Source organism: Propioniciclava tarda (genome assembly GCF_900182665.1).
Classification (GTDB): domain Bacteria; phylum Actinomycetota; class Actinomycetes; order Propionibacteriales; family Propionibacteriaceae; genus Propioniciclava; species Propioniciclava tarda.
Genome location: NZ_FXTL01000007.1, coordinates 55,682 through 110,902 on the forward strand (window position 1 = coordinate 55,682; position 55,221 = coordinate 110,902).

At 69.2% G+C, this 55,221-nt stretch carries 60 protein-coding genes, 4 tRNA genes and 1 pseudogene (1 of these 65 running past the window's edge); 18 read left to right on the plus strand and 47 right to left on the minus strand.

The genetic code is table 11. From position 1 onward, the window contains the following. Positions 1-5 precede the first annotated feature (5 nt). The 7 genes from FN821_RS07105 to FN821_RS07135 form a co-directional block, all read right to left on the minus strand. A tRNA-Phe gene (locus FN821_RS07105) sits at positions 6-79 on the minus strand. A 21-nt stretch (positions 80-100) separates the two neighbouring features. Then, positions 101-174 (minus strand) — tRNA-Asp (locus FN821_RS07110). Between the two features lie 133 nt (positions 175-307). Next, on the minus strand, positions 308-631 hold the full coding sequence (locus FN821_RS07115) for a hypothetical protein (protein ID WP_131172040.1): 324 nt from the start codon (positions 629-631) through the stop codon (positions 308-310). A gap of 257 nt (positions 632-888) precedes the next feature. Next, positions 889-964: transfer RNA gene (locus FN821_RS07120), tRNA-Glu, on the minus strand. Between the two features lie 41 nt (positions 965-1,005). After that, positions 1,006-2,190, minus strand: a complete 1,185-nt coding sequence (locus tag FN821_RS07125; protein ID WP_131172039.1) for a C40 family peptidase — start codon at positions 2,188-2,190, stop codon at positions 1,006-1,008. Positions 2,191-2,596: 406 nt separating this feature from the next. Further along, positions 2,597-2,818 carry a C40 family peptidase gene (locus FN821_RS14665; RefSeq protein ID WP_421958045.1) on the minus strand — a complete coding sequence of 74 codons (222 nt, stop codon included), beginning with the start codon at positions 2,816-2,818 and terminating at the stop codon, positions 2,597-2,599. After that, positions 2,815-3,519, minus strand: coding sequence for a hypothetical protein (locus FN821_RS07135; RefSeq protein ID WP_131172038.1), 705 nt, complete (start codon positions 3,517-3,519; stop codon positions 2,815-2,817). The genes FN821_RS14665 and FN821_RS07135 overlap by 4 nt, the downstream gene beginning before the upstream one ends. On the opposite strand from FN821_RS07135, the gene FN821_RS07140 reads away from it, so the two are divergent. Continuing rightward, the gene (locus FN821_RS07140; protein ID WP_206662045.1) at positions 3,445-4,212 is read left to right on the plus strand and encodes an RtcB family protein; all 768 of its coding nucleotides are present in this window, start codon (positions 3,445-3,447) and stop codon (positions 4,210-4,212) included. The two genes, FN821_RS07135 and FN821_RS07140, sit on opposite strands and share 75 nt — an antisense overlap. A 269-nt stretch (positions 4,213-4,481) precedes the next feature. On the opposite strand, the gene FN821_RS07145 is transcribed toward FN821_RS07140, so the two are convergent. Further along, complete coding sequence (locus tag FN821_RS07145) at positions 4,482-5,084, minus strand: hypothetical protein (protein ID WP_131172037.1); 603 nt, start codon at positions 5,082-5,084, stop codon at positions 4,482-4,484. A 166-nt stretch (positions 5,085-5,250) separates the two neighbouring features. On the opposite strand from FN821_RS07145, the gene FN821_RS07150 reads away from it, so the two are divergent. The 4 genes from FN821_RS07150 to FN821_RS07165 are packed head-to-tail and all read left to right on the plus strand — an operon-like array spanning position 5,251 to position 9,471. Beyond that, complete coding sequence (locus tag FN821_RS07150) at positions 5,251-6,276, plus strand: chorismate-binding protein (protein ID WP_131172036.1); 1,026 nt, start codon at positions 5,251-5,253, stop codon at positions 6,274-6,276. Further along, a complete protein-coding gene (locus tag FN821_RS07155; protein ID WP_131172035.1) occupies positions 6,273-7,043 on the plus strand; it encodes an aminotransferase class IV in 771 nt (256 codons plus the stop codon). The genes FN821_RS07150 and FN821_RS07155 overlap by 4 nt, the downstream gene beginning before the upstream one ends. A gap of 50 nt (positions 7,044-7,093) precedes the next feature. Then, a complete protein-coding gene (locus FN821_RS07160) occupies positions 7,094-8,116 on the plus strand; it encodes a ketopantoate reductase family protein (protein WP_131172034.1) in 1,023 nt (340 codons plus the stop codon). After that, positions 8,113-9,471: a cryptochrome/photolyase family protein gene (locus FN821_RS07165; protein WP_131172033.1), complete on the plus strand. Its 1,359-nt coding sequence runs from the start codon at positions 8,113-8,115 to the stop codon at positions 9,469-9,471. Before FN821_RS07160 ends, FN821_RS07165 begins: the two co-directional genes overlap by 4 nt. A 27-nt stretch (positions 9,472-9,498) precedes the next feature. Here the strand turns inward: FN821_RS07165 and FN821_RS07170 are convergent, their stop codons facing one another. From FN821_RS07170 to FN821_RS07175, 3 genes are read right to left on the minus strand one after another with little or no spacing between them, the layout of a single operon-like run. Next, positions 9,499-10,911 (minus strand): glucose-6-phosphate dehydrogenase, encoded by a 1,413-nt coding sequence (locus FN821_RS07170; RefSeq protein ID WP_206662044.1) that lies wholly within the window; start codon positions 10,909-10,911, stop codon positions 9,499-9,501. Between the two features lie 4 nt (positions 10,912-10,915). Further along, complete coding sequence (locus tag FN821_RS14880) at positions 10,916-11,050, minus strand: hypothetical protein (RefSeq protein WP_277751015.1); 135 nt, start codon at positions 11,048-11,050, stop codon at positions 10,916-10,918. After that, positions 11,047-11,931: a DUF2127 domain-containing protein gene (locus FN821_RS07175; protein WP_206662043.1), complete on the minus strand. Its 885-nt coding sequence runs from the start codon at positions 11,929-11,931 to the stop codon at positions 11,047-11,049. Before FN821_RS07175 ends, FN821_RS14880 begins: the two co-directional genes overlap by 4 nt. A gap of 43 nt (positions 11,932-11,974) precedes the next feature. On the opposite strand from FN821_RS07175, the gene FN821_RS07180 reads away from it, so the two are divergent. Further along, positions 11,975-12,325, plus strand: a complete 351-nt coding sequence (locus tag FN821_RS07180) for a DUF6547 family protein (RefSeq protein ID WP_131172031.1) — start codon at positions 11,975-11,977, stop codon at positions 12,323-12,325. A gap of 138 nt (positions 12,326-12,463) precedes the next feature. Here the strand turns inward: FN821_RS07180 and FN821_RS07185 are convergent, their stop codons facing one another. From FN821_RS07185 to FN821_RS07210, 6 genes are all read right to left on the minus strand, one after another. Beyond that, complete coding sequence (locus FN821_RS07185) at positions 12,464-12,865, minus strand: DUF309 domain-containing protein (protein WP_131172030.1); 402 nt, start codon at positions 12,863-12,865, stop codon at positions 12,464-12,466. A gap of 52 nt (positions 12,866-12,917) precedes the next feature. Beyond that, entirely contained in the window at positions 12,918-13,604 is a 687-nt protein-coding gene (locus FN821_RS07190; RefSeq protein ID WP_131172029.1) for a DUF5661 family protein, read from the minus strand. A 27-nt stretch (positions 13,605-13,631) separates the two neighbouring features. Further along, the gene (locus tag FN821_RS07195) at positions 13,632-13,898 is read right to left on the minus strand and encodes a GlsB/YeaQ/YmgE family stress response membrane protein (protein WP_131172028.1); all 267 of its coding nucleotides are present in this window, start codon (positions 13,896-13,898) and stop codon (positions 13,632-13,634) included. 144 nt (positions 13,899-14,042) lie between these two features. Next, positions 14,043-14,693 (minus strand): response regulator, encoded by a 651-nt coding sequence (locus FN821_RS07200; protein ID WP_131172027.1) that lies wholly within the window; start codon positions 14,691-14,693, stop codon positions 14,043-14,045. A 7-nt stretch (positions 14,694-14,700) separates the two neighbouring features. After that, on the minus strand, positions 14,701-15,711 hold the full coding sequence (locus FN821_RS07205) for a serine/threonine-protein kinase (RefSeq protein ID WP_131172026.1): 1,011 nt from the start codon (positions 15,709-15,711) through the stop codon (positions 14,701-14,703). Then, entirely contained in the window at positions 15,711-16,577 is an 867-nt protein-coding gene (locus FN821_RS07210; protein WP_165489290.1) for a tryptophan-rich sensory protein, read from the minus strand. Before FN821_RS07210 ends, FN821_RS07205 begins: the two co-directional genes overlap by 1 nt. 64 nt (positions 16,578-16,641) lie before the next feature. On the opposite strand from FN821_RS07210, the gene FN821_RS07215 reads away from it, so the two are divergent. Together FN821_RS07215 and FN821_RS07220 are read left to right on the plus strand one after the other, a co-directional pair. After that, a complete protein-coding gene (locus FN821_RS07215) occupies positions 16,642-17,658 on the plus strand; it encodes a sensor histidine kinase (RefSeq protein ID WP_165489289.1) in 1,017 nt (338 codons plus the stop codon). Between the two features lie 52 nt (positions 17,659-17,710). Further along, complete coding sequence (locus FN821_RS07220; protein ID WP_131172023.1) at positions 17,711-18,178, plus strand: hypothetical protein; 468 nt, start codon at positions 17,711-17,713, stop codon at positions 18,176-18,178. Between the two features lie 78 nt (positions 18,179-18,256). On the opposite strand, the gene FN821_RS07225 is transcribed toward FN821_RS07220, so the two are convergent. Further along, a complete protein-coding gene (locus FN821_RS07225; protein WP_131172022.1) occupies positions 18,257-18,994 on the minus strand; it encodes a VIT1/CCC1 transporter family protein in 738 nt (245 codons plus the stop codon). Positions 18,995-19,080: 86 nt separating this feature from the next. On the opposite strand from FN821_RS07225, the gene FN821_RS07230 reads away from it, so the two are divergent. After that, entirely contained in the window at positions 19,081-19,575 is a 495-nt protein-coding gene (locus tag FN821_RS07230; RefSeq protein ID WP_131172021.1) for a DUF1648 domain-containing protein, read from the plus strand. A gap of 208 nt (positions 19,576-19,783) precedes the next feature. After that, complete coding sequence (locus FN821_RS07235) at positions 19,784-21,016, plus strand: polysaccharide deacetylase family protein (protein WP_131172020.1); 1,233 nt, start codon at positions 19,784-19,786, stop codon at positions 21,014-21,016. Here FN821_RS07235 and FN821_RS07240 read toward each other — a convergent pair. Further along, complete coding sequence (locus FN821_RS07240) at positions 21,002-21,193, minus strand: hypothetical protein (protein WP_131172019.1); 192 nt, start codon at positions 21,191-21,193, stop codon at positions 21,002-21,004. The genes FN821_RS07235 and FN821_RS07240 overlap by 15 nt on opposite strands. Before the next feature lie 179 nt (positions 21,194-21,372). Between FN821_RS07240 and FN821_RS07245 the strand changes: the two genes are divergently transcribed. Continuing rightward, entirely contained in the window at positions 21,373-21,561 is a 189-nt protein-coding gene (locus tag FN821_RS07245) for a DUF6440 family protein (RefSeq protein WP_131172018.1), read from the plus strand. Positions 21,562-21,687: 126 nt separating this feature from the next. Here FN821_RS07245 and FN821_RS07250 read toward each other — a convergent pair whose 3' ends face one another. The 7 genes from FN821_RS07250 to rarD form a co-directional block, all read right to left on the minus strand. Continuing rightward, complete coding sequence (locus tag FN821_RS07250; protein ID WP_131172017.1) at positions 21,688-22,110, minus strand: ACT domain-containing protein; 423 nt, start codon at positions 22,108-22,110, stop codon at positions 21,688-21,690. Then, positions 22,103-23,410: a phenylacetate--CoA ligase family protein gene (locus tag FN821_RS07255; protein ID WP_131172016.1), complete on the minus strand. Its 1,308-nt coding sequence runs from the start codon at positions 23,408-23,410 to the stop codon at positions 22,103-22,105. The genes FN821_RS07250 and FN821_RS07255 overlap by 8 nt, the downstream gene beginning before the upstream one ends. A gap of 31 nt (positions 23,411-23,441) precedes the next feature. After that, positions 23,442-24,047 carry an indolepyruvate oxidoreductase subunit beta gene (locus FN821_RS07260; RefSeq protein WP_131172015.1) on the minus strand — a complete coding sequence of 202 codons (606 nt, stop codon included), beginning with the start codon at positions 24,045-24,047 and terminating at the stop codon, positions 23,442-23,444. Further along, the gene (locus tag FN821_RS07265) at positions 24,040-25,695 is read right to left on the minus strand and encodes a thiamine pyrophosphate-dependent enzyme (protein ID WP_241660162.1); all 1,656 of its coding nucleotides are present in this window, start codon (positions 25,693-25,695) and stop codon (positions 24,040-24,042) included. Before FN821_RS07265 ends, FN821_RS07260 begins: the two co-directional genes overlap by 8 nt. Before the next feature lie 99 nt (positions 25,696-25,794). Continuing rightward, positions 25,795-26,457: a DUF6891 domain-containing protein gene (locus tag FN821_RS07270; RefSeq protein ID WP_131172013.1), complete on the minus strand. Its 663-nt coding sequence runs from the start codon at positions 26,455-26,457 to the stop codon at positions 25,795-25,797. Between the two features lie 10 nt (positions 26,458-26,467). Beyond that, positions 26,468-26,650: a hypothetical protein gene (locus FN821_RS07275; protein WP_131172012.1), complete on the minus strand. Its 183-nt coding sequence runs from the start codon at positions 26,648-26,650 to the stop codon at positions 26,468-26,470. Between the two features lie 145 nt (positions 26,651-26,795). After that, on the minus strand, positions 26,796-27,713 hold the full coding sequence (rarD, locus tag FN821_RS07280; protein WP_131172011.1) for an EamA family transporter RarD: 918 nt from the start codon (positions 27,711-27,713) through the stop codon (positions 26,796-26,798). A 592-nt stretch (positions 27,714-28,305) separates the two neighbouring features. Here rarD and dcd point away from each other — a divergent pair. Then, positions 28,306-28,881, plus strand: a complete 576-nt coding sequence (gene dcd, locus FN821_RS07285) for a dCTP deaminase (RefSeq protein WP_131172010.1) — start codon at positions 28,306-28,308, stop codon at positions 28,879-28,881. On the opposite strand, the gene FN821_RS07290 is transcribed toward dcd, so the two are convergent. The 11 genes and pseudogenes from FN821_RS07290 to FN821_RS07340 form a co-directional block, all read right to left on the minus strand. Continuing rightward, entirely contained in the window at positions 28,868-29,476 is a 609-nt protein-coding gene (locus FN821_RS07290) for a TetR/AcrR family transcriptional regulator (protein WP_131172009.1), read from the minus strand. The two genes, dcd and FN821_RS07290, sit on opposite strands and share 14 nt — an antisense overlap. Before the next feature lie 16 nt (positions 29,477-29,492). After that, positions 29,493-30,230: a DNA alkylation repair protein gene (locus FN821_RS07295; protein WP_131172008.1), complete on the minus strand. Its 738-nt coding sequence runs from the start codon at positions 30,228-30,230 to the stop codon at positions 29,493-29,495. Positions 30,231-30,247: 17 nt separating this feature from the next. Further along, on the minus strand, positions 30,248-30,829 hold the full coding sequence (locus tag FN821_RS07300) for a M15 family metallopeptidase (RefSeq protein WP_131172007.1): 582 nt from the start codon (positions 30,827-30,829) through the stop codon (positions 30,248-30,250). Between the two features lie 51 nt (positions 30,830-30,880). Then, positions 30,881-31,732, minus strand: coding sequence for a carboxylating nicotinate-nucleotide diphosphorylase (nadC, locus tag FN821_RS07305; protein ID WP_131172006.1), 852 nt, complete (start codon positions 31,730-31,732; stop codon positions 30,881-30,883). Between the two features lie 10 nt (positions 31,733-31,742). Next, entirely contained in the window at positions 31,743-33,323 is a 1,581-nt protein-coding gene (locus tag FN821_RS07310) for an L-aspartate oxidase (RefSeq protein ID WP_206662042.1), read from the minus strand. Further along, entirely contained in the window at positions 33,320-34,339 is a 1,020-nt protein-coding gene (nadA, locus tag FN821_RS07315; RefSeq protein WP_131172005.1) for a quinolinate synthase NadA, read from the minus strand. Before nadA ends, FN821_RS07310 begins: the two co-directional genes overlap by 4 nt. A 73-nt stretch (positions 34,340-34,412) precedes the next feature. Next, positions 34,413-34,730, minus strand: a pseudogene (locus FN821_RS07320) (type II toxin-antitoxin system VapC family toxin); the annotation flags it as partial. A 45-nt stretch (positions 34,731-34,775) separates the two neighbouring features. Next, positions 34,776-37,712, minus strand: coding sequence for a molybdopterin-dependent oxidoreductase (locus FN821_RS07325; RefSeq protein ID WP_131172004.1), 2,937 nt, complete (start codon positions 37,710-37,712; stop codon positions 34,776-34,778). An 11-nt stretch (positions 37,713-37,723) separates the two neighbouring features. Next, positions 37,724-38,476 carry an FAD binding domain-containing protein gene (locus FN821_RS07330; RefSeq protein WP_131172003.1) on the minus strand — a complete coding sequence of 251 codons (753 nt, stop codon included), beginning with the start codon at positions 38,474-38,476 and terminating at the stop codon, positions 37,724-37,726. A 119-nt stretch (positions 38,477-38,595) separates the two neighbouring features. Continuing rightward, positions 38,596-39,516 carry an NUDIX hydrolase gene (locus FN821_RS07335; protein ID WP_131172002.1) on the minus strand — a complete coding sequence of 307 codons (921 nt, stop codon included), beginning with the start codon at positions 39,514-39,516 and terminating at the stop codon, positions 38,596-38,598. Continuing rightward, positions 39,513-40,451: an aminoglycoside phosphotransferase family protein gene (locus FN821_RS07340; protein ID WP_206662041.1), complete on the minus strand. Its 939-nt coding sequence runs from the start codon at positions 40,449-40,451 to the stop codon at positions 39,513-39,515. Before FN821_RS07340 ends, FN821_RS07335 begins: the two co-directional genes overlap by 4 nt. A 2-nt stretch (positions 40,452-40,453) precedes the next feature. Here FN821_RS07340 and FN821_RS07345 point away from each other — a divergent pair, with 2 nt between their 5' ends. The 3 genes from FN821_RS07345 (at position 40,454) to FN821_RS07355 (ending at position 43,796) form a co-directional block, all read left to right on the plus strand. Then, on the plus strand, positions 40,454-41,101 hold the full coding sequence (locus FN821_RS07345) for a beta/alpha barrel domain-containing protein (RefSeq protein WP_131172000.1): 648 nt from the start codon (positions 40,454-40,456) through the stop codon (positions 41,099-41,101). Between the two features lie 167 nt (positions 41,102-41,268). After that, the gene (pgi, locus tag FN821_RS07350) at positions 41,269-42,936 is read left to right on the plus strand and encodes a glucose-6-phosphate isomerase (RefSeq protein WP_131171999.1); all 1,668 of its coding nucleotides are present in this window, start codon (positions 41,269-41,271) and stop codon (positions 42,934-42,936) included. 194 nt (positions 42,937-43,130) lie between these two features. Then, on the plus strand, positions 43,131-43,796 hold the full coding sequence (locus tag FN821_RS07355) for a SanA/YdcF family protein (RefSeq protein ID WP_165489287.1): 666 nt from the start codon (positions 43,131-43,133) through the stop codon (positions 43,794-43,796). Here FN821_RS07355 and FN821_RS07360 read toward each other — a convergent pair. Next, positions 43,785-44,588 (minus strand): HAD hydrolase family protein, encoded by an 804-nt coding sequence (locus FN821_RS07360; RefSeq protein WP_131171997.1) that lies wholly within the window; start codon positions 44,586-44,588, stop codon positions 43,785-43,787. The two genes, FN821_RS07355 and FN821_RS07360, sit on opposite strands and share 12 nt — an antisense overlap. Positions 44,589-44,650: 62 nt before the next feature. Here FN821_RS07360 and argS point away from each other — a divergent pair, with 62 nt between their 5' ends. Continuing rightward, positions 44,651-46,288, plus strand: coding sequence for an arginine--tRNA ligase (argS, locus tag FN821_RS07365; protein WP_131171996.1), 1,638 nt, complete (start codon positions 44,651-44,653; stop codon positions 46,286-46,288). A 377-nt stretch (positions 46,289-46,665) separates the two neighbouring features. Then, a complete protein-coding gene (locus tag FN821_RS07370; RefSeq protein WP_131171995.1) occupies positions 46,666-46,866 on the plus strand; it encodes a hypothetical protein in 201 nt (66 codons plus the stop codon). Between the two features lie 20 nt (positions 46,867-46,886). Here the strand turns inward: FN821_RS07370 and ppgK are convergent, their stop codons facing one another. The 4 genes from ppgK to FN821_RS07390 are packed head-to-tail and all read right to left on the minus strand — an operon-like array spanning position 46,887 to position 50,458. Continuing rightward, positions 46,887-47,666, minus strand: coding sequence for a polyphosphate--glucose phosphotransferase (gene ppgK / locus FN821_RS07375; RefSeq protein WP_131171994.1), 780 nt, complete (start codon positions 47,664-47,666; stop codon positions 46,887-46,889). After that, positions 47,659-49,248 carry a PH domain-containing protein gene (locus FN821_RS07380; RefSeq protein WP_131171993.1) on the minus strand — a complete coding sequence of 530 codons (1,590 nt, stop codon included), beginning with the start codon at positions 49,246-49,248 and terminating at the stop codon, positions 47,659-47,661. The genes ppgK and FN821_RS07380 overlap by 8 nt, the downstream gene beginning before the upstream one ends. After that, the gene (locus tag FN821_RS07385) at positions 49,245-49,751 is read right to left on the minus strand and encodes a PH domain-containing protein (protein ID WP_131171992.1); all 507 of its coding nucleotides are present in this window, start codon (positions 49,749-49,751) and stop codon (positions 49,245-49,247) included. The genes FN821_RS07380 and FN821_RS07385 overlap by 4 nt, the downstream gene beginning before the upstream one ends. A gap of 59 nt (positions 49,752-49,810) precedes the next feature. Beyond that, on the minus strand, positions 49,811-50,458 hold the full coding sequence (locus FN821_RS07390) for a DUF1707 SHOCT-like domain-containing protein (protein ID WP_131171991.1): 648 nt from the start codon (positions 50,456-50,458) through the stop codon (positions 49,811-49,813). Between the two features lie 110 nt (positions 50,459-50,568). Here FN821_RS07390 and FN821_RS07395 point away from each other — a divergent pair. After that, positions 50,569-50,642: transfer RNA gene (locus FN821_RS07395), tRNA-Gly, on the plus strand. A 15-nt stretch (positions 50,643-50,657) separates the two neighbouring features. Here FN821_RS07395 and FN821_RS07400 read toward each other — a convergent pair. The 5 genes from FN821_RS07400 to FN821_RS07420 all read right to left on the minus strand — a co-directional run. Further along, a complete protein-coding gene (locus FN821_RS07400) occupies positions 50,658-51,323 on the minus strand; it encodes a site-specific integrase (RefSeq protein ID WP_131171990.1) in 666 nt (221 codons plus the stop codon). A gap of 134 nt (positions 51,324-51,457) precedes the next feature. Beyond that, the gene (locus FN821_RS07405) at positions 51,458-51,949 is read right to left on the minus strand and encodes a hypothetical protein (protein ID WP_131171989.1); all 492 of its coding nucleotides are present in this window, start codon (positions 51,947-51,949) and stop codon (positions 51,458-51,460) included. A gap of 365 nt (positions 51,950-52,314) precedes the next feature. Further along, positions 52,315-53,226 carry a TIGR04255 family protein gene (locus tag FN821_RS07410; RefSeq protein ID WP_131171988.1) on the minus strand — a complete coding sequence of 304 codons (912 nt, stop codon included), beginning with the start codon at positions 53,224-53,226 and terminating at the stop codon, positions 52,315-52,317. Between the two features lie 75 nt (positions 53,227-53,301). Beyond that, positions 53,302-54,195, minus strand: coding sequence for a restriction endonuclease (locus FN821_RS07415; RefSeq protein WP_206662040.1), 894 nt, complete (start codon positions 54,193-54,195; stop codon positions 53,302-53,304). A gap of 338 nt (positions 54,196-54,533) precedes the next feature. Next, positions 54,534-55,221, minus strand: partial view of a calcium:cation antiporter gene (locus FN821_RS07420; RefSeq protein ID WP_131171987.1) — the 3' portion only. It continues 404 nt past the right edge of the window; 688 of the gene's 1,092 nt are visible here — the last part of the coding sequence; the start codon falls outside the window, past its right edge — the gene reads right to left on this strand; its stop codon occupies positions 54,534-54,536.

Genomic DNA, 55,221 nt, shown 5'->3' on the forward strand with positions numbered 1-55,221 from the left:
CTCTGTGGCCAGGACCGGGATCGAACCGGTGACCTTTCACTTTTCAGGCGAACGCTGCTACCAGCTGAGCTACCTGGCCGAAGAGAGCTTTCGCTCTCGGCGACCCCGACGGGACTCGAACCCGCGACCTCCGCCGTGACAGGGCGGCGCGCTAACCAACTGCGCTACGGGGCCATTGCTGGCCACTGGCTTTCGCCAGCCCGGAAACTATAACGTACCCGGCGCGGCGAGGTGAAATCGGCCCAGGGTGTCGTGAATCAGCCTCTGACAAGCGGAGATGCGTCGCCAAGGTGCCACCCCTGTCCAGCTAGGAGCAGGCCCCGCCGCGGAAGACGTGCAGATCGTCGCGCTCCCACGCCAGCGCGAAGCCTGGTAGGTCGGCAGGGAGCACATGGTAGGCATCCGACGTGACGTCGCCCAGCCAGACCAACGTGACGCACTCGCTGTCCATCCGAGCGCGCAGGATCGGTACCTCATCGAGGGTCTTGGAACTCGCGTACAGGTGGGTTCTAGGGGCGGGGAAGACAGGCGTCCCGCATGCCCAAGCGACGTTCTCCGGGCCGTTGGAGACCGTCGCGATGATCGTCGTCGTAACCCAAGCGACGACCTGGCGAACTCGCCTGGTGCTCACCGTAACGCGGCGCGACGGCTCGTGGCAGGGGCGGACTCCAATGGGGTTGTTGTGTCGTTCGGGACGGGGGCTCGCGCCGGTGCTCGCCCTCACCGTTGATCGGCGGCACTCTGCAGGCTCGTGGGGGAGGTGGATCCCGCCGCCGTAGCCGCCTGGTCCGGCCCACGCGCGAGCTGGCACTTCTCGCCCGGTGTTCTGGGGTGGGGTGGAATGCGAATCACCCCTAGTCAGATTGTGGTCCGACTAGGGGTGATGCTTGGCATCCCCGACCGGATTCGAACCGGCGCTGCCGCCGTGAAAGGGCGGAGTCCTGGGCCGCTAGACGACGGGGACAGGGCCTCCCCAAGCATACGGCATCGGCGAGGCGACCTCGATCAGGGCAGGAGGCGCTTGATCACGGTCGGGCCTTCGCCGCTGCCCGTGTAGGAGTCGACCGACTGCACGACGACACCGACCTTGGTGTTGCGGGCGTGCACCATCATCCCGTTGCCGATGTAGATCGACACATGGTGCACGGGGCTGAACCAGAAGATGAGGTCGCCGGGCTGCATGTTGGCCCGGCTGACGGTCTTGCCGAGCGTCGACTGGACCGCCGACTGGTGGGGCAGGGAGATCCCGACCTGCTTGTAGGCGGCCAGAGTGAGTCCGGAGCAGTCGAAGGCGTCCGGACCCTCGGCGCCCCACACGTAGGCGTCCCCGACCTGGGCCTTCGCGAAGGCGACCAGCTTGGCCTGGGCCGACGTCAGCGAGCCGGTGGACACGATCGACGTGAGCGGCACCGCCGGCGCAGACAGAGCCGCGGTCGTGAAGCGGCTCGCGATCCAGGCCTTCTGACCCTGGAACAGGATCTGGGTGTACTCGGCCGTCGTCGCGCCCGTGGTGTCGACGATGGAGTTCGCGGGCAGCTTGCCCAGCACCGTCCCGTTCCGGTTGCCGTCGGAGCGCACGAAGAGGACGTCGGTCGTCCGGACCTTGCCCGCGGACGCCGTCGAGCCCGAGGTGCCACTCGACCCGGTGGACGTGGTCGTTCCACCGCGACGGAGCAGGGCCGTGTACATCCAGCGGTTCGCCCCGTCGTGGACGACCTGCGTCCAGTCGCCGGTGGTGACACCGGTCGTCTTCACGACCGTCCCGGCAGGAAGGGTGGTGATGACGGTGGCGGTCAGGCTCGGTCCGCTCCGGACGTTCACCTCGTTCGTCGTCCTCGCGGAGCCCGTCGCCTTGGACGCCGTCGTCGAGACGGCGGCGAGCGGCTTCGCGTTCGTCGAGGTCGACGCCAGGTAGGACCGGAAGACGTAGCCCTGCTTGCCGTTGTAGGTCACGGCGATCCAGGAACCGGAGGTTGCCGTGGCCGTCACCTTGGCGCCGCCGGGCACCATGCCGATGACCGGGTAGGACGTGCCGGGGCCGGAGCGGAGGTTCACGCTGCTCGTGGCGACCATCGTCTGGGTGGCCGCGATGGCGGTGTCGACGACGATCACGCCGCCCATGGCGACGAGCGACGACGCCAGGGCAGCCCCGATCATCGAGACCTTCAACCGCTGCACGGCCTTCTTCACGCTACTTCCTTCCGATTCCCTGGATGTCGGGAGAATCGCCTTCCACTGCCACGCGAGATGCAATGCACAAAGGTGCCGAGGAGCGAATCCGAACGTCACGCTAAGCGTTTCCTGAGGATCTTGGCTATCTCTTCTTCGCAGGTTTCAGGTGGTACTAGAGACTTTGCGGTGGTTCGGCACACTAATCACACGGGTGTTATTCGCTGGAGCATCGTTGCTTGTGGTAGCAGGTTTCACGCTGTCCAGACGAGATTCTCGCCTCAATCGAGGGATGCCTGCGAAGCCGTGACCCGGGAGGGGCGGCATCAATAGAACACGTGTTTATTATCTGCTGGACAGGGCACAACTCTCAGGTTGGCAGGTGTGGTGGTGGAGACTTGAGAGTTGGGATTTCCGATCGAATCGGCTATGGGCCGACGAATCGGCGCGCGCCCGCAAAATAGGCGTTCTTTGCATCTTCGTCCAGTGATTGCTGGACGACTCCGTAGGCCGTCCCGCGCGCATGCACCATCTGCCCGTTGCCGATGTACATGGACACGTGCCCCACCGGGCTGTACCAGAACACCAGGTCCCCGGGCTTCAGGTCCGCGCGGGCGACGGGCGTACCGGAGCAACCCTGGACGGTCAATCGAGGGTTACCGCGCCTCCGTCGCTCGTCGATCGGCCTTCGACCAGCACCCAAGAATCGTCCAGGTCCGCGATCCAGCCGTCGCAGCGCCCCCAGGCGGTCTCGGGCAGCCAGCCCGACAGCAGGTCCGCCTCGTCGATCGGACGCCCGCCCGTGAGCGCCGCCGCCCGACGCCGCGCCGCGGCGTCCGCGAGGACGATGGGCAGGGTCCGGACCGTGCCTGCCCGCACGTTGGCTCGCAGGACGCCGAGGGTGCGGTCCCCGAAGTCGGGGGCCACGATCACCAGCGGACGCCCCCGGGTCTTGGCCAGGCTGAGCAGCGCCGTCACCTCGCGATCGCCAACGAGGTCGGCGTCCAGGACCAAGACGTCCGGCCTGACGAGCACGGCGAGGCCGCGGTCGGCCCGGTTGAGGAAAGCCCCCTCGGCTGCGCCGGCGGGCAGGGTCGCGGCCGCGTCCCGGTGGGCGATGAGGTCGGACTCGTCACTGGTGACGCTGGGGTCGATGGCCGGGCCCGTGAGCTCGTCCTCGGTGACATAGGCGGGCACGGTGTGGTCGGGGACGCCGGGGATGCTGCGCGTCGGCTGCTTGGCCTTCGCCAGGGCGGCGCGGACGCGTCGCCGATCATGAGCCCAGCCGTAGACGACCAGGGCGGTCCCGAGCACCGCGACGGCCACCACGCCCCACCACCCTGCAGACATGCCGCCAGCCTACGGTCGACCCGGGCGATCGCGCCGGACGCCTCAGCGCAGCTGGACGCCTACCTGAACGACGTGTGCTGGGCTCAGGCGTACGCCCTGCTCAACCGCGACGTCATGCTGGCGACCATCTGCGACGAGCCGGTTCGGCGGCTGCCCGGCATCGAGTTCGAGGCGCCGATCCGCTGCCAGCACAACGACGTGGCGGTGGAGACGCACGACGATCTGGAGCTGATCGTGACCCGCAAGGGTGCGATCCGTGCCGGGCTCGGCGACCCGGGCATCATCCCGGGCTCGATGGGGACCGGCTCCTACATCGTGCGCGGGCTGGGGAACGAGGCGTCGTACTGTTCGGCGTCCCACGGTGCCGGACGCCGCATGTCGCGGAACGCGGCGCGGCGCCAGTTCACGGCCGACGACCTCGCGGCGCAGACCGCGGGCATCGAGTGCCGGAAGGACTCGGGCGTCGTGGACGAGATCCCGGCGGCCTACAAGGACATCGACTCGGTCATCGCCGACCAGGCCGACCTCGTCGAGGTCGTGGCTCGGTTGCAGACGCTGCTCTGCATCAAGGGCCAGGGGCTGATTCAGCGCCGACTGAGCTTGTCGAAGGCACACCCGCAAGGGCTTCGACAGGCTCGGCCAACGGGTCGCCCGTTCGGACTAGAGGCTTCGACAGGCTCAGCCGATGGATGAACCTGGGCTTCGACAGGCTCAGCCGATGGATGAACCTGGGTTTCGACAGGCTCAGCCGACGGATGAACCTGGGTTTCGACAGGCTCAGCCGACGGAGCATTCGAGGGATGAGTGCGTCGGGCCGGGAGCGCCTCTCGGCGCGTGGCCGCTCTTGGCGGCGAGTGTTGGAGCCCGGGGCTACCGCGGCCCGACGCGTCCACGAGGATAGGCGTCCGTCGTCCGTCCGCCAACTGCAGTGGTGGCACCTGGGCGTGCCAGCGACTCCAAGGTCAGTCGAGCGAGCCGGCTCGCCACAGGCGCGCGCAGGCGAGCAGGTCCGCGGCGAGGGACTGCAGCTTGGCGGCGCTCAGGGCGGCGGGGCGGCCGTGGGTGGCGTAGGCGCGACCGGCCACGACGACCAGGCAGAAGGACGCCGCCCGCTCCAGCGCCACGGCGAAGTCGCCCGTGAACGCGCCCCGAAGGATCTGGTCGGCGACGGCCGCGACCTCGTCCGGGCCGGGCGGCTCGACGCCGGCGACCACGTGGCTCGGCTCGGTGAACGGGATGCCCCACGCGTACTCGCGGGCGGCCTCCTCCGGGGAGGAGCGCATCCATTCGCGCAGCACGTAGAGCCGCCAGAGCGCACCCGGCAGCGAGCGCGCCGGCCGCGCGGACCACAGATCGGCCAACGTCGACAGGCCGATCTCGTCGACGAGGGCCACCAACCGACGAACGACCGTGGGGTCATCGGACGCGCGTCCCGCTCGCACCAGCACCGCGGCGGCCTCGTGCGCGGCATGGACGGCCGCGATCGGGTCCGAGGTCTCGCCGAGGGCTTCCAGGGCGGCGGGCTCCTTGAACACCGGACGCCTCGGCCTGCCAGTTTGGGTCACCGAAGCAGGGTACCTCGCGGCTCTGCGCGGCCCGCGGCGCTGGGCGGCGGCCTCAGGGGCCGTTGACAGCACGGTCGTACGCCCGTGTGGGGGTGTGAACGTGCTGTGAACGCGTCGACTGACGGCCGGGCAGACCCGCGACCCCGGTGCATGGTGGGATACGGGCGTGAAGCGTCCGACGTATGGCCCGGCCGAGCCCCTCGCGGTGGTCGGCGGACGCCTCGCGACGGGCCTGCTGGACGTCACGTCCGACCTGGCCGCTCTCGATTCCGAGGGCTTCTGGGTCGTCGTCGCTCCGTTCGAGGGGGACGCCACCTGCGCGCGCTTCGAGACCGTGCGCCCGGCGAAGCCCTGGACGGGCGTCCGCTGGCAGGGGCCGCAGCGCGACTCCTGGCGCACCTCGCTGGACGCGGACGGGTTCGAGGCGGGAGTCCGCGCCATCCGCGACGTCATCGCCGCCGGCGGCGTCTACCAGGTCAACCTGACCCGCCGCCTGAGCGCACCGGCGCATCCGGGCATGTCGATCCCGGCCCTGGGTGCCGCGCTCGCCCAGGGCAATCCGGCACCGTTCAGCGCGGTCGTGCATCTGCCGGACCATGGTGTCCACGTCGCGTCGGCGTCCCCCGAACTGTTCCTGGGACGGGACGGGGCGCGCGTCTGGTCGTCGCCGATCAAGGGCACCGCGGCGACGCCCGACGGGTTCCTGGCCAAGGACACGGCCGAGAACATCATGATCGTCGACCTCGTCCGCAACGACCTCGGACGCGTCTGCCGGCCGGGCACCGTCACCGTGCCGGGGCTCCTCGACCTCGAGCCGCATCCCGGTCTGTTCCACCTGGTCTCGACCGTGTCCGGCCACCTGCGCGACGACGCCGGGTGGCCCGAGCTGATCGACGCCACCTTCCCGCCCGGCTCGGTGACGGGCGCGCCGAAGCTGGCCTCGCTCGAGCAGATCCGGCGCCTGGAGACCGCCCCGCGCGGCGTCTACTGCGGCGGCGTCGGCTGGGTGGATGCCGACCGTCGCCAAGGCGAACTGAACGTCGCCATCCGCACCTTCTGGATCGAGGACGACGAACTCCACCTCGGCACCGGCGGCGGCATCACGTACGACTCCGATCCGGCCGGCGAGTGGGCCGAGACCGAGCTCAAGGCGGCTAACCTGCTGCGCGTCGTCTCCGGGGAGGTCCGATGACTTGGGCGTGGCTGAACGGTCGCCTGGTGGACGCGTCCGCCCCCGCCCTGCTCGTCACGGAGCCCGGCTTCACGATCGGCGACGGCGTCTTCACCACGACCGTGATCGAGGACGGCGTCCCGTTCGCCCTCGGACGCAACCTCGCCCGCCTGATCCGGCACGCCGGGCGCATCGGCCTGCCCGTCCCGGACGAGGCCGAGCTGCGCGTCGGCGTCCGACAACTCTTGGACGCCGACGGCGTCACGTCCGGACGCCTCCGGATCGCGGTCACCCCGACGACCCTGCTCGTCTCGACTGCGCCGCCGCTGAACTACGGCCCCACGAGCATCACGGTCACGCTGCCGTGGCAGCGCAACGAGCACTCGCCGCTCACCGGGGTGAAGTCGCTGTCGTTCGGGGAGGCGTCCGTCGCGCAGCGCTACTTCCGGCCGCTGGGCGCCGACGAAGGCGTTCTCGCCAACACAGCCGGCGAGGTGTGCGAGGGCGTCACGTCCAACCTGTTCGTCGTCCTCCACGGTCGACTGCGGACGCCGCCGCTCGCGTCCGGCTGCCTGGACGGGGTGACCCGCGAGATCGTCCGCGAGAGGGTGCAGGTTGACGAGACCCCCATCCCGCTGGCGTCGCTGGGCGACGTCGAGGCCGCGTTCTGGGCGTCCGCGACGCGCAAGGTCCAGCCGATCGGACGCCTCGACGGCCGCGTCCTGACCACCACGCACCCGCTCATCGCGGAGGCCGCCGCCGCGATCGCCGGGTACCGCGAGGATTGAACACTCACGGGGCGCCGCATGGGTAGGCTGCCCGGGACGAAGGGGAGACCGTGAAGATCCTGGTCCTGGGCGCCGGCGCCATCGGTAGCTACATCGGCGGCTCGCTCGCGGCCCGTGGCGAGGACGTGACCTTCGTCGAGCGTCCCGAGGTGGCGGAGGTGATCGCGCGGCGCGGCCTGATCCTGCATCGCGGTGCCTACACCCGCACGGAGAACCGGCTCGCCGTCTTCACCTCGAACGCGGACGCCCTCGCCGCTGGTCCGTACGACGTCTGCGTGTTCGCCCTGAAGTCGTTCGATACCGAGGCGGCCGTCGACGCGCTCATCGCCACCGGTCACGAGGTGCCGCCGATCCTGTCGCTGCAGAACGGCGTCGACAACGAGCCGTTGATCGCCGCCAAGCTGGGCGCCGACCGGGTCATCGCCGGCACCGTGTGCTCCGCGGTCGCGAAGCCGGGCATCGGCGAGATCATCGAGGAGACCCATCGCGGACTCGGCATCGCCGAGGGTCACGAGCTGTCGGGACGCCTCGCCGCGTCCCTGGACCACGCCGGTCTCGGCGCCCGGCTCTACCCGCACGCGGGGCCGATGAAGTGGTCCAAGCTGCTGACCAACCTCACCGGCAACGCCACGTCGGCCATCCTCGACATGGGCGTCGGCGATCTGTTCTCTGACAAGCGCCTTTACGCGGTCGAGGTGGCGGTGCTGCGCGAATGCCTCGCGGTCATGGACGCGTTGGGCTTCGCGCCCGTCGACCTGCCCGGAACGCCCGTCCGCCTGCTCGCCCTGGCCACGAAGGTGCCGCGGATGATCGCCCAGCCGGTGCTGGTCAAGGCCCTCGGGTCCGGACGCGGCGACAAGATGCCCAGCTTCCACGTCGACCTCTACGGCGGCCGGGGACGCACCGAGGTGCACTGGCTCAACGGCGCTGTCGTTCGGCACGGCGCCGAGGTGGGCGTCCCGACGCCGGTCAACGCCGTCCTGACCGAGACCCTCGAGTCGCTGACCGAGGGCCGGATCGCCCTCGACACCTTCAAGAAGAATCCGGACTCCCTCCTGCGGCTCCTGCCGTGACGGCAGTCCTGTGGCTGCGCCGCGACCTGCGTCGCGGCGATCACCCGGCACTGTGCGCGGCGGCGTCCGAGGGGCCCGTGCTGCCGGTCTTCGTGATCGATCCGGCGTTCTGGGACGCCGCAGGTCCCGTCCGACGGGGCTGGCTGGCGGCGACGCTGCTGGCCACCAACGACGCCTACGGCGGGCGGCTGACGCTGCTGCGCGGTGATCCTCGCGAGCGCATCCCCGCGCTGGCCGCGGTGGTGGGGGCTGGATCGGTGCACGTGTCGACCGAGACCGAGCCCCAGGGGCGGGCGCGCGACGTCGCGGTGTCGGCGGCGCTGGCCGAGGGTGGCGTTGGCTGGATCGAGACCGGGTCGCCCTACGCAGTCACGCCCGGGCGGATCGTGACCGGCCAGGGCACGGGATTCAAGGTGTTCACCCCCTTCGCCAACGCCTGGCGCGGGCACGGCTGGCGCGGACCGGCGATCGAGCCGGACGGCGTCCGGTTGCTGGAGGGGGCGTCCGACGAGGGGGCCTGGGCGGTCGTCCGGCAGGCGCTGGCGGACTGCCCGATCCAGCTGCCCGAGGCAGGAGAGCCGGCGGCGCTGCGGCGGTGGCGGCGCTTCGTGGACGAGGCGTTGGAGGACTACGACATCGATCGGGACCGTCCGGACCTGGACGGGACGTCCTGGCTGTCGCCGTACCTGAAGTTCGGCGTCGTCCACCCGAGGACGCTGCTGGCTGACCTGGCCGGACGCCCCGGACCCGGCGCCGCGCGGTTTGTCACCGAACTTGCCTGGCGCGAGTTCTACGCCGACGTGCTGTATCACCACCCCGACTCGCTGTGGCACGACCTGCGTCCGGAGCTGGCCGACATGAGCTACGACGATCAGGACGAGCGCTTCGACGCCTGGCGGGAGGGGCGCACTGGCTACCCCATCGTGGACGCCGGCATGCGGCAGCTCCTCGCCACCGGCTGGATGCACAACCGCGTCCGGATGATCACGGCCAGCTTCCTCACCAAGGACCTGCACGTGTGGTGGCCGCACGGCGCCCGTCACTTCCTGGACCACCTGATCGACGGCGACTTGGCGTCCAACGCGCACGGCTGGCAGTGGACCGCCGGCACCGGCACGGACGCCTCCCCCTACTTCCGCATCTTCAACCCCGTCAGCCAGGGCGAGCGCTTCGATCCGCACGGCGACTACGTGCGACGCTGGGTGCCGGAGCTGGCTCACCTGCCAGGGGCGTCCGCGCATCGTCCGTGGAAACACGCCGACGGTTACGCCCACGACTACCCGCGCCCCATCGTCGATCACGCGGCCGAGCGGGCCGTGGCGCTGGAGCGCTACGCCGCGGCGAGGGGCAGGTAGTCGCGGTCCCTGAGCTTGTCGAAGGGCTCAGACCCAGTCGGTCGGACCCGCCCAGCCGGCGCGGTAGGTCGACATGGGCACCGCTCCGGACGCCCATGCATCCAGGACCGGACCCACGATCCGCCAGCACTCCTCGGCGACGTCGCCGCGGACCGACAGGATCGGGTTGCCCTCGAAGATGAACTCCAGGATCTCGCCGTAGGGACGCAACGGGCTGTCGTCGAGGTCGGTCGAGAGCACGGTCTCTTCGAGGTCGAACTTGTCTCCGGCGCCGTTCGTCGACAACTGCAGCGCGATGGTCTGCGGCTTGATCCCGATGGAGAGCACGTTGCGCGGCGCCTCGCCTTTGAACCCGACCGGCACGTGCGCGACGGGCTTGAAGATCGCGGTGATGCCGTTGCGCTCGTCGCCCAGCGCCTTGCCGGACCGCAGCGTGAACTTGACCCCCGCCCAGCGGGCGTTGTTGACGCGCAGGTCGACCTCGGCGAGCGTCTCGGTGTTGCGGGCCGGATCGACGCCGTCCTCGGCGGTGTAGTCGGGCACTTCGCGGTCGCCGATGTGGCCAGCCGTGTAGCGGGCGCGGCGCGAGCTGGTGACCGGGTCGCCCGTCCACAGGCTCGTCGCCCGGAGGGTGTGGGCCACGAGATCGCGCACCTCGCGCTCGTCGATGGACGCCACCTCCTCCATCGCAAACAAGGCCATGACCAGCAGCAGGTGGCTCTGGATCATGTCTCGCAGGGCGCCGTTGCGGTCGTAGTAGCCGGCGCGGCCTTCGAGGGCCAGCACCTCGTCAACGACGATCGCGACGGACTCGATGTTCTCGCCGTTCCAGACCGGCTCGAAGATCCGGTTGGTGAACCGGAGCCCGAGCAGATTCAAGACCGTCGCCTTGCCCAGGAAATGGTCGATGCGGAAGATCTGCCGCTCCGGCACGAGCTTGGCCAGCAGGGTGTTGAAGTCGTGGGCTGTCGAGCCGCTGGTGCCGAACGGCTTCTCCAGCCCGAGGCGGAGGCCCTCAGGCAGAGTGACGCCGACCAGGGCCTGACAAGCCTTGATGGTGACGGCCGGCGGCAGCGCGAAGTACAGCACCGAGTTTGGCGGCAGCGTAGACACGAAGGGCCCGATGGCCTGTGGATCGGTGACGTCGATCTTGACGTACCGCGTCCGCGCGACGATCTCCTCGATGCGGGCGGGCTTGGTCTTGGCCTCGGTCAAGGCGTCCCGAACGAGCTGCTTCCACGCGTCATCGCTGACGTCGTCCATGGCCGCTCCGATGACCGTCACGGCGAACCGTCCGGTCGAGTTGAGCAGGGTGCCCAGTCCGGGCAGTAGCAGCCGGTGGGTCAGGTCGCCGGACGCCCCGAAGATGACGAGCGTCACCTCCTGGGCCGCGCCGGGGGCGGTGGTCGAAGCGGCCGGGACGTTCGCGAGGTCGGTCACCAAGTCATTCAACACCGGACGCCTCGCGCGCGCCATCCGCCTCGGTCGGGTTCACGGCCGCCGTCGCCGGCTTCGCAGGCGCGTCGCCGACCGCTGGTGGCTGAGCCCCGGACGCCACGACGGGCGGTGCTGTCGTCACGTCCGTGGCCCCTCGGCCACCCTTGCGACCTCAGCCCCCGACGCCACCACGGACGGAGCCACGCCAGCGGCGTCCGGGATGGGTCGGGTGGTCCGGCCACCGTCGCGACGGAGCCGCTGTCCGGCAGCGGCGAGTTCGACCTCAAGCAGCGACGTGCTCTCGCGCTCCGCGTGGTGCGCCTTCGCGCCGCCGCGGACGCCGAAGAGCCGTTTGCTGAACACCAGGTAGGCGACCAAGAAGAGGTTGACGACCAGCGCGCCGATGCGCAGGGGCGTGATCTTGACGATCAACTCGTGGATCTCCAAAGGCAGGAACAGCGAGGTGGCGATCACCGCGACGTACTCGCCCCACCGCTTCATCAGCCACAGGCCGACGCCCTCGACGATGTTGAGGCAGGCGTAGAGCCCGATGCCCAGGGCAGCCAGGCGAACGGTCGACGCCGGCAGCGCCAACGCCTGCTGGATCCAGTGCATGGCGTTCAGGTCCTCGATGCTGATTCCCAGCTGGGCACCCAGCGGACGCAGCAGCGGGAGGTACGTGTCGAGGGTTTGCCGCACCGAGTCCTGGTGGCCGTTGAACTGGAAGATGCCGAACGCGATGACCCCGATCAGCAGGCCGCGCAGGGTCTTGTCGACGGCCAGCACGCGCAGGATGACGGCGTCCCGCAGCGCCTTGCCGCGCAGGATGACCGGGGCCTGGTCCGCCGGCCCGGCTCCGGCCGGCTTGCCGATGACGTAGTCGCCGCAGCGCAGGCAGCGCCAGGCCTCGCCCCACGGGGTGGGGATCCGCAGCCGGGCGGCCAGGTTGGCCTCGGACGGCGCGTACGTGACGTGCCCGTGCAGTCCGCAGCTGCGCACCTCGAGGCTGTAGTTCTTGAACACGACGGTCAGCGTACAAGTGGGCTTCGTGGGTCAAGATAGAGCCATGACCGACGATCGCTTCCTGTACCGAACCGTCATCGACGCCCTCGTCGTGCAGTGCCGCGACGGCCAAGGGCAAGTGTCCGCGCACCGCGTCCGGGCGGGCGTCTGGAACGAGAACGCCGAGGCCGTCGACGACGCCTCGCCCGACCAGCACGAGATGAACGTCCTGCTCGCGGGGCTGACCGAGGAGCAACGCCATGCGTTGGCCGTGCTCTTCGCCGAGGAATTCTCCTCGGGCGTCTACAACGCGCTGCAGGTGCTCGAGTTCGCCCGCGTCGTGCCCTTCGACGCGGGCACGGCGTCCGACCACTTCCTCGACCGGATGGACGGCTGGTCCTGGCCGGAGGACTGATCCGGCCGGCGGCAATCGCTGAGAGGTGGGCCGCGAGGCCTCCGTCGGCTGAGCCTGTCGACGCCCTGGCCGCTGCGGCTTCGACGAGCTCAGCCAGCGATGAAGCAGACTCACACAGAGCCAGAGGTCAGGACGTCCTCAGCCCACGGCCCGTCGGACGCCCGCCACCACTCGACCCAAGTCGAGGCCATAGGTGGGGCCTGACGTCGCCTCGTACTCGGCGAGGCGTCCAGCGCCGCGTTCGACCAATCTGGACGCCCCGCGCGCGTTCCCGCGTCCGGCGTGGGTGAGCGCGACGGCCAATTGAGCCAGCCCCTGCCATAGGCCGCGCTCGGCTTCCGGGCAGGACTTCCAGCGGCCCTCCAACACCTCGTGCGCCGCGAAGGGACGCCCCGAGGCGATCAGAGCACGTGCGGCGTCCAGGGTCTCGATCGGGGGTCGGGGGGAGTCGTCGACCGGCGGTACGCCGACGGCGTCCCAGTCCAGCGGACGCCCCAGCGCATCCCGAGGACGGGTGCGGCGCGCGGCGGGCTCGGACATGCGAACACCGTAGGCGCCGGGATCGCTCCCGGCACCTACGGTGTCCGACGAGTCAGGCCGAAGCCTGCGCGAGCTTTTCGTCCATGCGGGCGGCCAAGAGGCTCTTGGCGTACTGCAGCAGCGCTAGTTGATCGCGGAGGTCCGCGTACGGCGTCCGTTTGAGCTGCATGTTGAAAAGCTCGCCCTCGGCCTCCATGACGCGGAGGCGGGCGTAGTAGAGCGTGTCCTCGGTGAGGTGGGCCAGGACGACCATGCCCGTCAACAGCGGATGGTTCATGGTGACGTTCTGGCCGCGCTCGCGACCGTGCTCCAGCTCGACGGCGAGGGCGTACGCGAACTCGTCGAGGTGGCCGAGCGTGGGGGCGTCCAAGAAGGTCTTGGGCTCGCTCATGAAGTCGTTGAGGACGTTCTGGACGGGCTTTCCGCCCTCGGACGGCTTGAGATAGCCATCGCGGATCAACGCCGCGAGCAGGCCCAGAATCTTGTCGGCCTCGCCGCGGGGCACGACGTTGAGTCCGTGCCGATCGGCGGGGGCGATCTCGTCCAGGGTCAGTTCGGCCCAGTTGCGCCGGATGCCGAGCGACCGGCAGAACGAGCCGACGGCGTCCGAGGTCAGGAAGTCGAAGACCACGTCCGCGCCTTCGGCAAAGCTCGACACCGTGTCGACCACGTAGTGGGCGAGGGTGGTGGAATCGGCCTTGGCCTGAACGGCTTCGGCGAAGGACGCGTACGTGGTCATCGGACTCTTTCGGGTGGACGTGGTCGGTTAGCGGGGCAGCGGACGGCGGCCGGTGACCGCGCGGACCACACCGAGCAGGATCACGGCGCCGAGAACGGCGGTCAGCAGGGAGGCGATGAGGCCGTTGCCCTCGGGTTGGAAGCCGAACAGGCCCAGCACCCAGCCGCCCACGAGGCCGCCGACGATGCCGACGAGGATGTTCAGCAGCACGCCCTGCTGGGCGTCGGTCTTCATGATCATCGAGGCGATCCAGCCGGCGATACCGCCGATGATGATCCACAGCAAGAAACCCATGATCGGTCCTTTCGAGAGGTAAACGCCGGGCTCCGTGCCTGGCAAAACCCAACCTACGGACGCCTCCGACAGGGACCAACGCCGCAGACGGAACCTGCATGGTGCAGTCAGCGCCGATGGGTGCCGACCCCCAACGACGGCGGATCAGGGCTCGATCAGGCCTGTCCGGATCGCGAAGCGGGTGAGCTCGAGGCGGTCTTTCATGCCGAGCTTTTCGAGCAGATTGGCGCGATGGCGCTCGACGGTCTTGGGGCTCAGCACCAGCATGTCGGCGATCTCCTTGCCGCTGTGGCCCTCGGCGATGAGCTTGAGGATCTCCTCCTCGCGGGGGGTGAGCAGCGAGGAGGAGGCGCTCTCGGACCCCTTGGCCACGTAGTCCCGGATCAGGCGCGTCACGGCCCCCGGGTACAGGAACGGCTCGCCCCGCAGCGCCGAGCGGCATGCCGTGATCAGGTCGCGGTCGGCCTCGGCCTTGTGCACGTAGCCGGCCGCGCCGTGCTTCAGCGCCTCGAAAAGGTACTGCTCGTTGTCGTGCATCGACAGGATCAGGATCGGCACCTGCGACCCCCTGCGCGACAGCTCCCGCGCGGCCTGCAGGCCGGTCATCCGCGGCATCGTGATGTCGAGAATCGCCAGATCGATGCCGCCCGCGACCACCCGCTCCACCGCGGACGCCCCGTCCCCGACCTCGGCGACCACCTTCAGGTCGGGCTGTGAGTTCAAGATCATGCGGACGCCCTGGCGCACGAGCGCGTGGTCGTCTGCGAGCAGGATGGCGGCGGGCTTGGTGGGCATGGGGGTCCTAGAGGAACAGGGCCGCCAGGCACAGCACGACCACCAGCAGCGTAGCTGCCACCGCCAGCACCTGTTGAGTGCGGCGCGGGTTGACCAGATCGGGGGCTAGCGGCTGGCGCCCGGTCGTGGGTGAAGCAGGCGTCAGGGGAGGTGCCGGTGGGCGTCTGTCGGGCAACGGCGGCACCGGAACCATGCGCAGCCCGCCCGTGTTCGGCTGCAGGTCTTGGATCACCGCGTCGGCGGACGCCGGTCGAAGTCTTGGATCCTTGGACAGGCAGCGGCTGACCAACTCGGCCAGGTCGGACGGGACCGACGAAGGAAGGGGCGGCGGCGGCTCGTTGACGTGGGCGAGCGCGATGGCGACGGGTGTGGCGCCATCGAACGGCTTCACCGAGGTGAGCATCTCGTGGGCGACGACGCCCAAGGCATAGAGATCGCTCGCAGGCGACGCGGGCTGTCCGGTGGCCTGCTCAGGGCTGAGGTACTGCGGCGTCCCCAGCACTTCGCCATGCTGCGTGAGGGGCTCGCCTTGGACCGCGCGGGCGATCCCGAAGTCGCTGAGTTTGGCCTCCCCGGACGCTGTGACGAGGATGTTGCTGGGCTTCACGTCACGATGGATGATGCCCCACTCGTGCGCTTCGGCCAGGGCGGACGCCACCTGGATCACCACCGAGCGGACGAACTCGGGCTCCAAGGGCCCTCGTGTGGCGATCAGTTGGGCGATCGTTTTGCCGGTCACCAACTCCATGACGAGGAAGGCCAACCCGTGGTCCTCGCCGTAGTCGTAGACGTTGACGATGTTGGACGACCGCAACTTCGCGGCATACTGCGCCTCGTCCCGAAAGCGGCGGGCGAACACCTGCTCGGACGCTGTGTGCGGGTGCATGATCTTGATCGCCACGGGCCGATGAAGCAGCTCGTCGTTGGCCTCCCAGACCGCGCCCATTCCGCCGGATGCGATCCGTCGCCTGAGGCGATAGCGCTCCTTGAGGACGAACCCGTCCTTGAGTCGTTCCATCAGCGTCCGGTTCTTGGCACGTTCGCCAGGCTAGCCGCACCGTCCGCAGCCCTCACCTGGGGTGCGGACCCGCGCATCAGTGGCCAGACGAAGGCGAGCGTGACAGCGACAGCGCCCGCGAAGGCCAGCCCCGCGATCAGCGGCGACGACAGGGCACCGTGCGTGCGCTGACGGATGATCCAGATCAGCGCCCAGCACACCGCGATCGGGATGCCCCAAACTCGGGGATAGCGGATCGACGCGGCCACCGCGGCGGCGATCACGACGAGCAGCAAGATGACGGCAAGGGCCTGGGACGCCGCACCCGCCGGATTCGAGCCTCCGTGGCGAACGACCGCCATCACGTTGGCCGCTGACGCCACGAGCAGCCAGCCCAAATAGAGCCCGAACGTGCCTTCGACGATGATCGCGGCGGCCGGACCTGCCGCGCGGCGTCCGCGGACGCGTTCGAGGAGCATGATCACGGATGCCAGCACTGCCAGCACCAGGGGAATCGTCGCCCAGACGATGCCGCGCATGGCGGCGGTGATCCACAGCATGTTCAGCAGCATCGACATGGCGGCCGGCCACACCCCGGTGCGTCTCCGCTCATTGGACCGGGAGTCCGGGAACCACACCAGGACGGCGCAGCCGAACAGGCCGAGGTAGATCACGGTCCAGATCGAGAATGCGAGGGTAGCGGGCGCCAGCAGCGTCGCGTCCGGCCCGAAAATGCCACCGGACGAGGCCCCGATACCCGGTCCCATCAGCGTCGAACTGGATAGCCCCGCGTACAGCAGCAGGAGGGCCGCGAAGCCGATGCCGAGCTTCGGCAGGAACGACAATTCAGCAGAGGTGAGCGCCCCAGTCGCCTGCTCCTGTGCCATCTCACCCCGATCCGAATCTCCCCGACGATACCGCGACACCGGCAACGGACATAGAGTGCGCAGCATGCCCATGTTCTGGCGGCTGTTCCTCGCAAACGCGGTCGCCTTGGCGGTGGCGTTCCTGGCTCTCGCGTTCGGGCTGGTTACTGTCTCGGTCCCGCCAACCAGCGACCAACTATTCATCCTGATTCTGGGCTTCGCGTCGCTGTTGCTGGTCAACGCCGCCATGGCGAGCTACGGCCTCACGGGGATGTCGGAGCTCCGGGAAGCCATCGCGCATCGATCCGATGAGCCCATCGTGCTTCCGGCTGGCGCGGCTCCCGAGCTGCGTACGCTCGCGGCCACGTACAACGCGATGCTGGACAGACTCGAGAACGAACGGACGGCCACCGCGAGGGCTGCTCTGCGGGCGCATGAGGACGAACGCGCTCGCCTCGGACGCGACCTCCACGACGAGATCGGCCAGAACCTCACCTTCTTGCTGCTTCGGCTCCGGGACGTAGGCAAGGCTGCGCCTCCCGAGTTGGAAGCGGAGTTGGAGGCCGTCTCGGACGCCACCCGGACGACGCTGGAGCACGTGCGGTCCTTGTCCCGGCAGCTTCGGCCCGGCGCCCTCGCCGACCTCGGACTCAAGCCGGCGCTGGCGTCCCTGCTGGACGATGCCCGCCAACTGGGCCTCTCCACGGACCTTCAGTTCGCCGGCTGGGTCACCCCGGACGCCGAACGCGACCTGGCCATCTACCGGGTCGTCCAAGAAGCACTCACGAATATCATCAAGCACGCCCAGGCGACGTCGGTGACGGTGTCCGTCGAGCGGATCGACGACATGCTGGCGGTCAGGATCGCTGACGACGGCCACGGACGCGCCGGCATCGACGGAACCGGCACCGGCAGCATGCGCGAGCGCGTCCGGCTTGTCGGTGGCACCTTCCGTCGGGAGGCCAGCCCCGGAGTGGGCACCACCGTGGCCATCGAGGTCCCGTTCGCTGTCTCGGGCGGCACCGAGTCGGGCCCTCCGACCCGACCCATCCCGACGATCAGCATGTTCCCGCCGCCCGCCTGGGGAGAGACCGACGACTGATGTGGCGCGCCGGTTTCGGCCGCGACTCAGCGCCCAGGTAGCCTGACGGACTGTGAATTCGCGAGCCATTCTTCCCGGCGTCCAGGGTGCGGTCGGCCTGGCCAACGATCTGTGGCGCGGACACGTGCTCACCGTCGACGGCGTCCGCGCCAAGAGCGAGGGCGGCTTCTACCTGCTGCCCGGCACCGACGGGCAGCCCGTCAAGGCGAAGCTGAAGGGGCGCTACTTCACCGACCAGCCGGTGCTCACCATCGGCGACGCGAGCTATGCCACCGGGGAGCCGAGCCCGCCGTTCCTGTTCATCATCGCCTTCCTGCCGGTTCTGTTCTTGTTCGGAGGGAACCCCTTCGCCATCGCGCTCGCCGCGGTGGGCGTATTCGTCAACTTCTGGGTGATCCGGGCGCAGCGGGCGGAGGCGTGGAAGTCGATGACGATTCTCGGGCTCTTCGTGGGAGGCGTCCTGTTGATGGCCATCTGGGCGTTCGTGTCCAGCTGGGTGATGAGCCTGCTGCCGCACTGACGCCCGTTCAGGTGCCAGCCTCAGAGCGAGGCCGGCGAGGCGTCCGCTCTGTCTTGAGGCGGCCGGGCGGACCCAGGATCAGAGGGCGAGGCCGACGAGGCGTCCGATCCAGTAGGTGACGCCCATCGCGACCAGCCCGCCCACGACGTTGCGCGCCATCGACTTGCCCACGGGCGTGCCGCCCCAGCGGGCCCCGAAGTAGCCGGTGAGGGCCAGGGCCGCCACCACGGCGGCGATCGTCACGTAGATCTTGGACGCCGTCGGCGCGAGCAGCATGGCGGCCAGCGGCAGCATCGACCCGGCGGCGAAGGCCAGGGCCGACGAGATCGCGGCGTGGGTGGGGTTGGTCAGCTCGTTGGGGTCGATGCCCAGTTCGGCCTCGGCGTGCGCGGCGAGGGCGTCGTGGTCGTGGAGCTGCCGGGCAACCTGGGCGGCCAGCTCCGGGGTGAGTCCCTTGTCGACGTAGAGCGACGTCAGCTCGGCCAGCTCCTCCTCGGGCATCTCTTCCAACTCGCGCCGTTCCTTGGCCAGGAGCGCCGACTCGGAGTCGCGCTGGGCGCTGACCGACACGTACTCGCCGACAGCCATCGACAGGGCGCCGGCCGTCACGCCCGCGACGCCCGCGGTGAGCAGCGCGGCGAACTCCATGGTGGCGCCGGCGACGCCGGTCAGGATGCCGGCCGTGGACACGATCCCGTCGTTGGCGCCCAGCACCGCCGCGCGGAGCGCGTTGATCCGGGGTGCGTGCGAGCCGGCGGACGCCTCCTTGGCCTGGTAGGCCTGGGGGTCTTCCGCCAACGGTTTGGTGTCCGGCATGGGTCCTCCTGTCCGACGGTCAGCATCTCATTGTGGTGGACGCCGCCGCACGGCGTGGCTGCCCCGGGCGGTGAGGCCCCGTCGCGATGGGGTCGCTGCACGAGCCGACCGGCGACCCGGTGAGGCCTGCGCAAGGTGCCCGGCGCGGCGGCGTCCCGGTGCTCGCGGCGGGGATCCTGCTGCCGATGACGTACCCCGGATTGCCGGAGACGGTGCCGACGCACTTCGGCGTCGGGGGCCAGCCGGACGGCTGGGGTCCGAAGTCCAGCATCTTCGTGGTCTTCGGCGTGCTGACCGTGATGATGGTGGGGATCAGCGTGCTGTCGCGCTTCCCGCGGGTGTTCAACGACTCGGTGGCCGTGACCGAAGGGAACGCCCAACGGGTGTATCGGGCGGGGGAGCGGCTCATGGTGTGGCTGCTGGGGGCGCTGGGGGTCATCGTCCTCGGGCTCACCTCGGCCTCGATCGAGCCTGACGGCATCGGCATGCCCATCGTGTGGGTGGGGGTGGCGTTGACGATCCTCGCCACCGTCGCGGGGGTCGTCGGGACGGTCCGCGCTGGCCTCGCTGGTGGTCTTTAGGGGGATGCCGCAGCACTTGCCGGTCCGTCCGGGCCAGTGCGGGCGATCTCTTGCCCAGGAGTGAGGCGAGGCGTCTGGGCGGCGTCCAAGACTCAAGGAGGGCACGATCAGGGTGCTTCTCAGGCCGCTCTAGGCGTCATCTCAACGCGGGTCGCTAGTCTTTCCGCGGAACCAACCAGCCCACCACCCACGAAACGGCAGGTACTTCATGCTCCACAGGCGCGCCCTCATGGGCCTCGGCCTCGCCACCAGCGCTGCGGGCCTCGCGGCGTGCACCGCGCCAGGGGCCCCCGTTGTCACGACGCCCTCGACCGCGTCGGGCTCGACGAGCGCGGCCGCGTCCTCAACCTCGACCTCGGCCAAGCCGAGCCAGACCACGCCGGCGGCGACGGCGTCCGATGGTGCTTGGGGGGAACCGGACGTCAAGCTCGGCGACCCGATCGGGGACGGCTCCCAGGCGCCGTCGCCAGACCCGCAGCCCTTCCAGCGAGAGATCAAGAAGCTGGCCAAGGGTGAGAAGCCGCCGCAGTTCGTGGTGTTCAGCTGGGACGGCGTGTCCGGCGACGAGAACCGGGTGCAGGCCTACATCAAGGCGGCGCACGAGGTGCAGGGCACCCAGACGATGTTCCTGTCGGGCCTGTACTTCCTGCCGCAGTCCAAGAAGACCGAGTACCACCCGCCCAAGCGCAAGCCGGGGGCGTCCGACATTCCGTACATGTCCGACCTGACCGTGCGCCGGACCATCGAGAACGCAGCGATGGCGTGGAAGTACGGCAACGAGATGGGCACGCACTTCAACGGGCACTTCGACGGCGGCGCCAAGACCTGGACCAGCGACGACTGGGAAGTCGAGCTCAACGAGGCCATCAAGCTCGTGACCCACTGGCGCACCAACACCGGCTGGACCGACATCGATCCGCTGCCCTTCGACTACACGAAGGAACTCGTCGGTGCCCGGACGCCCCTCCTGGCAGGTGCCGCCACCCTGATGCCCATCGCGAAGAAGCACGGGTTCCGGTACGACTCGTCCGGCGTCCGCAAGAAGGGCTGGCCGGTCAAGAACAGCTACGGCATCTACGACATGTCGATGTTCGCCGTGCCGTTCCGGACCGGCTCGAGCCTGCCCATGGACTACAACTACTACTTCACCCAGGCGGGCGGTAAGAACACCGGCACCCCGGCCCAGCGTGCGACCTGGCAGGCGGAGCACCTCGACTCGCTGCGAGCCGGGCTCAAGATGTGCATGTCCACGAACCGCGCGCCGCTGATCATCGGCAACCACCTCTCGCCCTGGCTCGGCGGTATCTACCAGCAGAACCTGCTCAAGCTGATGACCGAGTTCGGCAAGACGCCCGGCGTCCAGTTGGTGTCGTTCCGCTGGCTCTGCGACTGGTTGGACGCCCAGGATCCTGAGGTGCTGGCGGATCTACAGAAGTCGTAACTCGCCGATCGCCCGCGGGTTCCGGATGCCGGCACCCGCGAAGCCGGTGAAACCTAGCTTCTCGTAGTCCATGACGTCCACCAACTGCTGCGGCGTCGGTGGATCGGGCCACCCGACGAAGAGTCCGGAGATCATGTCGGGCGTGACCGCACCAGCGTCCGTGACGTACTCGACCATGGGTTGATCCTGGCACGTGGTACACCGTCGGCACGTTGGCTCACGTCAAATGGTTGGCCAAGTCTGTCGTGGACGCCGTCGCAGCAGGCTCGCTTCGATGGGGGGTAGGCCACGCGGGTCCAACGGTCGGGGTGGAGGCGAGCGCGAGCGTTTGATGCAGCACGTTCTAGCCTGAGGCCATGGCAAAAGAACCCCCACGTTTCGAGGTCGTCCATTCTGAGGGCGCGATCTACAAGACGCAGATCCTCCGTGATACCGAGACTGGCGTGAACTACCTGTGGCGCACCGAGGGCTATGGCGCGGGGCTGACCCCCTTGCTCAACGCCGTCGGCGGCGTCGTGATTACGGGACTTCCAGAGCGCCGCTGACGCCCGTGCGGTCCCGCGGGCGCGCCCCGCTTCGATCTCCTGGGCCGAGTGATCCCGGGTGGGACGAACTCGCCGCACGCGCCCTTGGGCCGTGTGCCTGCCTGCCCTCGACGCCGAACGGCGCCGTCAGTACAGGGACGCCTCGCGCAGCAGCTTGAGCGCCTCATCGCGGGGCGTGAGCTTCATGATCAGCAGGGCGCGGCCGAGGCGTCCGGCTAGCTCGGCGTAGAGGTACTCGATGCTGACGCTCGAGCCTTCGAAGACGTCCAGCAGCTCGGCCAGCCCGCCCGCGTGGTCTGGCACCTCGACGCCCACGACGTCGGTCAGCTTGGTCCGGAACCCGGCGGACTCGAGGGCCGCGACGGCGGCGGCCGGGGAATCGGTGATGACCCGCAGGATGCCGAACCGCTCCGTCTCGGCGATCATCGCCGCCCGCAGGTTGACCTCCGCGGACGCCAGCGTGCGGGTGGCGTCGGCCAGCACGCCCGGACGGTTCTCGAGGAAGACCGAGACCTGGCGAAGCTCGAAAACGTGCTCGTCCTCAAGCATGGGTGGTGACCTTTCGTCGATCGAACACGCGCTTGGCCTTGCCCTCTGAGCGCTCGATGGTTTGTGGGTTGACCAGGACGCACCGCGCCTGGATGCCGGTCTCCGCGTGCAGTTCCCGCTCGATCGCGCGTTCCAGCGCCAGCACGTCGCCGAGGTCGTCGCTGAACAGCGACTCGCTCATCTCGACCTCGACGGTGAGGGTGTCCATGCTGCCGTCGCGGTCGACGATGATCCGGTAGTGCGGCTCGACGTCCGCCACGCGCAGCAGCACCTGCTCGATCTGCTGCGGGAACACGTTGACCCCGCGGACGATCAGCATGTCGTCGGTGCGTCCCATCAGCCGGTGGATGCGCCGAGACGTCCGCCCGCACGCGCAGGGCTCCGGCATCAGGTAGGTGATGTCGCGCGTCCGGTAGCGCAGCACCGGCGTCCCCTCGCGGGTCAGCGTCGTCAGCACCAGCTCGCCGCGTTCGCCGTCCGGCAGCGGACGCCCCGAGTCCGGGTCCACGATCTCGGGGTAGAAGTGGTCTTCGAAGATGTGCAGGCCGTCCTGACCAGGGCATTCGGCGCCGACGCCGGGGCCGATGATCTCGGTCAGCCCGTAGATGTCGAACGCCTTGATGCCCAGCCGGCGCTCGATGTCGGCGCGCATCTCGAGGCTCCAGGGCTCGGCGCCGAAGAAGCCGACCCGCAGGGGCAGCGCGGCGGCGTCCACCCCGTGCTTGGCGGCGTACTCGGCGATGTAGAGGGCATACGAGGGCGTGCAGCAGAGCGCCGTCGTGCCGAAATCGACCAGCGTGTCGAGCTGGCGGTGCGTGTTGCCGGACGAGACCGGCAGCACCATGGCCCCCAACGCCTGCCCGCCGTAGTGGGCGCCGAAGCCGCCCGTGAAGAGTCCGTAGCCGTACGCCACCTGAACGATGTCGGATGCCCCGACGCCGCCCATGTCGAGGGTGCGTCCCATGACGTCGCCCCACAGCTCGAGGTCGCCGCGCGTGTAGGCGTCCACGACCGGCTTGCCCGTCGTGCCGGACGACATGTGCGCCTCGACGATCTCGGACCGGTCGACTGCGAGCAGCCCGAACGGGAACACCTCCCGCATGTCGCACTTCGACGTGAACGGCAGCCGCGCGATGTCGTCGAGTGTCTCGATGTCGTCGGGCCGGACGCCCGCGGCGTCCAGTCGCTGGGTGTAGAACGGCACCCGCTCGTACAGCCGCCGCACCTGCGCTCGCAGGCGCTCGGCCTGCAGCCGCCGCAGCTCCGCGACCGGCAGCGTCTGGACCCCGTCGTTCCACATGGCTACACGGTGCCGGACGCCGGGGTGTCGCTTAGCTCGTCTCAGACTCCAAGCGGACGCCGAGGGCGGAGGCCGCCACGCGGCGTCCGACCTCGAAGCCCTTCAGGTTCGCCTCGGCCGTGCCGGGCGGCACCAACTCGGTGATGGCTTGGGCGTAGGCGTCCAGGGGTAGGTCGGTCAGCATCGAGACCGCGCCGAGCAGGACCGTGTTCTTGGCCTTCGGGTTGATCTGGCTGCGGAGCTCCCGCATGTCGAACCGGACGACCCGTCCGAACCGGGACGCGATCTCGTCGTCGATGTCGGCCGGGTAGGCGGCGATGCCCGTCGGCAGCATGTCGGTGTCCGCGTAGATCGCCGTCGCCCCGGGACGCGCCCACGGCGCCCAGCGCAGCAGCTCCATGCGCTCCAGTGCGTAGATGACGTCGGCCTCGCCGCGGCCGATGACGGGGGAGTGCACCTCCGGCCCGAACCGGACGTGGCTGAACACCGGTCCGCCGCGCTGGCTCATGCCGTGCACCTCGGACTTCTTGACGTCCAGACCGGCGAGCATCGCAGCCTCGGCGAGGATGTCGGACGCCAGGATGATGCCCTGGCCGCCGACGCCGACCATCAAGACGTTGGTGACGTTCTCAGCCACGGTCGGCCCCCTTGCAGACCGCGCTGAGTTCGAGCGCGCGCCAGGCCTTCTTCTCTTCGAGCTTGCCGGACTTCGACAGGTCCTTGGCCTCCATGATGCAGAGGCCGACGGCCGCGAGGAGTTTCACGCCCGGCTTGGCGGCGAGTTCGTCGATGGTCTGGGCGATGAGCGCCTTGTTGTTGCCGTCCACCACCGCGACGTTCTCCTCGGGCATCCCGAGGGCCCGGCACAGCAGGGTGTAGTCGACGTGGGTCGAGTTCTCGTGGCCCATCCGTTCGCCGGACATCGGGTTCTCCTGGGCGCCGGTCATCGCGGTCGTGCCGTTGTCGAGGACGACGAACAGGCCGTCGCGCTTGTTCCAGATGGCGTTGAGCAGGCCGGTGATGCCGGAGTGCGCGAACGTCGAGTCCCCGATGACGGCCGAGACGTGGGCGCGCTCGGTGTGGCTCTGCCCGGCCTGGGCCAGCACGATGTCCATGCCGTGGGCCATCGTGAACGACGCACCCATGTCGACGAGAGTGTCCATGATCCGGTAGGGCGGCAGGACACCGAGGCTGTAGCAGCCGATGTCGCCCGACACGTAGAGCCCGCGCTCGCGGAGCACGTCGAAGACGTGGCCGTGCGGGCAGCCGGTGCACAGGCCGGGCAGCCGCGGGGGCACCTCGATGTGGCCGTCCGGCACGGACGCCGGCACGCTCAGTCCGAGCGAGGCGCGCAGCACCTCGGGCGAGAACTCGCCGATGGTCGGGAAGGTGTCCTTGCCGTGGCAGGTGATGCCCCACGCGCGAACCTGGGTCTCGATGATCGGGTCCAGCTCCTCGACGACGTACAGCGTCTCGACGGACGCCGCGAAGTCGCGGATCAACTGCTCGGGCAGCGGATTGACGATGCCCAGCTTGAGCACGGACGCGTCCGGCAGCACTTCACGGACGTAGCTGTACGGGACGCCGGAGGTGATCACGCCGACGCTGCCGCGGCGCTCGAGGATGTTCGCCGGATGCGTCTCGACGACCCGGGCGAGCTCGCCCATGCGGGCCTCGACGGCGAGGCGGCGTCCGCGGGCGTGGCCGGGGATCATCACGTACTTGGCGGGGTTCTGGTCGACGCCGACCGGGTGCTTGGCCGGCTTGATGGTCAGGTCGACGTCGTCCACGACGCCCTTGCTGTGCGAGAGGCGGGTCGTGGTCCGGACGAAGCACGGCGTGTCGTGCCCCTCGCTCAGCTCGAAGGCCCAGCGGGTGAACTGCCGTGCGTCGGCGGGGGTCGAGGGCTCGAACATCGGCAGCTTCGCGGCGATCGCGTAGTGCCGGTTGTCCTGCTCGTTCTGCGAGCTGTGCATGGACGGGTCGTCCGCGGTCACGACGACCAAGCCCGCGTTGACGCCGGTGTAGGCGGCCGTGAACAGGGGGTCTGCGGCGACGTTGACGCCGACGTGCTTCATCGTCACCAGGGCCCGCCCACCGGCGATGCAGGCGCCGAGGCCCACTTCGAGGGCGACCTTCTCGTTGACCGACCACTCGGTGTAGAGGTCGGGGTAATGGATCAACGCCTCGAGGATCTCGGTGGACGGCGTCCCCGGGTAGCCGCAGCCGACGGCCACCCCCGCCTCCCAAGCCCCCAGCGCGATGGCTTCGTTGCCACTCAACATCTTGCGCACGGTTTCGACCTTTCTTGCGACCGCCTGCGAGCCTACGCTGGCGTCGGTGCCCGGTTCGGGAATTCCTAGCGCCATTCGCTACAGCGGCGGCTAATGCTCGTGATCGTGCCCGCAGGAACCATCGCATTCGTGGTCCTCGGCGTCGACCAGCGGGGTGTCGACGACGATCGGTTCGACCACGATCGGGGCGTCCGCTTCGCCCGACCAGGACGCCTTCAGCCCGTTCTTGGTGAGGATCCGGACGGCCTCGGCCGCGACCGCCGGCACGGCCGCACTGTCGGCGTCGAACGTGCCGAAGGCGATCTCGAGGCGTCCGTGCAGCACCATCTCGTCCAGGTCGCCGATGAGCGAGTAGAGGTAGCCGCGTAGGCGTCCGCCGCCGGCCTCGATCTGCGCCAGGGCGTCCTCGAGGTCCTCCATCGCATCGGACGCCTCAAAGGCGTCCCCGTAGCTGAACAGGATGCCCGCCTCGAAGAGTTCGTCGAGGGACGCCATGAGCGCGGCCGCGTCCGGTGAGAGCTCGGTGACGACCTCGTTGTAGGCGTCCACGACCTCGTCCACGACCGCCGGCACGTCGGCCGGGGCGACGGGGGCGTCCTCGGGGAAGAACTCGGCGAAGTTCTGGGCGAACTCGGTGAACTCGTCGACGAGCTCCTCCACGTCCGCCCCGCCGGACGCCAGCCGCATCGTGATGGCCCCCCGGAACGTGGTCTCGGACGGCGGGTACTTGCTGGAGAAGGCGGCACCGGTCATGCCCTTTACGTTATCCCTCGGGCGCGGACGCGTCCGGCCGTTCGGTGCGCAGGCGCCGCCCCTGGGTGACGAACTTCTCCTCGGCGGCCACCACCGCCTTGATCATCGAGACGTCCCGGGGCGGGAGCTGGATCGACCGTTCGGCCTCGATACCCGCCAGCAGCTCGCGAACGCGCTCGAGCTCGGCGTCCACCTCGCCGCCGGAAGGCGTACCGCCACGCCGAGGCCGGCAGGCGCCGCAGCGGCGGCTTGCGCGGGTCCGTGGGGGACGGCGCCGTGACCTGCTTGGTGAGGGTCTCGACCTGCTCGGGCTCCATCCGTCCTCCTTGGCCGGCAGGCTAGTGCGCGCTGCCGCCGGTCGCGTCCGGTGTGGACGCCCGCGTCCCGCTCAGCGCCTCGCGCAGGTAGACGGCCGAGCCGATCCAGACCAGGACCAAGCCCAGCCAGTAGGTGGGCGTGACGTGCTGGCCGACGACGAGGACGCCGATCATGAACTGGATGGTCGGCGCCAGGTACTGCAGGATCCCGACCACGCCCAGCGGCAGCCGGGGGGCGGCGATGGCGAAGAGCCACAGCGGAATCGCGGTGATGGGTCCGGTCAGCATCAGCAGCGCGTCGGCCGGGACGGACGTCCCGAACTGGCCGGTGCCCGTGGCCGCCAGGACGATCAGGAAGGCCGCGCAGGGCACGACCAGCAGGCCCGATTCGACCAGGAGCCCCTGCAACGCGGGCAGGTGCGCCTTCTTCTTGGCGACGCCGTACAGCCCGAACGAGAGGGCGAGCGTCAGCGAGACCCACAGGGTCTCGAAGCTGCCCCAGGCGATGACGACGACCCCAGCGACCGCGAGCAGTCCGCCTAGGCGACCGCCGCGTCCGAGCCGTTCGCCGAAGAACAGGACGCCGAACAGCACGTTGGCGAGTGGGTTGATGAAGTAGCCCAGGGACGCCTCGACGACGTGCCCCGAGTTGACGGCGAAGATGTAGGTGACCCAGTTCAGCGCGATCAGCAGGGTGGCGGCCAGCAGTCGGGGGAAGTTGGCCCGGGTGAAGACGCCAGCCACCCACCGCCACGACTGGCGCAACACCAGCAGCACCAGGAGGACCGACACGAACGACCACACGATCCGGTGCGCCAGGATCTCGAACGCCCCGGCCGGCTTCAGCAGCGGCCAGTAGAGGGGAAACAGGCCCCACAGGAAGTAGGCGGTGACACCGGCGAGCAGTCCGGTTCGCTGGGCGTCGGAGGAGCGGGTCACGAAGAACTACTCAATCACCAACCGTGGACGGCGCCCAATCCCGTCCGGACGCAGGCGACGGGTGTGCACTGTCTCGTAGGCGGGGCACCCAGAAGATCCGAAGTCTCCAGCGGCCAGGCGCTGTGGACCGCACCACACCGACGTGAAGGCCGCCCGGAATCGGGAGCGGGATCGTGGTGGATGAGCTCCCGACTACGGTGTCGAAGTCACCACCATCGGTGAACCCGGTGGGCGCGGTGCGGAGTTATCCACAGGTTTGAAACCCGCCGCCCCTATTGTTGGCGTGCATCAGACAGTGTCGTTGACCCCGGACATTCGGGCGCTCCTGACTACCGCCGCGACAACGTCCACGCATCCTCGCTGCTGACGACCTTGCGCTATGGCGGCTACGACGTGCGGAGTGATCCCTGTTCCGTGGCCCACCACGTGGGCTCGGCCTTGAGGGTGCGGGGGTGGGCCGAGGGTCCGGCGGTTTGCCTCAGTTGCCGGTCTCGCTCGTCCCTCCGCGGATCGTGGTGGAATCTCCACCGACTACGGTGGCGCACCCACCGCCATCTCCGCAGAGCCCGGACAGCGCAATAGGGTGAGCCACGTGCTGCTCTGCGATCGCGACATCTTGGCCCGGGTGGACGCCGGCGACATCGGCCTGGACCCGTTCGACCCCGTGTTGGTCCAGCCCTCCAGCGTGGACGTCCGCCTGGACCGCTACTTCCGCCTCTTCGACAACCACCGGTACCCGGCGATCGATCCGGCCGAGGAGCAGCCGGAGCTGACCAGGCTCGTCGAGGTGGACGCCGCCGAGGCGTTCGTCCTGCACCCGGGTGAGTTCGTGCTGGCCTCGACGCTGGAGGTCGTGACGCTGGCGTCCGATCTGGCAGCCCGGGTGGAGGGTAAGAGTTCGCTCGGACGCCTCGGCCTGCTCACCCACGCGACCGCCGGCTTCGTGGACCCGGGGTTCTCGGGGCACGTGACGCTGGAGCTGTCCAACGTGGCGACCCTGCCGATCAAGCTGTGGCCCGGCATGAAGATCGGGCAGCTGTGCTTTTTCCAGTTGAGCTCAGCGGCGGAGCATCCCTACGGGACGGGCGTCCGGGGCTCGCACTACCAAGGGCAGCGCGGGCCTACGGCGTCCCGAAGCTGGGAGAACTTCACCGTCAGCGGGCTCTGAGCGACGCCTGGGCCGCGCGGGTCGCGTCCGAGGCGGCGCCGGTCATGAAGGTATCGAGGTGCAGTTGGAACACCTGGTCGGGCAATCTTTCGGCGCCGTCGGTGATCTCCAACATCACCCAGCCGTGCACCGCGGCCCACATCGAACGGGCCAGGAGCCGGGCGTCCGAGGGGCGCAACGTGCCGGCTTCGATGAGATGCGAGACGGCGTTCAGCAGGGGCTCGAACGACTGGAAGGCGATGTCCGGCGGGGGCGCCTCGGGGTGGCAGCCGAACATCACCAGGTAGAGCGAGGAGTGGTCTAGGGCCCAGCGGCGATAGGCCATGCCCAGGCGCTGCAGGCACTCCAACGAGTCGCCGGCGCCGAGGGCCTCGCGCTGCGCTGCGCTGAAGCTGTCATGAGCCTCGCGGACGATGGCCTCGATCAGCTCCGCCTTGCCGCCGAAGATCGTGTAGATGGCGCTCGTCGACGTGCCCTGGGATTGCGCCAATTCGCGCAGCGACAACGCGTTCGGGCCGTGCTGGGCCAGACGGTCGGCGGCCGCCGAGACCAGTCGCTGTCTCAGGTCGGAGGGGTAACTCTTCGGACGCGCCACGGGTAGCCGGTAGCCCCTACAGCGCGGTGAGATTGGGACTGTGACTAGGAGTTTCGTCCTTGCTCAGGTGTTTCATCGCCTCTCGCCTACTCAGCGGCGACAGCCACGAGGAGTGCGAGAAGACGAATGAGCGCACCCAGTCGGCGTCCGTATACGCGTACTGGCGCAGCGCCCACCCGATGCCCTTGCGAATGAAGAACTCGCGTCCGAACGTGCTGTCGGTCAGGTTGAGCAGGACGACGTCCCGCAGCAGCGCGGTGTCGGTGGCCGCTTTGGACCCCAGCTGGCACACGATGGCCGCGCGGCGCAGCCATAGGTCGTCCTCGTCGGCCCACGATCGCATCCGCGCGCCCTCGGTGACGGGATGGGTCCGCAGGATTCCTCCGATGAGGTGCGGTGCGACCCAGTCGACGAGATCCCACCAGGCGCCGGTCACGACGAGGTGGCGGTACAGGCCCATCGCGTCCGGGGTCTGGTGGGCGCGGTAGAGGCGGTGGCCGGCCAGCTCGAGCGCCGCGTAGCGCTCTTCCCTCTGGGACGCCTCGTCCCAGAGTCGCCGGACGGCTGCCTCCCAGGCCAGTGCGGACGCGAGCGGGTGGGCTTTGATGATCGGCCGGACGATCCGGCGCATGTCGGGGTTTGACACGCCGTAGAAGGGCAGCGCCGACTTCATGTAGCGCTGCATCGCCGGTGCGCGCTCGGGGTCGGCGGCTGCCGCGAGCGCAACGCGGAGCTGCTGGACGAGGTCGGGCATGACCCCAGTCTGGCGGCTCAGGGGCCGCCGAGGTACTCCTCAAGGGTCAGCGTTGAGGTCGGCCCGAACGCGGCTGCGGCGTCCGGCCCGATGTAGCGGTAGTGCCACGGCTCGTAGTGGTAGCCCGTGATCTCGGTCTTGCCCGCGGGGTAGCGCAGGACGAAGCCGTCCTTGTAGGAGTTGGCCCGCAGCCAGGCGAACTCCTTCGTCTTCGGGAAGCTGACGCCGCGCCCCGACGGGGAGCCGACGTCCACGGCCAGCCCTGCCTGATGTTCACTGTGTCCTGGCGGTGCCACGTAGCTGTCGCCGTCGTCGCCGTACTGAGGCGGCGGATTCGCCGACAGTGCCTTCTGGGTCGCGTAGCTGCGGTAGCCCACCCGCCACACGATCGTCAGACCCGCCCTCTTCGCGTCCTTGACCATGGCGGCGTACGCGGCGTACGCGGCGTCCGCTTCGGCGATGAGTCGAAACGTCGTGGAGACCTTCGGCGTGAAGTTCTTGGAGACACCGTGTTGATGGTTGATGAGGGCGACCCCGTTGACGGTCAGTGGGGTGTCCAGGGCGGCGCCCGACGCAGGCCGCTTGAGGAGGCAGGCCATCTCAGCCTCGGTCGATCGGGCTCGCGACCGACTCGGTACCAGCGACGGTGATCAGGCGCTCACGTAGTCCAGGCCGATGTCGAGCACGCGGGCACTGTGGGTCAGCGCGCCGGACGAGATCAGGTCGACGCCCGCCTCGGCCAGCGGCACCGCGGTCTCGGCGGTGATGCGTCCGGACGCCTCGGTGATGAGGCGTCCGTCGACGATCGTCACCGCCTCACGCAGCAGCTCGGGGCCCATGTTGTCGAGCAGGACGGCGTCCACCTTGAGCGTCAGCAGCTCACGGAGCTGGTCGAGCGAGTCGACCTCGACCTCGATCTTCACCAGGTGGCCGCAGTTGGCCCGCGCGGCCTCGACCGCCTGCCGGACGCCGCCGGTCACGGCGATGTGGTTGTCCTTGATCAGCACCGCGTCGTCCAGGCCAAAGCGGTGGTTGGCGCCGCCACCGCAGCGGACGGCGTACTTCTGCAGCGCCCTCAGCCCCGGCACGGTCTTGCGGGTGTCGGCGATCTTGGCACCTGTGTGCGCGATGGCGTCCGCAATCTTCGCGGTGCCGGTGGCGACCCCGGACAGCTGGCCCAGGAAGTTCAGGGCAACGCGCTCGCCCGTGAGGAGTCCGCGCGCCGGACCGGACGCCGTGGCGATGATGCTGCCCGGCTCGACGCGCGAGCCGTCGGAAAGGTGCACGGTGACTTCGATGCGCGGGTCCACCAGCTGCCAGGCCAGGATCGCGCAGCGGATGCCGGCGACCACCCCGTGCTCGCGCGACGCGATCTGGACCGTCGCGTGGGCGTCCGCCGGAATGAGGGAATCGGTCGTGACGTCCCCGGCGCGGCCGAGGTCCTCGAGGAGGGCGGCCCGGACGGCAGGCTCGATGACGAAGTCGGGAAGTTCGCGCAGCATGGTGTGGCTCCTAGCGGGGGTCGTCGAGGACGTCGGCGAGGTCGATGAGCGTGTGCTCGGCGTGGGGGTCGAGCTGGGCGTAGTCGGTGCGCGTGTGGCCGCCTCGCGACTCGCGCCGGGTCAGCGCTGACGACGCCAGCATGTACCCCACGAGACCCTCGTCGGTGTCGACGTGGTCGCGTAGTTCACGCAGGGCGGCCTTCAGCCCGGCCTCGTCGCGCAGGACGCCGCAGTGGCGGCTCATGACCGCGCGGACGGCGTCCACGTCGGCCTTGGGGGTCTGCGTGCGGGCGGGTCCGATGTTGACGGTGTGGGTGATGACCGGCATCGGGTGCGGGTGCTGGGGGTGGCCCTTGGCGAGATCCGCGGCGACCCAGCGAGCACAGACGATCGCCTCCAGCAGCGAGTTGGACGCCAGCCGGTTGGCCCCGTGCAGGCCCGTCGAGCTCACCTCGCCGACGGCGTACAGGCCCCGGACGGTGGAGCGTCCGGCCTCGTCAACCAGCACTCCACCCATGTGGTAGTGGGCGGCCGGACGCACCTTGAGCAGGTCGACGGCCGGGTTCAGGCCTGCATCGCTCAGGATCTTGCTGATGCCCGGGAAGCGCGCGGCGAAGCCCGGACCTGGGTGCGTGCGGGCGTCCAGGTAGACGGTGTGGCCGGCCTGCAGGGCGGCCCACTCGGCGCGAGAGACGACGTCGCGGGCGCTCAGCGGGTTCTCGATGACCCGGTCGCCGTTCTCGTCGATCAGGATGGCTCCCTCGCCGCGGACCGCCTCGCTGACCAGGGGCATCGGGTCGAGCCCGACGTCCAGGCCGGTGGGGTGGAACTGCACCATCTCGACGTCGCGTAGCACGGCCCCGGCGCGGGCCGCGAGGGCGAGCCCGCCGCCCCGGGACGAGAGCGGGTTGGTGGTGTGCTGGAACAGGCTGCCGATGCCGCCCGTGGCCAGCACGACGCGATCGGTCTGGACGACCACGGTCCGTCCGCCGGTGCGGTTGCGGCCCGGACCCGAGGCGTCCATGAGGGTGTCGAAAGACGACTCACCGCCCAACTCGACCCGGAGGCCGACGACGGCGCCGTTCTCGGTCAGGATCTCCGAGCCCCACGCGTTGTCCCAGAGCTGGATGCTCGGCAGGGTCCGGGCCTTCTCGACGCACGAGCGCAGCAGCTCGGCGCCCGTCATGTCGCCCTGGGCGTGGACGATCCGGCGGCGGCAGTGGGCGCCCTCGAGCCCCAGGATGTAGCTGCCGTCCGGGTTGCGGTCGAAGCGCGTGCCGATCTCGGCCATCCGCTCGATGGCGTCCGGGGCGGCCTGGGTGATGCGCTCCACGGCGTCCGTCTCGCAGAGCCCGGCGCCGGCGGCGAGGGTGTCTCGGGTGTGCAGCTCGGGGGAGTCGTCCGGCCCGACCGCCGCGGAGACGCCGCCCTGGGCCCAGCCGGTCGACGTGCCGGTGGTGATCGGTCCGGCCGAGAGCACGATGCACGGGATGGGGCTCAGTTCGATCGCCGTCATCAGGCCGGCCAGGCCGGCCCCCACGATGACGGGGCCGTCGCTGACGACGACGTCCGCGATGACCTTCGCGCTCACGTGCCGGCCTTCTTCGTCTCGGACGCCGTCGGCGCGGCCTTGGGCGGTGGCCCGACCTGCAGCATCCGGTCGACGGCGGCGCGGGCACGCTCGGCCACCTCGGGGTCGATCTCGACCTGGGTCGTCATGGTCTCCAGGCTGTGGCGGATCTTCGCCAGCGTGTTCAGCTTCATGTACGGGCAGAGGTTGCACGGGCGCACGAAGTCGACGTCGGGGTTGGACTGCGCCACGTTGTCGCTCATCGAGCACTCGGTCATCAGCGCGACCTTGAGCGGCTTGCGCTTCTCGACGTAGTCCTGCATCTGGGCGGTCGAGCCGGCGAAGTCGGCGGCCTCCACCACGGGACGCGGGCACTCGGGGTGCGCCAGCACCTCGACGCCCGGGTAGTCGATGCGCATCTGCGCGATGTCGGCCGGGGTGAACCGTTCGTGCACGATGCAGGAGCCGGGGTGGGTGATCATCTGGACGCCCGTCTGGGCGGCGATGTTCGCGGCCAGGTACTGGTCGGGGATCATGATGACCTCGGGTACGCCCAGGCTCTCGATGATGTGCACCGCGTTGCCGGAGGTGCAGCAGATGTCCGATTCGGCCTTCACCGCGGCGCTCGTGTTCACGTACGTCACGACTGGGACGCCGGGGTGCTTGGCGCGCAGCGCGCGGACGTCCTCGGGGGTGATCGACTCGGCCAGCGAGCAGCCAGAGTTGATGTCGGGGATCAGCACCGTCTTGGCCGGGTTCAGCAGCTTGGCCGTCTCGGCCATGAAATGGACGCCGGCGAGGACGATGACGTCGGCGTCCACCGTGGTCGCCTCGCGAGCCAAGGCGAGGGAGTCGCCGACGATGTCGGCGACTCCGTGGTAGATCTCGGGCGTCATGTAGTTGTGGGCCAGGATGACGGCGTTGCGCTCGCGCTTGAGGCGCAGGATCGCGTCCACGTCGTCGGTCATGGTCGCCCACTCGACGGACGGGATGACGTGGTCGACCTTGCTGTAGAGCTCGGCAGCGGTGGGGCTCATGGGGCCTCCTGAGGCATTTGCTCAACTTGAGCACAAGCACTGTACAACGCCGGACGCCCCTGTGAAAAGTCGGCTAGCGCGCGAGCACCTCGACGCGGCAACGCAGCCCGGACGCCCGAGCCAGCCGGGCATCCGCGGTCAGCAGGGTGGCGTCCATCGCCTCGGCACGTGCGACATAGGCGGCGTCGTAGATCGTGAGGTTGTTGCACAGTTCCCAACAGCTCAGCAGGAGGCCGACCCGTTGCAGGGGCAGTTCGGCGAGGTCGCTGAGGGCCAGCGCTGCCCGCCGGTCCGTGAGCTGGCCACCTCTCGACAAGCCGCGCCAGGCCGAGGTTACCTCGAGGTCGATCAGCGCCGGAGCGGCCAGCTCTTCGCCGCTGAGCCGACTTCGTGCCCTCTCCCGAGGCCGCTGAAAGGCGCGCGTTTTGTCCGCGGTTCAGCGGTGCTGCAGGCCGACCGTGGGGGTCTGTAGGGCGTTCCAAACCCGCTCCGGGGTGAAGGGCAGGTTGTCGATCGCGACGCCGGTGGCGTTCAGGATCGCGTTCCGGACGGCCGGCGCGACGGCGTCCTTCGGGATCTCCGCGACCGCCTTGGCGCCGAATGGACCCGTCTTCTCCCAGGTCTGGACCAGGTAGACCTCCACGTCCGGCATCTCGTCGGCGCGGTAGATCTTGTACGGACCGAACTGGGCGTTCAGCATGCGGCCGCCCTCGTCGAAGGCGTACTCCTCGCAGTGCGCGTAGCCGAGCGCCTGGATCAGGCCGCCCTCGACCTGACCGGACGCGGTGACCGGGTTGATCGCGACGCCGCAGTCGACGGCCATGACCAGCTTCTTGACGGTCACCTGGCCGGTCGTGATGTCGACCTCGACCTCGGCCATCTTGGCCGCGAACGGCGGCGGGCAGTCGACGGCCATGAAGGACTCGACGGCCATGATCTGCTCCTGGTCCTTCTGGTGGAGTGAGTGCAGCGCCACCCGTTCGAGCGTCACCGAACGGCCGTCGGACGCCCACGCCTCGCCGTCGCGCAGGGTGACGCCGTCGGCGTCCACCTCGAGGAGCATGGCCGCCCGCTCGCGGATCCGCTGAGCGACCTTCTCGGCCGCCCGCTTGACCGCCGTGCCGGAGATGTACGTCGTCGAGCTGGCGTAGGCGCCGACGTCGAACGGGGTCATGTCGGTGTCGGAGGAGTAGACCAAGATGCGGTCCAGCGGGACGCCCAGCGTTTCGGCGGCGATCTGGCCGAGCACCGTGTCGGCTCCCGTGCCGATGTCGGTGGCCCCGATCAGCAGGTTGAACGAGCCGTCGTCGTTGATCTTGATGGACGCGCCGCCCATGTCGAGGAACGGAATTCCCGAGCCGTGCATGGCGAGCGCGAAGCCGATGCCGCGGCGGATGTTCGGCCGATCCTTCGGGGAGACCCAGTCGGGGTCGTTCCGGCGATGCCAGCCGATCGCCCGCTGAGCCTGGGCGACGCACTCCTCGGTGCCGCAGGTCATCACCTTGGGGTACTCGTCGAGTTCCTCCTGGATGGCGGTCTCGCCCAGGTGCGGCGCGATGTCGAGCTCGTCGCCGACCTTGACCCAGTTCTTGCGCTTGAACTCCAAGACGTCGAGGCCCAACTCGTGGGCGATGTCCTCAAGGTGCGCCTCGAGCGCGAACTCCGACTGTGGAGCCCCGTAGCCGCGGTAGGCGCCCGGCACCGGGATGTTGGTGTAGACCACGTCGCAGCGGAACCGCTTGTTCTTGGCGTTGTACTGCGACAGCCCGCGCATGCCGGTGATCGTCTGGACGGTGTAGCCGTGCGAGCCGTAGGCACCGGTATTGCCGATGACGTACAGGTCCTGGGCGAGGAGGGTGCCGTCCTCGGCGACGCCGGTGCGGTAGGTCAGCGTCTGCGGGTGGCGCGTCCGAGCCGAGATGAACTCCTCTTCGCGCGTCAGAACCAGCCGCACCGGACGCCTCGTCCGGATGGCCAGCAACGCGACGATGTCTTCGATCAGCATCTCCTGCTTGGCGCCGAAGCCGCCGCCGATGCGCGGCTTGATGACCCGAATGTCGCGGACGGGCATCTCGATCAGCGGCGCGATCATCCGCCGGACATGGAACGGCACCTGGGTGGCCGTACGGATCACCATGCGCTCGTCCTCGTCGAGCCAGGCCACGGCGACGTGCGGCTCCATCGGGCACTGCTGCACCTGGTGGACGCGGAACGTCTGCTCGAAGTAATGCGGCGCCTCGGCCAGCGCCTTCTCGACGTCGCCGCGCTCGGCGAAGATCCAGTGCACCTTGTTGAGGGACGCGTCCCGGATGTGCTCGGTGTCGTCCTCGTCGTGGATGACAGGAGCGCCCGGCTTCAGCGCCTCGCGCTCGTCGAAGACGGCCGGCAGCACGTCGTAGGTCACCCTGATCAGGCGGCAGGCCTCGGCGGCGATCTCCTCGCTGTCGGCCGCGACGGCGGCCACGCGGTCGCCCACGTGCCGGACCTTGTTGTCGAAGCTGACCTGGTCGTACGGATGCGGGTTGGGGTAGCTCTGCCCGCCCGAGGCGTACTTGATGCGCTTGGTGTTCTTGTAATGCAGCACCTCGTGGACGCCGGGCAAGGCGCGCGCGGCCGAGTCGTCGATGTCGAGGATCCGGGCGTGGGCATGCGGCGAGCGCAGCACCTTCGCGGTGAGGGTGCCCCGCAGCTCGATGTCGTCGGTGAACGCGGGATTGCCCTTGGCGAGCTTGACGATGTCGACCTTCAGCTCCGGGTGGCCGACGACGGCCAGGTCCGGCACGTCGCGCGACGGGATCACCTTCGGCACGGCCGGGCGCACGTCCGGCGGCATGGCCGACGGGTCGTAGGCCGACGCGTGGACGCCGTCGGTCAACGCCTCGACGACGTGAACCGCGAACGGCTCGACCGGCTCGCCGCGCAGCACGGACGCCGCGCGCAGCACCGCCTCGACCGGCTTCACGTACCCCGACTCGCGGTCGAGGATGCCACTCAGCATGTCGCGAACCTCACCTTCGCTCGGCGACGGACTCCGCCGCAGCAGCGCCAGCGTGCCGAGCACCATCGCTCCGGACGAGTAGCCCGACTGCAGCGCGCCGACATCGGCGAATGCCTGCTGGATCGGATGCAACTCCCGCGCGGTGTTGAGCGCCTCGACCGTGGTGACCTCATGGCCGTCGGCCTGCAGTGCCAGCATCACGTCGGCGCTGGCCAACTCGCCGTCCAGCAGCACCGCGGCGGCGCCCGTCTCGCCCGTCTCGGACGCGAACCGGACCGATTTGAGCCCCTCCGCGCGCAGGACGTCCATCAGGGTCGCGCCTGGCGAGACGTCGCGGGTGATCAGCGTGCCGTTCAGGGTGAAAGTGAGGTTCATCGCCAGCCCTTTCAGTTGGACGCCAGCGCGTCGAGGACGCGTGCCAGATGGACGGCGGCCAGGTGTCGCCGGTAGTCGGCGCTGCCGCGGAAGTCGGCCGAGGGTTCCAGCCAGGACGCCGGATCGGCGGCCTCGGCGTCCACCACGATCGGCGTCGCGGCGACGCCGGTGACGGCGCGCGCGACCGAGCGGTCGGGACGGCGGCGTCCGACGACGGCGACGATGGGGACGTCGGCCGGGGTGCGCCGGGTCGCCGACGTAGCCCAGGTGCCGTCGGTCGCCACGACGACCGCCGTGATCACGCCGCGGCCTACGCCCTCGGCCAGCACGGTCGCCAGCGCGACCGTCCGCTCCCCGGACGCGTCCGCCAGCACGACGGAGGCGTCCGCGGCCAACAGCCCCGCGAGCAGGACGCTCTCGGGGTCCCGGCCTGCCACGACACCGCCGATGGTCGCCCGGCCGCGCAGCGTGGACGGCTCCTCGGCGCGCGCGAGATCCCTCAGCGCGCCCGGCAGCGATTCGGTGTCGGCCACGGCCTGCAGCGACGCCATCGCGCCCAGCCGGACGCGACCCGCGGCGTCCGAGACGATCGACGACAGCCCCAGCGACTGCAAGTCGACGACCTCGATGTCGCCCAACTCGCCGGTGTTGAGGCGTCCGACCAGGTCGGAGCCGCCGCCGAGAACGTGGGCTCCGTCCCGCTCCAGGAGGGCGAGCGCCTCCTCCAGGCTGGACGGGCGGTGATAGGCCGATACTCGCGGCATGGCAGCCTCCTTAGACGCTGGCGAAACCTGCTCACCCGGGGCCGGGCTACCCGCGAAACGTACCTGAGCGCGCGCCGGATGCCTATGGAAAACCAAGTTGCAGCGGGCGGCAACCTGCCTCAGCGCGAGCGCGTCGTGGGCAGCTTGGTGCCGGCCGCCGAGCGCTGCTGAACGACGTCGCGCCGGAAGCGGTAGAGCCGCGCCGGACGCCCTCCCGTCGCCGCGGAGGCGCCGGTGTCCTCCACCAGCGCTTGCTGTTCGATGAGGCGGCGGAAGTTCTGCGTGTGGACGGCTCGTCCGGCCAGGGCCTCGACGCACGACTGAAGCTGGCCGAGCGTGAACTCGTCGGGCATCAGTTCGAACACGACCGGCCGGTAGGTGATCTTGGCGCGCAGCCGGGCCACCGCCGTGGCGACGATGCGGCGATGGTCGGCGTCCATCCTGACGCCGGTGAACGGTGCCGAGACGCCGCCGGGAGCCTCCGCGATCAGCCCGGCCTCGTAGAGCAGTTCGTAGCGCTGCAGGGCCAGGTCGGGCTCCCAGGGCTGGGAGTCCAGCCCGAACAGGGACGCCGCCCGCGCGGCCCGCCGCTCGCGGGCGGTCGCGTCGGCGTCCTCGACCCAGGTCCGGACGCCGCCGACGACGGCGTCCAGCGCGGACGTGCCGTCGCGCAGGTCCTCGGAGGGGAACAGCTCGTACCACGGACGCCACACGCCGCTGCGCGGCCCCGTGCCGGAGTTCGCGGTGAGGCCCAGGTAGCAGATCGAGATGCGCCGCGCCGCCCGGTCGCGGTCGGAGTCGGCGAACGTGTACAGCTGCTCGAGGTAGCCGAGCTGGCGTCCGGTCTGGCTCTCCGCCCACGCCCGCACTGCGGCCTGCAGCGACCGGTGGCCCTCGAGGAGCGGTCCGGAGGGCAGGCGCGTCGCGTCGTTCACCTCCAGGACGCAGGGCGTGCCGTCCACCATGGCCACGACCACCGCGACGACCTCGGCCGCGACCGCCTGGGCGGCGGTCGGGTCCGGCGTCGGCGTCGTGGTCATGAGGAGAGGATATTCGGACGCCGACGCGGCGGCTCGCCGACGTCGAGGGGCTCTGCCGCCAGGGAGTCCAGGGCCTGGTGGGCGACGGCCAGCAGCGGCGGGCTGTCGTCGGAGTTCGTGACGAACGCCAAAGCCAGGTACAGCGCCCAGGCGCGCGCTCGAGTCCAGACGTGCGGGTCGTAGGGGCCGGCGGACGCGGCGGCAACGAAGCGGCGGCGTCCGGCTCGGTCGTAGCTGAGCCACGCGGTCGCGAGGTCGGTAGCGGGGTCGCCGCAGCCGACGTCGCCCCAGTCGAGGACGCCGGCGAGGCGTCCGGAGTCAGCGAGCAGCAGGTTCAGCGGATGCAGGTCGCCGTGCAGCCACACCGGCGGGCCGCCCCAGGCGGGCGCGGCCGACCACGCCGCCCAACGGGCGGCCAGGTCCTCGCTCGCGCGGTTGTAGGAGGCCAGTCGGGTGGCGACGCGCTGACTCATCACGTCGCCGCCGATGGGGCCACCCCGCCAAGGGTTCACGGGGGCGTCCGCTGGCGCGGTGGTGTGCAGCGCGACCAGCGTCTCCGCGAGGTCCGTGGCCGACGGCGTCCGCTGGGCGATTCCGACGTCCGAACAGCGGATCCCGTCGCGATAAGGGGAGATGAGCCACGGGTGCGGGAAGTCGGCCGACGGCGTCCCGGCGTGCACGGCGGCGGGAACGAACGTGTTCAGGCGCGGTGCGAGGACCGGCAGCCAGTCGCGCTCGTGGGCGATGAGCGGGACCGCCAGCGCGCGCCGCGGCAGGCGCACCAGCAGGTCGTCGCCGAGGCGGTACAGCACGTTGTCCCAGCCATGCCCCAGTTCGGCGATCGGCAACTCAGCCCACTCCGGACGCTGCTGCCCGATCAGCCGCCGGACCAGGTGCTCGTCGATCGGCCACTCGGCAGCCGGGATGTCGCCCACAGGTGCCATTCAACCCCATGGCGTCCGGCATGATGGGCGCCATGTCAGGCGTGGTGGAGGCCCTCGAGGGCAGGACTTTGTTCGCGGAGCTGCCGAGGGGCCTGTCCGGCTGGATGGGTGCCTGCGAGGTCCTGCTGCAGGAGCGCGTCCGTGCCTGGGCGTTCCCGGTCGGCGACGGCCACGCCCTGGCCGACTCGCTCCGGATCTTCGGACGCCGCGCGCGCATCGGAGTCCGGGGCGTCCGGACGCCTCAGGAGGTCTCGGACGCCTTCGCCGCCGGGGCCCACTTCGTCACGTCGCCGGTGGCGTCCCCTGAGCTGCTCGAGGCCGCCGGGGGGCGTCCGTTGGCGCTGGGCGGGCTGACGCCGAACGAGGTGCATGACGCGCTGGGACTAGGGGCGACGACGGTCCAGGTGATCCCGGCCGACGCCCTGGGCATGGCCTACGCGCGGGCCCTGGGCGACCTCTTCTCGGGTGCCGAGCTCATCGCGTCCGGACGACTGGAGCCCTTCCAGTGCGAGATGTGGCACGACGCGGGGGCGATCGCCGTCGGACTCGCGCCCGGCGTCCTCTTCCCGGAGGCGGCCAAGGGCGCGACGTCTGACCTGGATGCGCTCAGGCGCCGGGCTCGGGAGTTTGCCAGCGCCTGAGCGGGTTCTCGGTACCGCGTGGTTCTCGTTGCCGAACACGCCCCCGCTGCGCCCGTTTTGGCCATCGCCAACCACGCTGGACCCGATTTGGCCGAACCACCCGACGAATACGTTGCAACATCTGACCGCTGCTGCTGGTCGTGGATGCACGTCGTTAGGCTGCGTTCATGACTGTTGACGTGACGAAGACCGCAGCCTGGGCAGATCTGGCCGCCCTGCACGCTTCCTTCACCCCCGACCTGCGCGGCTGGTTCGCCGAGGACGCCGACCGCGCCGCCCGCTTCACCCGCACGGCGGGCGACCTCCACGTCGACCTGTCCAAGAACTTCCTCACCGACGAGGTGCTGGACGCCTTGGTTGCCCTCGCCGACGAGGTCGACCTGGCCGGACGCCGCGACGCCATGTACCGCGGCGATCGCATCAACGTCACCGAAAATCGATCGGTCCTGCACACGGCGCTGCGGCGTCCGAAGACCGACGAACTCGTGGTCGAGGGACAAGACGTGATCGCCGACGTCCACGAGGTGCTGGATCGCATGTACGCCTTCGCCGACAAGGTGCGCTCGGGCGAGTGGAGGGGCATCACCGGCAAGCCGATCGACACGATCATCAACATCGGTATCGGCGGCTCGGACCTTGGCCCGGTCATGGTCTACGAGGCCCTCAAGCCGTCTGTGCAGGACGGCCTGCGGTGCCGCTTCATCTCCAACATCGACCCGAGCGACGTCTACGAGAAGACGGCGGACGCCGACCCTGAAACCACGCTGTTCATCGTCGCCTCGAAGACGTTCACCACGCTCGAGACCATCACGAACGCGAAGATGGCCCGTTGGTGGCTGTTGAACTCGCTCCGCGGACGCGACATCGTCACCGACGCCGCCTCGCAAGCGCAGGCCATCGCCAAGCACTTCGTGGCGGTGTCCACGGCGCTCGACAAGGTCGAGGCGTTCGGGATCGATCCGGCCAACGCGTTCGGCTTCTGGGACTGGGTCGGCGGACGCTACTCGGTCGACTCGGCCGTGGGCCTGCCGGTCTGCATCGCGATCGGCCCTCAGAACTTCGCCGACTTCCTGGCAGGCTTCAACGCGATCGACCGCCACTTCGCGGAGACGCCTTGGGCGCAGAACGTGCCTGCCCTGATGGGCCTGCTCAACGTCTGGTACGTGAACTTCTTCGGCGCCGAGTCGCACGCGGTCCTGCCGTATGCGCAGTACCTGCACCGGTTCGCGGCCTACCTGCAGCAGCTGACGATGGAGTCCAACGGCAAGGGCGTCCGGGCCGACGGGACGCCCGTTACGACCGCCACCGGCGAGATCTTCTGGGGCGAGCCGGGCACCAACGGCCAGCACGCCTTCTACCAGCTGATCCACCAGGGCACCCGCCTGATCCCGGCTGACTTCATCGCGGTCGCGACGCCGGCGCATCCGATCTCGGCCGACGGACGTGACGTCCACGAGCTCTTCCTCGCCAACTTCCTGGCCCAGACGAAGGCGCTGGCCTTCGGCAAGACCGCCGACGAGGTGCGGGCCGAAGGGGTCGCCGAGGCCCTGGTCAGCGCGAAGGTGTTCAAGGGCAACCGGCCCACGACGTCGATCATGGCTGCGGCGCTGACGCCGTCGGTGGTCGGCCAGCTGATCGCGCTGTACGAACACATCACGTTCGTGCAGGGCGTGGTCTGGGGGATCGACAGCTTCGATCAGTGGGGCGTCGAGCTCGGCAAGGTGCTCGCGAACCAGATCGCGCCGGCCATCTCGTCGGACGACTCGGCGCTCGCCGCCCAGGACGGCTCGACCCGTGGGCTGATCGAGTTCTACCGGGCGAACCGGGGTCGCTGACCCGTCCGGGTCAGGACCCGACCATGAAGGTGCAGTAGTTCCCGGCGACATGCCCTGCAGCCCCAGGCTGCTGAAGCACGCCTCGATGAGGGGACAGTCGTGCACGACGGAGGTGAGCTGGACGATCCAGTTCGTCGTGACCCCGGGGGTGAAGATCAATGGGGGGACGCCGCCGGCTGGGTAGCCTGGTCGCCATGCCCTTCCCCAGACCGGTCCGCGTTGCCCTCGGGCTCTGCGTCCTCGGTGCGCTGAGCATCGCCGCGAGCGTCGGGGGAGCCGCGGCGTGGGCGTCCCACTCGTCCGAAGGACGCCTGCAGACCGTCGCCGGCGTCGAGCCCCACGACGTCGCGATCGTCCTCGGCGCCGAGGTGCTGTCGGACGGGACGCCGGCCAAGTTCACCGCCGCCCGCCTCGACGTCGCGATCAAGCTGTACAAGGCGGGCAAGGCGAAAGTGCTCGTGGTCAGCGGAAATAACTCCGCGGAGCATCACCGCGAGACCACGAACATGCGCCGCTACCTGGTCGCGCGCGGCGTCCCGTCCGCGAAGATCGTCGAGGACGCCGCCGGCAACGACACCTACGACACCTGCATCCGGGCCCGCAACACGTTCGGGATCACGTCGGCCATCCTGGTCTCGCAGACGTACCACCTACCCCGCGCCATCACCGCCTGCCGCAGCCTCGGGGTGGACGCCGTCGGCGTCGGTGATTCGTCGGTCGCGAAGCTGCGCTTCTGGCGGACGGGCGTCCTGCGCGAGTATCCGGCCAACGTGAAGCTGGCACTCGACGTGCTGAGAGGCGCGGGTCCCGAGGTTGCCGAGCCGCCGTCCAGGGCCGTGGCTGACGCTCTAGGCCGGTAATCCCAACGCTCGGAGGTGGCCGAGCGCCGCGTCCAGATCGGGGCAGGCGAACCGCGCCTGGCCGAGTGCGGCGTGGGTGAGGGCGTACGGCGTCAGCGGGGGCATGCACAGCGCAACTCCGGCCCGCGACAGCATGCCGAGATCGTTCTCGCCGTCGCCGATCGCGATGGCGTCGGCCCAGTCGACGCCGAGGTCCCCGAGGACGAAATCGCCGCCCTTCGTGGCCGCCGACTCGGCGTGGACGACGTCGTAGTAGCCCGGGTAGGACGAGACCACCGTCAGGCTCGGATCGGACCTGAGGCCCTCGATCACGGCGCGCTGGGCGGGGCTCGTTTCGAAGATCAGCATTTTGATGACCCCGGCGACCTGGTCGAGCGGCAGCACGGTGGGGTGGACGAGCGTCATGGACGAGTCCTGACGGACCATCGGCGTCGCATCGTCTTCGACGAACCAGTCGGACGCCGTGTACAGCCAGACCTCCATGCCGGCGGCCCGGCCGCGGGCCAGGACGGACGCGACGACGGCGTCCGAGAGGTGACGTTCGCCGATGTCGACCCAGCCGTGCGGCGTCCGGCGTTGGGCCGCCGACCCGCTGCCGCCGGCCACGTGCGTCACCATCGGCAGATCGGACGCCGTCCGCCGCAGGGAGCCAACCGTGCGTCCGGAGCACAGCGCTACCGGGACGCGGGCCGCGGCGAGGGCGTCCAGCAGGGCGAGCGCGCCCGGCTTGAAACCGGACTCGTCGCGCAGCGTTCCGTCGACGTCGATCAGGGCGGCTCCGAACGTGCGCACGCGTCCTCCTTGGGGTCGGTCCCCAACCTAGCCGCAGCGCTGAGCGTGAGAGAATGCCGACCATGTTGTCACTGCCCTCGTTGCTCACCTCGCGTGTCGAAGCCGCCGCCGGGATCGATCCGGAGATGCGTCCGGCGACCAAGCCGCAGTTCGGCCACTTTCAGAGCAACGTGGCGCTGCGCCTGGCGAAGTCCGAGGGACGCCCTCCGCGCGAGGTCGCGGCGCGGCTCGTGGCCGAGATCGACGTCGCCGACCTGTGCGAGCCGCTCGAGATCGCGGGGCCGGGCTTCATCAACGTCCGGATCAAGGCGTCCGTGCTGGCGCAGGTGGCGTCCGAGCTGATGAACGACCCGAACACAGGCATTGACAAGGCCGAACGCCCTGAGGTCGTCGTGATCGACTATTCGGCGCCGAACGTGGCCAAGCCGATGCACGTGGGCAACCTGCGCTCGACGATTATCGGCGACTGCTTCAACCGGGTGCTGACCGCGCAGGGCCACCGGGTGATCCCGCAGAACCACATCGGCGACTGGGGCACCCAGTTCGGAATGCTGGTCGAGCAGATCTTGTTCGAGGGCGCGGACGCCTCCGCGATGACCCTGGACGACTCTGTCGCGCTCTACCGGCGGGCGCAGGCGCACTTCAAGGACGACGCCGACTGGGCGGACGCCGCCCGCCGCCGGGTGGTCGCGCTGCAGTCGGGCGACCCGCAGACCCGCGAGATCTGGCAGCAGTTGATCGAGGTCAGCAAGTTGGGCTTCAACGAGGCGTACGACCGGCTCGGCGTCCTGCTGACCGACGAGCACCTGGCGGGGGAGTCCATCTACAACGCCGATCTGCCGGCCGTCGCTGCCGACCTGGAGGCGCGCGGCATCGGCGTCATCGATGACGGCGCGCTGTGCGTCTACGTCGACGGCATGGACGCCCCCATGATCGTCCGCAAGAGCGACGGCGGCTTCGGCTACGGCGCGACGGACCTAGCGGCGATCCGTTACCGCATGGGCACGCTGCACGCCGATCGGCTCATCTACGTCGTCGGCATGCCGCAGGCGTTCCACTTCGAGCAGGTGTTCGGGGTGGCCCGGAAGGCGGGCTACCTGCCGGACGGCGTCCGGGCTGAGCATGTCGGCTTCGGATCGGTGCTGGGCGCGGACGGCAAGATGCTGCGGACCCGTGAAGGTGGCACCGTCACGCTCACCTACCTGCTCGACCAGGCGGAGGAGGTCGCGGCGCGTCCGGTGGCGATGGCGGCGATCAAGTACTCGGATCTGTCGAACTCGCTCCACAAGGACTACGTCTTCGACCTCGATCGGATGACGGCGACCACGGGCAACACGGGGCCGTACCTGCAGTACGCGCACGCTCGGGCGTCCCGGATTCTGCGCAACGCGGCGGAGTTGGGGCTCACGGTGCCCGCGGCGGTCACGGTGCTGGACGCCCCCGAGGAGCAGGCGCTGGCGCTGCTGCTGTCGCGGTTCGGCGAGGTGGTGGCCGAGGTCGGCGAGAACCTGCAGCCGCACAAGCTGTGCGCCTATCTGTACGACCTCGCCACGGCGATGAGCGTCTTCTACGAGCAGTGCCCGGTGCTGAAGTCGGACGGCGAGGTGCGCGCGTCCAGGTTGGCGCTGTGCGCGACGACCAAGAAGGTGCTCGCGGTGGGCCTGGGCCTGTTAGGCATCGAGGCGCCGGACGCCATGTGAGGGGTTCATTGCTGCGCAGTTAGCGCTCGACGCGTGAATCGTGCAGCAATGAAGCACGCGTGTGGGCCGGGCTATCCACGGATTCGCCCTGGGTGACACCAAACAGCGGTCGGCGCCCCCTGTGGAGGGGACCTTCCTACCCGAGAGGGATCCCCATGGCCCCGCCGTTTCCGACCCACCCTGGCCAGCGCGGCCTCGCGACAGGACGCCAACTGGCCGCTGCGGGGTGGAGCGCCTCAGCGGTCCATCACCTGACCCGATCTGGACGCCAGATCCTTCCTGAGACGCGGAGCGGTTCGGCGAGGTGCGGGCGGCGCGCGCACGTGGCCTCACGATCCACGCGCTCGAAGAGGGACTGACCCTTGCGATCCGTGTGCATGCCGAGCTCACCTCGGGACGGCACAACAGCACTCGTGGCGTCCGTGAAGGCCTCCGCGATGTCGAAGCTGGCGCGTGGTCGGTGCCCGGTGGCGCCGATCACGCTGCGCGATCGACCGTTCGAGTTCCTGGACGCCGTCGCCGCCACCACGCGGCAGCGGACTGCCTTCAAGGCGGCGAGACCTGCGCGCTCAGCGTGACTTCGGCCGCACTGAACCGATTACGTCTTCAGCACGTCCGGATGCTTCAGCCGATCAGCGGCGAGCCAGGCGGCGCCGACGATCCCGGCGGCGTTCCGCAGCTCGGCCGGGACGATCGGGGTATTCAGCTTCAGCAGCGGCAGGAACTTGTCGGAGTTCTTGCTGACACCGCCGCCGACCACGATCAGGTCGGGCCAGAGGTAGAACTCGAGGCGGCTGTAGTACTCCTGCAGCCGCGGCGCCCACTGCTCGAACGTGAGCCCCTCGCGCTCGCGCGCGCTGGCCGCGGTCGAGGGCTCGCAGTCGGCGCCGTTGATCTCGATGTGGCCGAGCTCGACGTTGGGCACCAGGACGCCCTTGTTGATCACGGCCGTGCCGATGCCGGTGCCGAGCGTGGTGAGCACGACGAGTCCCGGGTGGCCCTTGGCCGCCCCGTAGTGCACCTCGGCGACGCCAGCGGCGTCCGCGTCGTTGACGAGGAAGATGTCGCGACCCAAGGCATCCTCGAAGATCCGCTCGGCGGGGGCGTTGATCCAGGACTTGTCGATGTTGGCGGCCGTCCGGGTGACGCCGTGGGTGACCACGGCCGGGATGGTGATGCCGATGGGTCCGTCGTCCAGACCCTCCGCGAAGTGGTCGACGAGCTGCTTCACGACGGCCGCCACGTTCTGCGGGGTCGACTCGGCGGGCGTCGGGATGCGCAGCCGGTCCGTCGCGAACTCGCCCTTCTTGAGGTCGACGAGCGCCCCCTTGATGCCTGATCCGCCGATGTCGATGCCGAGAACGTGACGCTTAGCCATGGCTGAACCCTAGCGACTCGCTCGCACCCTCGGCAGGGGTGTCGAGGGTCGGCATCGCCCTTTGTCGGGACTGCCGGGCGCGGTCCAGTTCCGCGAACGCGAACTCGGACGCCGCCGGCTCGGCCATGACGGTGGTCGCGGCACGGAACACGTCCGAGGTGTGCACTTCGATGGTCGCGATCCCCAGCTTTCGGCGGACCGGACCCGTGGTCGTCCGCACCGACTGGACGCGCGCGTGGGGCACCACCCAGGTCGTCCGCGTGAGCCAGCCCGACCGGACGACCAAGACGCGGGCGTCCCAGCCGCAGGCGATGAACCGCCAGCCCAACGGCGAGATCCACCGGGCCGCCCGCGGGCCCGGACGCAACGCGATGGCGTCCAGGTCGACGTCAGGCCACAGCGCCCGAAGCGCCACGTCGACCGCCTGCCGGTTGCCGATGGGCAGCATGATCGAGGACGCCCCCGCGCCGTCCTCGTTGGTGGTGATGCCGCGCAGGCCGAGGAAGGAGAGGTCCACGCGGGCGCGTCCGATCAGGCGCCACAGGACGGGCTCGTGGATCCGGATCGCCTGCACGCGGTGCACGGGCACCGTCTCCGATGTCAGCGAGGTGAGACCCCGGGTGATGCGCAGCCCAGCCGGCGTCTGGGCCAGCGTGTACCGGAACTGGCCGAGCACCCGACTCGACAGGAAGCTGGCGATGGAGATCGCGATCGGCAGGATGCCTCCGCCGATGAGCAGCGGCGTTGCGGTCACCACGCCGATGACCAGGGGGATCGCAGCCGCCAGCACCAGCAACAGCAGCTCGTGCGACAGCGCCGCGCCCAGCACGAGTTCGCCCGCGGGCACGGTCAGCAGGACCCGATCGTGGACGCCGCGGTCGTCCCAGGCGCTCGTCCCGGCCGCCGCCGCAGCCGTCGAGGGGGTGAGCCCGTGCGCCCTCCTCATCAGGAAGTCACGCAGTTCCACGGCCCGCGTCCGGGAGAGGTACTGCAGGCGGACCGGCGCGTCCCCGCCGACGTCGATCGTCACTTCCGCCATGCCGAGCAGCCGCGCCGCGAAGCGCTGCGTGACGTCGACCGACTGGATGCGTTGGTAAGCGATCCGCTTGCTCTCGTGCTCCACGCCCTTGTGTTCCACCCGGAACTCGGACGCCGTCGCGATGAAGCGGGTCGTCCACCAGGTCCACAGGTTCCACGCGACCGACACCAGCCCCACGGCCCCGACGATCAGCAGCCACCAGGGGAACCGTCCGAGGTCGGCCGGAATGATCTCGCCCCGATTCTCGATGAACTGGCGTCCGAAGAAGATGACCATCGCCACGAGCCAGACCCAGACCTGCACGATCGGGGTCAGCGGGTGCGGTCGTTCTTCGGTGAGCACCGATCCGGACGCCGCGGGCGCGGCCCCGTCCTCGGTCGGCTTCTCGGCCGGCCACGCGGACGCCCGATCCGCCGCGAAGTCGGGTCGGCCGGCGTCCGTGGGCCGCTGCTCCGGGACGGCGCCGTGCACCTGCTCGGCGGGCGAACGGACGCCGGCGGCGTCCGGTGGTAGGAACTCGGGCATCGAATCGGACGGGGTCACAGCCCGGCTCCGCCCGCTTCTGACAGCTCGATCATCCGATCGCGCAGGGCGACGGCGTCCGCGTGGGGGAGGCCGGGGATGGTGGCGCGCGACTGGACGGCGGCGGTGATCAGCTGCACGTTGGCGAGGCCCTGCGACCGCAGCAGCGGACCCGAGCTGACCTCGACCATCTGCAGACGGCCGAACGGGATGACCGTGAGTTCCCGCGTCCAGAGCCCGTGTGTGATGCACAGGTCGCTGTCACGTTCGGCCCAGCCCCACGAGCGGACCCAGCGCCCCGCCCGGACGACCCGCCACGCCGTCCACGCCAGTCCGACCCCGGCGATCACGGCGGTCAGCCAGGTGAGCTGCAGCGCGATCCAAGACGCCGCCGCGGCCACGCACCAGAACACAAGGCTCGTGAGCAGCGCGGACAGCCGCCTCACGACCACGTACCGCGGCGAAAGAGACCGCCACGCGGCGTTGTCGGGGCGGAACAGTGAGTCGGGCGTCGATTCGGTCACGACTCAACCGTACGGGAGGCGCGTCGCGGGCCCCTACCGACCGGTGGCCAGCCGAAGGTCTACCGACGCTCGGGCTGCGCGGGGGGCGTCCGGCGCGGTTTGGCCTTGACGCTAACGCCGCCGAAGAGGCACATGCCGCGGAGCCGGACGGTGGGCGCCCCCGGAACCGGGGACGCGTCCTTGACGTCGGACCCGCCGAAGATGCTGATCACCTGGTTCTCGACCCGGACGCCCTCGGGCACGATGACCGTGAGACCGCCGAACAGGCAGGCGAGGTCGATGTCGATGACCGGGGACGTGAAGGTGGCGTCCCGCATGTCGAGTTCGGTGCCGCCGAAGAGGGTGAGGCTCATGATCTGGGCCGGGATGAACCACTGACCCTTGCGTGACGTTCCGCCGAAGATCGACAGGGCGAAGCCGTTGCCGTCGCTGGGACGGGGTGCGCCGAACGTCCAGGACGCTGGCGCGGACGCCCGGGCGACCGCGAGGTCCTGGGTGAGGGGGACGAGGTCGCCCACCGTCTTCGCGTTCATCGCCGCCGACAACCGGTCGGCGTGCTCGTCGACGGTGAGGCGTCCTTCGGCATAGGCCTGGGCGAGGACGCCGGCGACAACGTCCCGATCGGCGTCCGATGCCCGCAACGAGGGCGACGGCTGGCCGGGGCGGTAGGGATCAGGGACAGCGGGCCAGGGGCCGGGGGCGGTCATGGCCCAAGAGTAACGTCCGCCGCCGAACAGGCGAGTGCTGCGCAGGCTCCGGACGCCGGGGCCGGTTTGCCTGGACGTCGGCGCGGGCGGCTAAACTAGGGCGACGCCTGGCGGGCGTAGCTCAATGGTAGAGCGCCAGCTTCCCAAGCTGGACACGCGGGTTCGATTCCCGTCGCCCGCTCCAATCGAACAGTGCTTGTCACTGTGCATTTTCCCCCGGTCCTGATCCGTGGCCGGCAACCTCGCCCGGGCCGCCGTGCCCATACCGTGCCCAATGGGTGCCCAACTGGGCCTCCGCGAGCTCGTCCATGCCCTGCGCGATGGCACGGTCACGGTCGGCCGTCCGGTGCTGGTAGACGAGTGCCGCGTGGAGGTTCGCGTGCCCCATCCGGCCCATCAGCTCGCGCGTGCTCGCCCCGGTCATCGACGCCAGGTGGTTGCCCGTGTGCCGCAGGTCGTGGACGCGGTAACCCGACAGACCGGCCCCGGCGAGGGCCCGCTTCCACACCCGGGCGAAGTTCGCCCGCAGGGGAGTGGCGCTTTGGGGGCCGACGAACACCCTGCCAGCAGGGCCGGCCTCGGCGAACGTGTCGAAGTGCTCACGGATGGCCGGAACCAAGGAGGTCGGCAGGCTCACTCGACGCACCCCGGCTGCCGTCTTCGGTTCCTTGATCGACAGCTTCGATCCGATCTCCGAGACCGCCCGACTGACTTGGACCGTGGCGGCGTCCAGGTCGAAGTCGGACTTCCGGAGCCCGAGCAGCTCGCCCCACCGCAGCGACCCGAACACCGCGAGCAACACGAGCAGCCGATAACGGGGCTCGATCGCCTCGGCCAGCCGGCCCACCTCCTCGAGGGTCAGCACCGGCTTGGTGAATCTACCTCTACAAGATCAAGGCGCCGGCTCCGCCGGCGCACGCTGCGGTCCGCTCCTCGCTCCGCTGCGGTGCGGTCCTCGCGTTCGTCCATGAGGCAAGGGCGGAGCCGAGCGCGTCTGACCTACGACGGGAGCTCGCTTTCGCTCTCCTGCAAACCCTCAGGGAGGCCCACGCGCATCATGAATCGACCGTAAGCCTGAGCGAGCGCTTCCCGGTATGGACTCATCAACTCCAGCCGTCGGGCGTGGACCGCATCCTGCTTGGGCACGCTGAACAGATGCCTAAAGTTGACGACGCTCCACTCATCAAGGCTTCCAGGGCAGGGCGGTAGCAGGAAGTCCGGTATCGACTGCTGGCGCACGAGGTTCGTCCGGTATGCCGCCTGTCGATACTGCGGCCATTTCCCGATTACGTACTCATACGGGTGGACCGCTGCGACAAGTAGAGACGTCTGGGCGCCCTTCGGAATATCGCAAGACTGGGTGAGTACGATCACGTTGAGAGTAGTGACAGATAGCTTCCAGGCGTCATTCTCGCGACGCGGCGTGGCAAGATCGTGACTGAGAAGGATGTCTCCTTGCTGAAGTTCGCTCTGATCAGTGACCTCCCGCATCCATATCGGCGCCATTCTACATCTCCGACCAAAAATCGGAAGTAGGTGAGTAATCCATCGCATTGGAGGAATCTCGAGAAAGCTCGAAGTCAACATCTGCTCCTAGAAGCAGGGAGTCCAGATTTGGCTCATCCTCAACCTCGAACCATCCGTGTGGGACCGACTTCGGAACCGTCTGGCTCGTCTTAAAGAGCAGTTCTCTCAATCGCAGTTCAAGGAGATTCAGGTCCCATGAGCCAGGGAATTGGGCGGAGCTGGCAGTTGGGCGCCAAGATGGGGGCGCAGGGGGCGCGAGGGGAGCGATCGGGGCGAACGCGATCAGGGCCGAGGCAACCGCGATGGGCAGCTTGGTGGCGAGTGACCCGTCAGTTTTCGCCATCGAATAGACTCCTTGTCCTGTCAGTGATCCTGGCCTCGAACTCCCTATTCTCCTCGTTCTTCAACTCATCAGCGATAGCGAGGATTTCATCAAGGTTCGACGTCTGGCAAGGCCGCTTGAAATCGAGATCCAAGAGGAACTGGTTGTTGGTGCCGCCATCCTGAGGCTCCAGCGACGCGAATGCGATACGGGCGGTCGTTTCATTTGGCAATGCGGACTCCACCTGCGAGATGAACGACCTAAATGGCGCCTTGCCTCCAAGGGCGGTTGGCACCGGAACGGTGAAGTATTCGTCCGTGTCAACGGCGCCAGAGGGTATGACTATGCGGTTGATGTATCTGATCGATACGCTTCGGTATCCCCGCTGATCCCCATAGATCTCCTTCGTCAGATCGACCAACTGCTCTAGGCGCCCCCGTAGTTCCGGCCACTGGTGATAGGGTCGACGCGTCCCAACGACCTGGAATCGATCACTCAAGATCGCGAAGCGGTTGAAGGTTGCATCTTTGAAAATGAATCGAGTCGCGCCTTGCTGCAGAGTTAACCCAATCATCTCCGTTTGGTCCTGCCCCACCGATGCACTCATCTGTTGTTGAGCCTCTGGCGTGGTCGGGTAGATACCCCGGAGTGTGGCGTACGCGAGCCCGGGGGTGGCCACTGTCCATTCAACAGGGGCGTCCAACTCGAGCTGAAAAATCGCCTCTTCGATTGGTGGGTTCGCGTACCGTCGCCCAGGTGTGTACCCCGACATGCAACCCCTTCCAGTGCAAGTAGTCTCAACTCTACCCGGGATGTCGAGGTGTGCTGTCCGACTCGGCCACCGCGAGTCGTGCCCAGGCGACAGATCGACGAGGGGGCAAGTCCCCTTATGGGTTCTGGACCGGCCGCTGGGATCCATGGACTCCGTAGTCGACGTGACTCTTCTACGGGTCGGGAGCCCTTCGCAAGGAAAAGGGGAGTCCTAGGGTTCGCATCACTCGAATCTGTTGAACCAGTCCCCGTCCACCTGGATCACGCTGCGCAGGCCCAGCTTCTGCTCGTTGACGAGCATCGCAAGTCGTTCACCGTCGATGAGGTCCACCGTAGGAGCGGTGACGATAGCTGCCCTGCGGGCCGGTTCTGTGAACTTCCCCAGGGTGACGAGGATGGCACGCTCCGCACCCTTGGTCTGGGCGTCCCTCTGGAAGAGAGCAACCACCTCGCGACCGACCGGCTTGCCGTTGGGGTCATACCGCTTGACCTGGACAGCAACCCGGGACGACAGGACGGGACTCAGCGGCGCCGTGCCAATGCCGTCGATACCCTCGTCGCCGCTTCCACCGACGCGCTCGAGCTCCACGCCGTACAGCCTGAGCAGGTACAGGACGAACTCCTCGAAACCGTCAGGGCTCAGTCGGTGGAGTCGTGCCAGCAGGACATCCTGCCATCGTTCGGCGACAGGAGCGCCCTGTTCGGCCGCCAATATGGCCTCCTCCTCGTCGATGTCATCGACGACCTCCTCGGTGTCGACAGAGACGCCGGCAGCGGCCTTCTCCTTCACGCGCTTCGGCCGATTGCGACGGAACTCGCGGTCCAACTCCAACGCGCGCCGCTGGCCCTCGGCCGAGGGCATCGCGAGCAGTTCCTTGCCCAAGGCGGTCACCAAGAAGACGCCCCGCTTGGGGCTCTCAAGTGCCCCGATGAGCTTGGCGTAGGAGCGTGCCCACTGGACGCGCTCCAGATAGACGGACGACTCGGGCCGATTGGCGTGCGCGACCGCGAGCATCTCATCGGTCGGGGCCAAGTCCTCCAACACCTGGGTCGTGATCTCACGAGCCGTGGCAGATCCACCCAGCTTCGAAACCGCTCGCACGGTTGGCAGGATCAAGTCGGAGTAGGCCGGCAGGTCATCGGAGTGCACCATCCCACCCTCCCACAGGGATAATGGGAACGAGCGCATCGCCGGTGCCGGGCAGGTCGAAACCCCATCGAAGCCGGGGCAAGCGGACGACATCCAAGACGTTGCCAAATCGAACAGGTTGCCAAAGTCGTGCCCAAAGCGGTAGCCGGACGTGGCCGCGACGGGTGCCCAGAGGACACAGATGCAAGGCGTTCGAGGGGTGCCCGCGGTCAGGTGTTCCATCTTCCCAAGCTGGACACGCGGGTTCGATTCCCGTCGCCCGCTCCGATGACGGCCTCGCGAACGCGCGAGGCCCTTTGCCTTTGTCAGGGCGACGCGGCCAGGAACACGTACGCCGCGAAGATGACCAGATGGACGCCGGCCTGCAGACGCGACGCGCGTCCGGGCACGACCGTGAGGATCGACACGAGGCAGGTCAGGGCGAGCAGGGCCAGGTGGATGGGCTCGAGCCCCAGGTGCAACGGGGTCGGGTAGACCGTCGAGACGACCGCCAACACCGGGATCGTGAGTCCGATGGACGCCACGGCCGATCCGTAGGCCAGGTTGAAGCTCGTCTGGACGCGGTCGCGGGCGGCCGCGCGTCCGGCGGCCAGCGTTTCCGGAGCCAACACCAGCAACGCGATCACCACGCCGACGAACGAGGCCGGCAGGCCCAGCGCGGCCAGGCCGTCCTCGATGGCGTGCGTCTCGACCTTGGCGAGGCCGACGACCGCGACGAGGGACGCCACCAGCATCCCCACGCTCACCAGCGTCTCGCGGTCTGTCGGCCGGTGGCCGTGATCGTCCCCGGCGTCCACCTGCTGGCCGCTCGAGTCGACCGGCAGGAAGTAGTCGCGATGTGACTTGGTCTGCGTCAGGACGAACAAGACGTAGAGGGCCAACGAGGCGACCGCGGCGAAGCCTAACTGGGCCGGCGTGTAGGTCGGTCCAGGGTTGGCGGTGAAGTTCGGCAGCACCATGGTCACGGTGGCCAGCGTCATCACGGCGGCCAAC

Coding starts and splice junctions, on each gene's coding strand:
- FN821_RS07140 (WP_206662045.1), top strand. CDS start 3,445: ATGAGCCCAGCCGTAGACGACCAGGGCGGTCCCGAGCACCGCGACGGC.
- FN821_RS07135 (WP_131172038.1), bottom strand. CDS start 3,519: ATGTCTGCAGGGTGGTGGGGCGTGGTGGCCGTCGCGGTGCTCGGGACC.
- FN821_RS07155 (WP_131172035.1), top strand. CDS start 6,273: ATGACTTGGGCGTGGCTGAACGGTCGCCTGGTGGACGCGTCCGCCCCC.
- FN821_RS07180 (WP_131172031.1), top strand. CDS start 11,975: ATGACCGACGATCGCTTCCTGTACCGAACCGTCATCGACGCCCTCGTC.
- FN821_RS07185 (WP_131172030.1), bottom strand. CDS start 12,865: ATGTCCGAGCCCGCCGCGCGCCGCACCCGTCCTCGGGATGCGCTGGGG.
- FN821_RS07190 (WP_131172029.1), bottom strand. CDS start 13,604: ATGACCACGTACGCGTCCTTCGCCGAAGCCGTTCAGGCCAAGGCCGAT.
- FN821_RS07195 (WP_131172028.1), bottom strand. CDS start 13,898: ATGGGTTTCTTGCTGTGGATCATCATCGGCGGTATCGCCGGCTGGATC.
- FN821_RS07200 (WP_131172027.1), bottom strand. CDS start 14,693: ATGCCCACCAAGCCCGCCGCCATCCTGCTCGCAGACGACCACGCGCTC.
- FN821_RS07205 (WP_131172026.1), bottom strand. CDS start 15,711: ATGGAACGACTCAAGGACGGGTTCGTCCTCAAGGAGCGCTATCGCCTC.
- FN821_RS07210 (WP_165489290.1), bottom strand. CDS start 16,577: ATGGCACAGGAGCAGGCGACTGGGGCGCTCACCTCTGCTGAATTGTCG.
- FN821_RS07215 (WP_165489289.1), top strand. CDS start 16,642: ATGCCCATGTTCTGGCGGCTGTTCCTCGCAAACGCGGTCGCCTTGGCG.
- FN821_RS07225 (WP_131172022.1), bottom strand. CDS start 18,994: ATGCCGGACACCAAACCGTTGGCGGAAGACCCCCAGGCCTACCAGGCC.
- FN821_RS07230 (WP_131172021.1), top strand. CDS start 19,081: ATGGGGTCGCTGCACGAGCCGACCGGCGACCCGGTGAGGCCTGCGCAA.
- FN821_RS07235 (WP_131172020.1), top strand. CDS start 19,784: ATGCTCCACAGGCGCGCCCTCATGGGCCTCGGCCTCGCCACCAGCGCT.
- FN821_RS07240 (WP_131172019.1), bottom strand. CDS start 21,193: ATGGTCGAGTACGTCACGGACGCTGGTGCGGTCACGCCCGACATGATC.
- FN821_RS07245 (WP_131172018.1), top strand. CDS start 21,373: ATGGCAAAAGAACCCCCACGTTTCGAGGTCGTCCATTCTGAGGGCGCG.
- FN821_RS07250 (WP_131172017.1), bottom strand. CDS start 22,110: ATGCTTGAGGACGAGCACGTTTTCGAGCTTCGCCAGGTCTCGGTCTTC.
- FN821_RS07255 (WP_131172016.1), bottom strand. CDS start 23,410: ATGTGGAACGACGGGGTCCAGACGCTGCCGGTCGCGGAGCTGCGGCGG.
- FN821_RS07265 (WP_241660162.1), bottom strand. CDS start 25,695: ATGTTGAGTGGCAACGAAGCCATCGCGCTGGGGGCTTGGGAGGCGGGG.
- FN821_RS07270 (WP_131172013.1), bottom strand. CDS start 26,457: ATGACCGGTGCCGCCTTCTCCAGCAAGTACCCGCCGTCCGAGACCACG.
- FN821_RS07295 (WP_131172008.1), bottom strand. CDS start 30,230: ATGCCCGACCTCGTCCAGCAGCTCCGCGTTGCGCTCGCGGCAGCCGCC.
- FN821_RS07300 (WP_131172007.1), bottom strand. CDS start 30,829: ATGGCCTGCCTCCTCAAGCGGCCTGCGTCGGGCGCCGCCCTGGACACC.
- nadC (WP_131172006.1), bottom strand. CDS start 31,732: ATGCTGCGCGAACTTCCCGACTTCGTCATCGAGCCTGCCGTCCGGGCC.
- nadA (WP_131172005.1), bottom strand. CDS start 34,339: ATGAGCCCCACCGCTGCCGAGCTCTACAGCAAGGTCGACCACGTCATC.
- FN821_RS07325 (WP_131172004.1), bottom strand. CDS start 37,712: ATGAACCTCACTTTCACCCTGAACGGCACGCTGATCACCCGCGACGTC.
- FN821_RS07330 (WP_131172003.1), bottom strand. CDS start 38,476: ATGCCGCGAGTATCGGCCTATCACCGCCCGTCCAGCCTGGAGGAGGCG.
- FN821_RS07335 (WP_131172002.1), bottom strand. CDS start 39,516: ATGACCACGACGCCGACGCCGGACCCGACCGCCGCCCAGGCGGTCGCG.
- pgi (WP_131171999.1), top strand. CDS start 41,269: ATGACTGTTGACGTGACGAAGACCGCAGCCTGGGCAGATCTGGCCGCC.
- FN821_RS07355 (WP_165489287.1), top strand. CDS start 43,131: ATGCCCTTCCCCAGACCGGTCCGCGTTGCCCTCGGGCTCTGCGTCCTC.
- argS (WP_131171996.1), top strand. CDS start 44,651: ATGTTGTCACTGCCCTCGTTGCTCACCTCGCGTGTCGAAGCCGCCGCC.
- FN821_RS07370 (WP_131171995.1), top strand. CDS start 46,666: ATGCCGAGCTCACCTCGGGACGGCACAACAGCACTCGTGGCGTCCGTG.
- ppgK (WP_131171994.1), bottom strand. CDS start 47,666: ATGGCTAAGCGTCACGTTCTCGGCATCGACATCGGCGGATCAGGCATC.
- FN821_RS07390 (WP_131171991.1), bottom strand. CDS start 50,458: ATGACCGCCCCCGGCCCCTGGCCCGCTGTCCCTGATCCCTACCGCCCC.
- FN821_RS07405 (WP_131171989.1), bottom strand. CDS start 51,949: ATGCGGGAGGTCACTGATCAGAGCGAACTTCAGCAAGGAGACATCCTT.
- FN821_RS07410 (WP_131171988.1), bottom strand. CDS start 53,226: ATGGATCCCAGCGGCCGGTCCAGAACCCATAAGGGGACTTGCCCCCTC.